The sequence below is a fragment of the Nitrospiraceae bacterium genome (assembly GCA_019637075.1).
Lineage (GTDB): Bacteria > Nitrospirota > Nitrospiria > Nitrospirales > Nitrospiraceae > JAHBWI01.
This window is the reverse complement of sequence record JAHBWI010000002.1, coordinates 627,254-683,953: the sequence shown is the minus strand read 5'-3', so window position 1 is coordinate 683,953 and position 56,700 is coordinate 627,254. Positions and strand designations below refer to the sequence as shown.

The window sequence follows — 56,700 nt, the reverse complement described above, 5'->3', positions numbered from 1 at the left end:
TGGCTACGGCCATATGCGGAGGCATTCCGCGACAGCCGATAGTCGGGAGGTGAGGAAAAAGGCGACGGTTGCCGATAGGCGGCTCCCGTCCTGTCTGATTTGGGAGGCTGCATGGCGATGTATCTGCTTGCTCATGCTCTTCGGGTCCGCTCGTTGCTTCACTCCCGTTTACGCATCTCCCCAAGATGCAGATCCGGCGGTTTCGCAAGCTCCGTCTTGAAGAGGAGTGGGATGTGGCGAAGCGGATGGCCACGTCGCGCAAGAAGCCGAAAGGGGCGAAGCGGCAAGGGGGCCCTGCTGCCCGCCTATAGCGATACGCACAGCACGATTTCGAGAATGTTCGTTCTGGGGTCGCCCGGGCCAGGCGAGGATGATTCAAGAGCGCCGATGTGGTGAACGGCCGGTATTTTAGGCTGCCGGGGCTTGACGGTAATGGGAGGACCGCATGTCCAAGGAAGAAACGTTCCTGGAAAAGGCCGCGAAGCCGGCAGTCGAGGCGATACCTCTCCATGCGCAGTACAAGGGGAAGATGCAGACCTTTCCCAAGTGTCCTGTGCGCAGCCTGGAGGATTTCTCGATTTGGTACACGCCGGGTGTCGCGGCGCCCTGCAAGGCGATTCAGGCCGACCCTGACTTGGTCTACGAATACACGAACAAAGGCAATCTCATTGCCGTCGTGTCCGACGGCACGAGGGTATTGGGGTTGGGGGATATCGGACCTGAAGCCGGGTTGCCCGTGATGGAGGGGAAGGCTCTGCTGTTCAAGTATCTGGGCGGCGTGGATGCGGTATCGATTTGCCTGGATACGAAAGATCCGGAAGAACTCGTGCGCACAGTCCGGTTGTTGGCGCCTTCGTTCGGTGCGATCAATCTCGAAGACATCGCCATGCCTAAGTGTTTCCAAGTGCTGCGAGAGCTGCGGAAACAGTGCAAGATTCCCGTGTGGCATGACGACCAACAAGGAACCGGGACGGTCCTGCTCGCCGGGCTGCTGAACGCACTCAAGGTAGTAGGGAAGGAAATCGGACAGGTTCGGATCGCTATGATCGGCATGGGGGCAGCCAATGTCCCGACTTATCGGTTCCTTGTTTCCAGCGGCGCGGACCCGGCCAAGATTCTGGCTTGTGATTTGGGAGGGCTGCTTGGGCGGCATCGGCGTGAGTATGAAGACAACGCGGCCTATCACGAGCAATGGCGGATCTGTCTGGAAACCAATCCGACCGGACTCCGGGGCGGGATTGCGGAAGCCTTGCAAGGAGCCGACGTCTGCGTTGCTTTTTCGGCCGGGGGTATCATCAAGCCGGCGTGGGTGGCCAAGATGGCGGAGGACGCGATCGTGTTTGCCTGCGCCAACCCGGTGCCGGAGATTTGGCCCTGGGAGGCGAAGGAGGCGGGAGCCAGGATCGTAGCGACCGGGCGGAGCGATTTCCCCAATCAGGTAAACAACTCACTGGTGTTCCCTGGAATTTTCCGCGGCGTGCTGGATGTGCGCGCGCGGACCATCACCGACAAGATGGCGATGGCCGCAGCTCAGGAATTGGCCCATTGCGCCCAAGAGCGCGGCCTTCGAGACGACTCCATCCTTCCGACGATGGATGAGTGGCAGGTGCCGGTGCGTTTGGCGATCGCGACGGCGGCGAAGGCCCAGGAACAGGGCCTGGCCACAGTCTCACGAACCAGGCAACAGGTGGAATTGCTTGCTGAACGGAAGGTCAAACAGGCTCGCGAAGCGATGCAGGTTTTTCTCAAAGAAGGGCTGATTGTGGCGCCAATCTCGGTATAGACAAATCGATTGCTCCTCCTCCCATCGGCAGTACCTCGTTGCCGAGAGTCGCATCGATCACGCGATAGGGATTGAAAAAAGTAAAGCGGAGACGGGCCAAGAGAGCTGTTCGGAAAAGGGGAGGTCTTGGAGGAGCCTTAGGCTTCCCGCTTAGCACCCACGGGCCTGCTCACCACCCCTGCGCTTGACCTCGCTTTCTCTACTGTTCCTCTCACCGAGGTCTCCGCTCAATTCTTACATAACGATGTTCTGGGCCTGGTCAAGCGGGCCGGCAGGGTCCGGATGCCACAATGGCCGTATCCAGGCCTGTGGCGTCTTGGGACAGAAATGCCTGTCGATCGCCCCGGCAGAGCGGGAATACCGTTTTGATCAGGCGTTGCGCGAAAGACCGATGCGGCACGGCCGATGCTTCTTCATATTGGAAGCAGTCCAAATACCAGCGTGATGGAGGCGAATGTGGTAGCCGGGCGTTGGATGGTCGCCTTGGATGAGTCGGATGCGGCCGAGAGAGTCATCCATTGGGCCAGGCGCTTTCCCCACCCAAAGGACACAGTCATCACCCTCGTACATGTCTTGGGGCAATTGGAGATTCCGGACGCTATCGGGGCAAAGGGACAGCACCTCCTGCTGCAACAACAGGCGGCGGTTGCGGAGGCCCTGCTGGATCGGGCTCGCCGACTGTTAGAGGAGGTGTTTGCGTCGGTCGAGGTCCTGTTGCAGGAAGGAGCGCCCAGCCAGGAACTTCTGCGGTTGATTCGCGAGCATCGACCGGAGTTGGTGATTTCCGGAACGGGCGGGGTGTCCCGTACGACCGGCGTGGTTCTTGGGAGCGTTTCCCATCGGTTGCTGAGTGAGGCTCCCTGCTCGGTGCTGTTGGTGCCCGAAAAGGTTCCGCGGCGAGCGGGGCTTCGGGTCATGCTGGCGACCGATGGCTCATCTGATGCGCAGCGAGCGGCCGGTGTGTTGGCGACCCTGCCGGATGTGCGCGACATCATCATCGTCAGCGTGGTGCGGCCGCTTGGTGCGGAAAAGCTGGTGTTGGAGCAGATGCATGATCCGGAAAGCCGGAGGATGCAGGCACAGTTTCTACGGGGGCGCCGGGCCGCGGCGCATCAGGCGGTGCAAGACGCGGCGCGTCTGGTCCAGAGACAGTCGGCGAACGTCGAGACGCGCCTGCTCGTGGGCCACCCGGCTGAAGCCATTGCACGGGCGGCGCGTCGCGAGGGGGCTGACCTCTTGGTATTGGGCTCGCGGGGGCTCACCGGGGTCAAGGCGGTGGCGCTCGGCAGCGTGTCGCGCGCCGTGGCGCAATTGGCGGGCTGTCCGGTCTTGATCGTGAAGCGTGAAGCGTGAAGCGTGAAGAAAAACTCGTCATTTCCTTTCGCGAGAGACGAAAGACGATTCACGAGATACGAGCAATGCAATCGAAGGAGTGAGCAGGTATGGCTCTGAATCTGACAGCGGTCTCGATCCAAAAGCCCGAGGAGGTTAACGTCATTCTCGGCCAGGCGCATTTCATCAAGACGGTCGAGGATGTGCATGAGGCCCTGGTGACGGCAGTGCCGGGGATCAAATTCGGGCTGGCATTTTGTGAGGCTTCCGGCTCCTGCCTGGTCCGTTGGAGCGGGACGGACCAGGAACTTACAGCTTTGGCGCGGAGCAATGCCCAGGCCATCGGAGCGGGACATAGCTTCATCATCTTTTTGCGAGAGTGCTATCCCATCAACGTATTGCCGGCGTTGAGACAGGTGCCCGAGATCTGCGGAGTGTTTTGCGCCACCGCCAACACCGTGGAGGTAATTCTGGCGGAGACGCGGTTGGGGCGGGGCATTATGGGTGTCGTGGACGGTGAGCGTCCGAAGGGAATCGAACAGGACGCAGACATTGCCGAGCGCAAAGCGCTCTTGCGGCGATTCGGCTACAAGGCCTGAACGAGATGGGGGAGGAGAGTGGCGACGAGTAGAACAAGGCCGATGTTTCTCGTGCAAAAGCACCACGCTTCGCGGCTGCACTACGATTTCCGTCTGGAAATCGACGGTGTCCTGAAATCCTGGGCGATCCCGAAGGGGCCGTCGATGGATCCAAGGGGCAAGAGGCTAGCCGTTCAGGTCGAGGACCATGAGTTGAGCTATGCCGATTTTGAAGGGGTGATTGAAGAAGGGCAGTATGGCGCCGGTCCGGTCTTAGTGTGGGATCGAGGATGGTTCGAACCGGTAACCGGTGTGATGCTCGGTGTCTCGGCCGGTCAGATGCTTGAGGCGGGCGAGATCGCGTTCCATCTTCATGGGCGGCGGTTGGAGGGGAAATTCACGTTGGTGGAAATGAAGGGCAAGCCGGGCGAGTGGTTGCTGATCAAACGGCGCGATGCGGCCGCCAGACCTGGTTCCGACGTGACGGCCGAGTACCAGGAATCCGTGCTGACGGGACGAACCATCGAGGAGATAGCAGAGGCAGCCGCGATTGGGCTGTGGGCGCCGCGTGGGCGTTGTTGAGTCCCCGTCAATAGGGATTTCGGCCGGGCAACGGGGCGTTCTTTCTGAGCGCCGCCAGATAGGCGAGGAGGTTTTTGATCTCCTCGTCGGTGAGATTCTTGTCGGGAAGCATGGCGCTACCGGGATGGCCTTCCCTGATTGCTTGGAACCGAGCCTTGTCATCTTTGAGCTGCAGTTGCTCCGGCTTGCGAAGGTTTGCCGGCGGCGGACTCAGCCGGTCGATGACAGCCTTCGTGTCCGGGGCTAGCTGAGGTCGACGATCCGAAAACCCATCGGTACCGTGGCAGTAATGACAGATGCCTTTGCCGTTGAACACCTCGCGCCCCTTCACGGCGTCGCCGCGAAGGGCGCTCCCTTGTTCAGCATGTCCCAATGCGATGCCGCTGATGAGAATGGCCTGTAGGCTCGCGACGGCGAGGATGGTGTTCATGTGCGTGAGGTTTCCTTTCCGCCGAGTGCGAAGTCTTCAGGATCGCTCAAGCCCGTTCAGGATCTCCTGCTCGGCTTCCAGCCAATCCTCCTCGGCATGGCCGTCGCGATAGCCGCGTTCGGCGTACAGTTCATACGCACGACGCGCGATCTTAGCATGAAGCTCGACGGGAGGCGACGTGTCTGTAGTGGGCGTGGCGAGAATCAGCTTCTCTGTCTTCGGTTTCGATCCTCTGGGTTTGGCTGACTGCGTGCTCTTCTTGTTCGAGTTTCGGGGCGTACGTCGTTTCGGTTCGCGGGGAAGGTCTGGGCGTTCCATGAGTGATACCTCCTGGTGAAAAACGGGATCGTAAATTCCGGCACGTCTCGACAATCGTTGTGGAGTGCGGCCTGTCCGTGCAGCCCGCTTCTCTTCGCTACACGAGCGGCTTTTCATGCACGTCAGCACAGGGTCAATAGATGGGTACGCCGCTCTCGCTGCGAGGTTATCCGTGGGACCAATGTCGGCGTGTCGTGAGGGACCTCGCTGGCGCGCGTCTGAACATCTCGCAAGTATCATGCACGATGGCGCAGGTGTGGCTCGGATGGTCATGCGTTGCGCATTGCGCGTGTATGTGATTGTGTCTCATGTGCGGCAAAAGACAAAATGAAAAATTCATCTGTGCCTGTGCAGGCGCTGGACCTAGGGTGAATACTGGCGGATAGATCGTTCTTTCCACAACATATTGAGGGGATATCCGTGCCGGCCCATAGCGATGGTGTCGGAAATTTTGGGGCAATGAGGAGGGGCGGATACCTAGTGCAAAACATTCACGGTTTTGGTATGGTCCGCTTGGTTGCGACTGGGGAGATCGAGTCACCATCCGATCTGTGGAGGTTCCGATGCGCCCTTCTCCGACAAACCCGCCTGCTGGGCCTGCTGTTCACTATCCACCCTGTTGCCATAGACGACTCATTGATCGCGTGTGCACCGAGGACGGGAAAGCGACTTCCCGCTTTCGCTGTCTGGAGTGCGGAGCGATCATTGAAGAGGAAGAAATCGGTGCGACCCCCGCCCATTCCGCCTGATGCGTGAGGAGCATTGCTCTCTCGCTGCGGTAACGTATCGCGGACTTCGTCCCTCACGATCAATACTGGACTATCTCGGTGCGACGCTCCGTCGCTCGATCCGACTCTTGTCTGGTGATGGCCGCCGAATCTGTCGCGCCGCCCCGGTTCGTCGCTCCGGCCTAGCCGCGCGCATGGCATTCTGACTCCGGTTCCTCCAGCCGATCACGAGACTTCCCATCAAGCTGGCTTTATTTCCTCGAAGCATGGGAGGAGCGGCCCGTCTACTGTGGCCTTATGCATCATGCCCGAACATTGATTGCGGAATTGTTCCGCAGGCGCGATCGGAAGTCAGGACAGATCGACAGAATTGCAGCGTGATCTTTCGCCAAGTTAATGGCCTCGTGTGAGTGGCACATCCCTTGCGCAGGCAATTGAGCAAGGCGTCGCCGTCTGGGAGCGTTGCTCTGTCGAGCCCGGTTCGGGAACGATGCCACCGGATCAGTCTTCGACGGACCGTGAATTCCGCGAAGAAAACCCATCACCTCATCATCAAGGAGGGCACGTCATGGCCAAGGAAGCGATGAGCGAAAAGGAAGGCAAGGCACTGGCGGTGCAGGAAAGCAGACCGATTGCATCGAGGCTGAGCGAGATGGAACGGCTGTTCGAACGGATGGTCGACGACATTTGGGGCGGTCGGTTTCCCGGCATGGCGGGGATATTCGGGAAGGAGCGCCTGGGGCTTCCCACTCTGTCACTCCGGATGCCTTCGCTGGACTTGTATGAAGAAAAGGATGAGATCGTTGTAAAAGCCGACATTCCCGGTATGAGCAAGGAAGACATTCAGGTGTCGATGTCCGGGGATATGCTCACCATCAAGGGAGAAAAGAAGCAGGCGGAAGAAGTGAAGGAGAAGGACTACTACCGACGCGAGCGGTCCTATGGCTCCTTTGCTCGGAGCGTACAGCTCCCCTGCGAAGTGAAGGGCGATGCGGTCAAGGCATCGTTCAAGGACGGTGTGTTGGAAATTCGCTGCCAGAAGACGGATGAGGCCAAGAGAAAATCCGTCACGATCAAGATCGACTAGCTCGCTGAGGGCGCCTGACAGCCATGCGAGGGATGGTCCTGGCGATGGGGCTGCTGCCACTCACTTCGCTCTTCGGCTGTGGTCCGCCGATTCCGAAATCGGGATCGGCGGAGCCCGACAGGCTGGCGCAGTTCGCCGTCCATGAGTAAGCACATCACGATCATCCAGGGTAATCCTGATGGGTCGGTGCGCCATTTCGGCCATGCCTTGGCCGATGAATACGCGAACGGCGCCAGAGACGGCGGCCACGAGGTGCGGCGGATCGACGTGGCCGCGATGAACTTTCCGATTCTGCGGACGAAGGCCGAATTCGAGGAGGGGGTGCCGCCCGATGCGATTCGTCATGCGCAGGACGATGTGCGATGGGCCGACCACCTCGTGATCGTGTATCCGCTCTGGCTGGGCTCCATGCCCGCGCTGCTCAAGGCGTTCTTCGAACAACTGCTTCGTCCTGGTTTCGCGTTCGAGCATCAACAGTCTGGTGCTAGCCCCAAGAAGCTGATGACGGGAAAATCCGCCAGGATCGTCGTCACGATGGGGATGCCGGCGATTTTATATCAGTGGTTTTTTCTCGCCCACAGCCTGAGGAGTTTCAAACGCAACATTCTGGAGTTCGTGGGTTTTGCGCCGGTGAAGAGTACGGTCATTGGAAACATTGAAACCCTCACCGAAGCGCAGCGGATGGCATGGCTCGACACTCTGCGCAGTCTGGGGCGGGCCGGTCGCTGACGCGGTTCCAGCCTTGCCGGCCTAGGAGATATCGATGTGCTAAACGGATGAATGCAGGTGTTGCTGCGGAGGGGGTGCGGTCCAGCGGGGAGTAAAACTGCCGTTTCGGCGCAGGTGCGCGGCAACGAGCTTGCGCAACTCCTCGGCAGCCAACAGCAGGAGAGCTCCCAAGGTAATCGGCCAGAAGATCCAGCCGGGCAATGGAGCCGTGCTGAAAACCAAATGACCAATCGGAGTGTAGGTAATGAGCAGCAAGATCGCCAGTTCGACGGCCACGCCGACCAGGATCAACGGGTTGCTCCCCCACCCGAGTTTGAAGATCGACGTTCGATCGGATCGGCAGGCGAAGACGTTGGCCATCTGTGCCGCTACGATGGCCGTGAAGGTGACGGTGGTAGCCTCCTTGTACAGCGGATCGCTCCAGTCGAGCGGCGTGCGCCACGTCCATCCGTTGGCGTAGAGATAGAGAAAGAACCCACCCATAGCAATCCCGGCCTCAATCAGTCCCAGAAAGGCATAGGCTCGCAGTAGTACGTCGGCACTCAGCAGACGCTCGCTTTTCGGACGCGGCGGCTCGTCCATGATGCCTGCGTGCGGCTTCTCCGCGCCGAGCGCCAATGCCGGCACCATATCAGTACCCAGGTCGACCGCAAGAATTTGAGGCACCGTCAACGCCAACGGCATCGAGGAGAGGCCGAAGCCGAGATAGGGGACAACCTCCGGGACGTTGCTTGCAAGCACGTAGGTTACGAACTTGCGTATGTTGTTGTAGACCGTCCGGCCCTCCTCGATGGCGTTGACGATCGTGGCGAAGTTGTCGTCGAGCAAGATCATCGAGGCGGTTTCTTTGGCGACGTCGGTGCCCGCCACGCCCATGGCGATTCCGACATCGGCCCGCTTCATGGCCGGTGCATCGTTCACCCCATCGCCCGTGACCGCGACGATCTCGCCCATATGTTTCAGCGTCGACACGATCCGGAGTTTGTGCCGCGGCGCCATGCGCGCGAAGATGGGTTCCGGTTCGTCGGCAGTCGTCGGCGTAAGCATCTGGCTCAATTGGTCGTCGGTCAGACGATCGATCTGCGCCCCTTCGATGACCGGCACGAACCGACCCGGCCGTTGGGGAGTCTGGGGCGGCGCCAGTCCGATTTGTCTGGCGATGGCCAAGGCGGTGAGCGGATGGTCTCCGGTGATCATGATCACGCGGATGCCGGCGCGGCGGCAGGTGGTGATCGCCTGAGGCACTTCGCGGTGAGGCGGGTCCATCATTGCGACTAAGCCAAGAAATGTCAGGGACTGTTCAACCGTCTCGATGTCCAACTGCCCCACAGACTGCCTGATCTCCCTCATGGCGACGGCGAGGACACGATAGGCCTGTTGGGCATAGGTTTGGCTTTGCGCCAGGATTTTTTTGCGGCCGTCCGGCGTCAGGTCATAGGCTCCGGACGGGCCCTGCACCTGACGGCAGAGCGGGAGCAAGGATTCGGGCGCGCCTTTGGTAAAGGCCAACAGGTGGCCCTCGCTCCAATGCAGCGTGGTCATGCGTTTGCGGTCCGCATCGAAGGCCAACTCCCCCATGCGGCGCAGGAGGGGCCGGTGCATGAGCCCATGGGACATGGCGAAGTTCAACAGCGCTGTTTCGGTCGGATCGCCGGAGACGATGATGCGCCCATCGGCGCGACGCGTCTGCTTGGCGTTGTTGCAGTGAACGAGGGCATCAAACAGAGGGGTCCAGCGCTCCGCCTCGGCCGCGCTGATCATCCGATTGCGCGCGAACAGACAACCTTCCCGCGCCTCGATGGCAAGATCGTCTACATACAGTCGATCGACCCGCATGCGGTTTTCGGTCAGCGTGCCGGTTTTGTCGGTGCAGATCACCGTCGTACAGCCCAGGGTTTCGACGGAGGGAAGGTGCTTGACGAGGGCCTTCCGTTTCGCCATCCGCTGGCTGCCCATCGCGAGCGCCAGGGTGACGGTCGGGAGGAGCCCTTCCGGCACGTTCGCCACGATGATGCCGATCCCGAATATCGCGCTGGTCCAAAAGCCAAGTCCCATGCCGACCCCGATCGTAAAAAACAGGAGCCCCATACCGAGGGAGAGCCCCGCGACGACGCGCGTCACCTTGACGATCTCCTGCTGGAGCGGGCTCAACCCCTGCTGCACAGTGGTCGTGAGGCGGGCGATGCGCCCGAATTCCGTCTGGAGTCCCGTGGCGAACACGACCGCTTGGCCGTGGCCGGAGAGGACGGTGGTGCCTGCGAAGACCAGATTGAGGAGGTCGAACTGATGGCCGTCGGTGACCGGGTCGGAGGCGCGCCGCTTCGGTTTGGATTCGCCGGTGAGGGGCGAATTGTCGACGCGCAGGTCCACCGCATCGATCAGGCGGGCGTCGGCGGGAATCTGTTCGCCCTCCTCGAGCATGAGCAGATCGCCCGGTACGAGGTCACGGCGGGACACCTGCTGCAGCTGCCCGTTTCGCGTCACCCAAGCGTTTGTGGGCAGGAGTTCCTGCAGTGCGTGGAGGGCCCGTTCAGCCTTGTATTCCTGAAGGAAGGCGAACACGGCGTTGATGAGGATCACCCCGAGGATGGCCCATCCCAAGGTGGCCGTGCCCTCGCCCGGATGGAGGTAATCGGCCGTGAAGGCCAGCGCGGCGGCGACCCAGAGGAGCAACGCGAGAAAATGGGTGAACTGCTCGAGAAACCGCCGAGTCAGGGACCGCGCTTGTAGCTCTTGCAGGCTGTTCGGGCCGTACTGCAACAGCCGTCGTTGAACCTGATCGGCAGTGAGCCCTTGCGGCAGCGTCCCCAGTGCTTGATAGACCTGGCTCGGGATCAGCCGACAGATCTCCTGGGGTGTCACCTCAGGCACGCCATCCTCGCACGATGAGGACCGAGCAGGGCGCGTACTTCAGCAGGGTTTCCGACACGCTGCCCAGGCGGAGCCGCTCCGATCCGGTCAGCCCACGGGAGCCGGCCACGAGCAGGTCGCTGTTCGTCAGCTTTGCTACCTGCAGGATCGAATCGGTCAGATGGTCGAACTGGACCTCCGTGTGTACTTCGTAGCCTTCGCCGATAAACCGCTCACGGAACTTTGCCACCACCTGTTCGGCGGCACTACGCTGCGGAGTCGAGATCTGATCCAGCTGTTCTTTCGAAAGGTACTGCGTCGCCAACTCCGTGACGGTCGGTTCGGCAATGGACAGCACCGTCACCGGGGTAGCGTCCGGCAGGAAGCGTTTGCACAGAAAACTGCAGGCGCCTTGCGAATACTTTGAGCCGTCGGCCGCGAACAGCACCCGACGGAGCTTGTTGATCGGGCGTTTGACGACCAGCACCGGGCAATGGGCGAGCAAGCTGGCCTTTCTGGAGACGCTTCCCAGCAGGTAACTTTCCATGTCGCTCAGGCCGCGTGACCCCAACACCAGCAGATCGGCCTTTCTCTTTTTGGCCTGGAGACTGATCGTTTCGGCGATGGGACCGTGGGCCGTCACTTGGTCGATCGTCGTGTGGGGCTTGGTCCCTGCTTGAGCCAAGGAGGTACGGGCCAGGCCCTCCAGTCGGCGAAGCGATAGGTCGCCGGCCTTTTCCAACGCGGCAAGCGCATGCTTGGAGGCGGAAGGGTGCTTGCGGGCGGCCGCTTTGAGGGAGGCGCTGTCGATCACATGCAGCAAGGTGACCAACTCCGGAGGCCGGCTGGCCAGAGATTCGAGCATTTGCACGCTCCACTCGGAGAACTCTGATCCGTCCACCGCAATCATGATATGCATTGGCTGCCCTCCGGGATTGACGCCTCGACGACTTTGGAATGGAGACTGCATCGGGTATGCCCGGTTTGCTCGCATGAAGAGGCGTGGAATTCCCAGGGAAGTCGGGTGGTTGTCCTGTTCCGGCAGGCCGTCGTGAGGGGTAACGTTGCGGCGTTTTGCAGCAGTTCCGAATGGGTGTTGTGGTAATAGGCACCAGTCTTGAATTGATTGAACAAGACGAGGCGGGAATTCGAAACGTCTGGCGCGGTGTTTTGCACGGAACGTCCGGCTTTCTGTCCGGCATTCTCGTTGCGTAATCGATCAGAAAGAGGGACTGCAATCGGGGAGGGACTGTATCGACGACGGATGGTCCTTTCCGTGCGGCATTGTTGGAGGCAAAGCGACATGACCTGTTGGAGCGTGGCTGGTGTCGGATGGAAGGTGAGTCTGGCGATCGCAGTGCTGAGCGGCTGGCTGTCCGGCCCGGGACAAACCTGGGCGGAGGTGACGGCCCGGATCGTCCCTGAAGGGGATGCGATCGAGCTGGAAGTTCCCACGGACCTGGGACTTCAGAAGGACCGGCTTCCCCTGTACCGGCAGGCGGCGATTCGATACTTCAGTGCTGGGATCGGACAAGTGGAACGGGAGGCTGTGTATCCGGCGTTCTCGCTGAAACTCGTCTTCACGGCCGGGGGGAAACCTTTCGTGACTGGGGTCAGCCTCGTGGTACGAGACAAGAAAGGCGCGACGGTGCTGACTGTCCCGGCCGAACACATCTCCGGGCCATGGTTATTTGTGGACCTGCCGGAAGGGACCTATGACGTGGCCGCGACGCTCGGCGGAGAGCTGCAGCAGGTGAAGGGAGTGAAGGTCGGCCATGGTAAGGTGACGACGCAGCACGTGCGCTGGAAGGAAGATCGAAGCCCGCCCCTTGCCGTGTCAGGGGAGTAAGAGCCCGTCCACACTCGGCCCTGTTGTCGCAATGGTTGTCTGACGAGTGTGAGCGAGATGACAAGCGTGAGCAGGCTCCGTTCAATGTGAACCGGAACGAAAGGGAAGATCCAATGGGAGCACGACGAAAGCAGGCACGGCGGGGAACCAAACCGAGCGCTGTGGCGTTCGGTGATCTGACCGTAGACGCGATCATGGAGAAACGGGTGCAGTCGGCTGTGCCGGGGGCAAAGGCCGACGGCGTCGCGCGTATGATGCTAAAGGGTTTCGGGGCCGTGCCGATCGTGGACAAGGGGAAGCGGCTGATGGGAGTCGTCAGCGAGCACGACCTGCTGGCTGCGCTCGATGGCGGCCAAGGCTGGGCGAGGGTAACGGCCAAGGACGTCATGAGCGTGAATCCCTACTCAGTGAGGCCGGAAACCACCGTCGGAACCCTGATCCACGTGCTGAAGGAGAGCGATTTGATCCGGGTGCCTGTGGTAAACGCGCAGAACAAACTGGTCGGTGTGGTGGCACGGCGTGACGTGGTGCGGGCGGCGCTGAAGCATGGCCTGAAACGGGCAAGCTGACGGGAGGGTTTCTCTGCGATCACTAGTTCGCCTTCGGCCTCGGCATGGCCGGGCGCGTCCCAGCATTCCGGGGGACGGGTAAGACCGACGGCTTGATTGTACATCCTGCCCGATATCGCGAGCGGCAGCGTGGCGTCGACTCGCGAGAGGAGGACCTATGAGGCGCAGCGATCTCCTTACCCAAGCATGCGATCCCAAAACCTTGACGGTCGGGCACGTCATGCAGGATGCCGTCTTCACCTGCTCGGCCAAGACCGATGCGCTGACCATCGGCCGCCTGATGAGCAAGCAGAATTTCGGCAGCCTGCCGGTCTTGGAGGAGGACGGAGCGGTAGTCGGTCTCGTGTCCGAATATGATTTGCTCCAAGCCATGATCGACGGCCGTGATCTCCGCAAGATCACGGCGGAGGAAATCATGACGACCCACCCGAAAACGGCGACCGAAATGATGACGCTGACCGAGGCGGCGAACGTATTTCAGGACCGGTATCTCACGCGGCTGCCCGTCGTGCGGGAGAGGAAACTTGTCGGGATTGTCGCTCGACGTGATCTGCTGCGGGGGTACATGAAAGCGACCGACTATTTTTCTTGAGATGAGATGCTGAGAGCCGGCTGCAGGCATCGCGCCGCACGTGCATGTTCGACCGCCCCTTCCTACGAAGCATAGGTTTCCCTCTCACTGTCTGGACCGTGCTCCTCGCCATGGGGCTGGTCTTTTCCGCCATCCCGACCGCGGTCGCGGCCGAGCCGGACACGTTGGCCCCGACAAAGGGCCGTCACTCCCTCTGCGCCGTGCACCATCCGAGCGATGATCGGATCGAGTGGAACTGCCGGCGGCTTCGAAATGGGGAGACGCTGGAGAAACTCTTCGCGGCACGCTGGACCGACGTCGCGCGGTTCAACCGGGTCGATCGGCGCCATGTCTATCCTGGGCGGGAAATCAAGGTGCCGCGGAGGCTCGACGAACTCGACGATTTCGCGCCGTTGCCCCGGCATCTTCCGGCTGGAGACCCGTACGACAAGCTCATTCTCATCGACCTTGCCGAGCAATACTTGGGGGCTTATGAGCTGGGTCGGCTCCGATTCGCGTTCCCCATTACGGCGGGTGAGCCGGAGCATGAAACCCCGGTCGGGCAGTTTCGCATCACGGCGGCGGATGTCGCCCACGCGTCGTGTCTATACACGATTGAACGAACGGACATTCCCTATCCCATGCGGTACGCGCTACGGTTTCATGTGAATCGCGAGGGTGTGAGCTACTGGATTCATGGGCGCGACATGCCGGGCTACCCTGCGTCGCATGGCTGCGTCGGGCTGTATGATGAGACGATGCAGCGGGACTACTATGGATTGCCGGTCGATCCGCAGTTGGATGATGCCAGGCGGCTGTTCGAGTGGGTGATGGGTCGGGTGGAATCGCCGAGGTTCTCGATGGACATGCCTCCAGGGCCCCCTGTTGTGGTTCAGGGTGTTGCGCCTGGTCGGACTATGGTGCCGACGAAATAGGGCCTGGTCGAGCCGCTGTTTCGTCCACCCCTCACGGCCTTTTCGCGTTTTTCTTTTCCACCGGGCAGGGATGCGGGAGGTGGAGATCCGCCGGTAACTTGGTCGTCCCGTCAAGGCAGGCCGCATCCAATTGGGTTTGCGCAAGTCCCACCGCCCCGGTGAGATCGGCTCCGCGCAAATCGGCCCGTTGCAGATCCGCGTCGTTCAATTGCGCCCCGGTGAAATCCGATTGGCGCAAGTCGGCGCCCTTCAATATCGCCTCCCGCAAGTTCGCCTGGGTGAGGTTCGCACGGCTGAGGTCGGCGCTCCGGAGATCGGCCGACACCAGGTTGGCCGAGTCGAGCGTCGCTTCCCGAAGTGTCGCCGAGTGCAGAATCACTTTTGGCGCATAGACCTCGCTGAGGTCGGCTTTGCGCAGATCGGCCTTGATGAATTTCCCGCCGATGAGGACCGCCCGGTAGAGTTTGGCTCCCTGGAGGTTTGCCCCCTGGAGGTTGGCCTTGTAGAAAATCGCCATGGAGAGGGTCGCTGCATCCAACCGTGCCTTCTGCAAAGATGCGCCTTCGAGGTTGGCATTGTCCAGATTCGCATGTTGGAGGACGGCCGCATTGAGATTGGCGAAACGCACGTCGGCTCCGCGGAGGATCGCTTCGCGGAGATCGGCCTTGGCCAATGAGGCGTCGTCCAGATACGCGCTGTCCAATTCGGCTTCGATCAGGGACGCGCCGTCGAGGTTGGCGCCGTCCAGCAACGCCCCCTCCAGATCGGCGCGGCGCAGGTTCGCCTGCCGGAGATCCGTGCGGCGCAGGTCTGCACTGACGAGGTCGGCCCCGACCATGTTGGCTTTGTTGAGATTCGCGCCGTAGAAATAACCGTCCATGACCGTGGCACCGCTGAAATCAGCGGACCGCAGGTCCGAGTCCTCGAAGTGGGCGCGTTCGAGCGTCGCTTCTCGGAACTGTGCCCCCTGGAGGTTCGCTCCATAAAAGGCCACTTCGTTGGCGATGGATTGATTGAGATGCGCGTTCGACAATTGCGCTTTTCTCAGGTCTGCGCCCACGAGGTTGGCCTCATCCAACACCGCCTGCGACAGATCCGCGCCCGTCAGGTGGCTCTGAACCAGGTTCGCACCGCGAAGGTTGGCGCCGCGCAGCGTTGCTCCGTCGAACCGGACTCGTTCGAGATTCGCGTTCACCAGCCGTATGCCGCGCAGGTCGGCCTGACAGAGGTTGGCGCGGCGTCCTTCGGCAGCGTCTCGGTTGTCCAGCCAGCGCGCATGCGATCGCAGCAACGACTCGAACGCCGATGGGGCCGGCCGTTTATGCTTGAATGGTCCGTCGCAGGAAGAGGAAGCGCCCGTGCCGGCTGTCGCCGACAACGGTAACAATCCGCAGGCCATCGCCATGCAGAGCGCGAGGGGCCATCCGAACCGAACCACGTTCACGCTGCGGGGGCTGATCATCGGCAATCTCCTTCGATTAGTAATGATGCAGGGCACGGCTGTCCGCTGGGCTCGACGTGCGGCGGTCGACTTCCGCCGCGAGTTCGATAAGTGATGCCGCAATGCGCGCTTCGTAGGGGCGTTGAGTCTCGAGACCACGGAGCCAGTCCGGTAATTGTGCTAGGGCCGTGGCAGCGGTCTGTCTGATGTCCGCGATGGAGGGGGTCGGGCTCAATCGGCGTCCTCCTTCCATCACGGGCACGAGAAGCGGCGCTCCCGGTTGGACATCTCCGTCCAACGCGAGGATATCCTGGCGCAGTCGTCCCTGCTCGTCCAGTTGGCGATAGATTTGTTTTCGTCCCGGCCAGGTGGCCTTGCCTTCGGAACGTTTGCGGCAAGCCTGTCCGCTATATTCCTGCAGTTTGTAGGCGCAGTCCAGAAACGGCTGATCGGAAGAGGTCGTCATGGCCGTTCCGACCGCGAAACTGTCGATTGGGGCTCTACCATCGACGAGGGTTTGGAGACGTTGCTCATCGAGGTTTCCGCTGGCCAAAATCTTGACGTGTGCCAACCCGCCTTCGTCCAGTATTCGGCGGACCCTCACTGCCTGGTCGGCCAAGTCGCCACTGTCCAAGCGGACGCCATGGACGGTCAAGCCCTGCAAGGCCAGTCGCGGGGCGAGGGCGACGATCTTATGTGCGGCCGCCAGCGTGTCATAGGTATCGATCAACAGTACGACGTTGCTTGGTTGCGCCCGGGCAAATTCTGCGAAGGCAGCCGATTCATCAGCATGCGCCTGAACAAACGAATGGGCCATCGTTCCATAGAGCGGGATGTGAAAGAGCGCCCCGGCGAGGACGTTGGATGTCCCGGCAAAGCCGGCCAGATAGGCGGCACGTGCGGCCATCACGCCGGCCTCGGCCCCGTGTGCACGGCGAAGGCCGAAATCAATGAGGGGCTTGTCCTTCGCAGCCAAGAGGCAACGGCCGGCCTTCGAGGCAACCATGGTTTGAAAGTTCAAGAGGTTCATCACCCGCGATTCGATGAGCTGGGCTTGGATGAGCGGGGCGGTGATGCGCAGGATCGGCTCATGGGGAAAAAACAGCGTCCCTTCGGGCATAGCGTGGACGTGCCCATGAAAGCGCATTCCGCGAAGCGTCTCGAGATAGGCCGGAGTGAATCGTCCGGTCCGCTTCAGCCATTCAAGCTCCTCGGCCGAGAACTGAAACGTTTCGAGGTAGCTCAGGACCTGTTCCAACCCGGCCGCCATGAGAAAGCTTCGATGGGCAGGCAGCTTCCGCACGAAGAATTCAAACACGGCCTCGCCTCTCAGCCCCTCCGTGAGGTAGGCCTGGCCCATGGTGAGCTCATACAAGTCGGTGAGGAGCGCGCTGGAGGTGATGTTCATGCGGCCACGCTTTCCAGTCGGACCGGTACGGCTCCGAGGCGGAGCATTTCAGCCTCGGCCCGGCGTCCGTCGTCCGGATGGAGGTTCACGGCTTCAATGCCGTCGACGAGGAGGCACACGTCGTAACCGAGTCTCCGCGCGTCCCTCACGGTGTTCAGGACACAGTAGTCGGTCGCCAACCCGCCGATGAACAGGCGTTGAATCTTCAGGGCGCGAAGATGACGATCGAGCGGCGTGTGCTCCAGCGTGGAATAGGCATCCTTGTCAGGATCGACGGCCTTATAGATGAGCACGGCCGAAGGTGGCGGCTGAAAGTTCGCCGGGGGGAGCGAACCGGATGAGCCTGCCACGCAATGCGGCGGCCAGGGACCTCCCTGCGGAAGAAATGAACAATGGTTGGGAGGATGCCAATCTCGCGTGACAAAGATGGGCAGCCCCCGCGCCTGAAACCGCGCGATGTAGGCGGTGAGGATCGGGACGATCCGGTCGCCGCCCGAGATGCCCAAGGCACCACCGGGCAGGAAGTCGTTCTGCACGTCCACGACGATCAATGCATCGCCTTGCTGAAGCTGTTCCATATCGGCCCGTTCGGTCGGGGCCACAGTGTGTGGCCGTTAGCGGCCTTGTTGGGACAGGAGACGGATGTAGGCCAGCACGTCTTGCACATCGGTTTCGGTCAGCTGGCCCTGCCAGGCATGCATGGGACTGAACACGATGCCGTGCTCGATCGTGCGCTGGAGTTCCTCGTCGGATTTCAGGTAGGAACTGAAGCGGTGAAAGTCGGCCGGGCGCACCTTGAGCCCCGCCGCATCAGGCCCGTCGCCCCAGCCTCCCGCGCCGTGGCATCGCAGGCAGTTGCGCTCGAAGACGGTTTTACCTCGTAGCACGTCGGCCGGAAAATCTTGGGCCGCGGCGGTACCAAGCCCCAGCAGCATGGCGGAAAGCAGCATGGCCGGTTTGAACAGCCCGTCGTGTTGGCGCATTCCGTCCCGTCCTTCCTTAGCTCTTCTTGGTCGTGTGCGCAATGAAGCCCGAGAATTGTTGCTGCAGCTTGCGGCTCTTGCAGTGTGGACACTCCACTTCGCCCTTTTCGTGCTGCTTGAGCGTGACGACGATCGTCGACTTCTTCCCGCAGTCTTGGCAGATGTACTCGTACATGGGCATGGGGTACCTCACGGAAAAAGGCACAGGCATAAAGATAGAGTCCCAGCGGGCAGCGTTCGCTCGTTAGCCTTTGACCTTCTCTTCCTCTCCTTCGCCCCATTCGGCCACGACTTGCGCCATCTCACCCAGTCTGGTCGACGCCCGGCCGTAGAGGCTGTCCGGCGGGAAGCCTCCTTCGGGCGTACGCTCACCGGCCGGGATGCCGGTCAACAGCTCCAGTGCCTGATCTACATAGTCGACTCCATAGACCGCAAACTTCCCTGCCTCTACCGCCTCGACCACCTCACGGGTGAGCGCCAAGTGCTTGACGTTACGGTTCGGAATAATCACGCCTTGGGTTCCCGTCAATCCGCGCCTCTTACAGGATTGGAAAAACCCCTCGATCTTCTCGTTCACCCCGCCGATCGGCTGGACCTCTCCCAGTTGGTTGACCGATCCGGTCACGGCCAGAGACTGTCGAACCGGCGACGCGGCGAGGCTTGAGAGAATCGCCGTGAGTTCCGCCACCGCGGCGCTGTCGCCTTCGACCTCGGAGTAGGTCTGCTCGAAGGTCAAGGTTGCGCTGAGCGCAAAGGGCTGCATATCGGCAAACTTGCCGGCGAGGAATCCCGACAGCGTCATCACGCCTTTGCTGTGGACGTGGCCTGCCAATTCGGCTTCTCGCTGGATGTCGATGACACCCTTGGTTCCGATGAACGTTCTGGCCGTGATTCGAGTCGGACGGCCGAAAGAGTAGTCGCCCAACTGGTAGACGGACAGGCCGTTCACCTGTCCCACGACCTCGCCCTGCAGGTCGACCATGAGCGTGCCTTCGCGAATCTCGTCCTGAATCCATTGTTCGGGGAGGTCCGCGCGATGGCGCTTGTGCGAGACTGCCGCTTCCACGTCGGCCCGGCTCACGAAGGAACGTCCTTCTTTCTTGGCCCAATAGCCGGCTTCTCGAATCAGGTCGCTGATCAAGCCGAAGCGGAGCGAGAGTTTGTCGTGTCGGTCGGCCAGTCGGAATCCTTGGCGAATGACCTCGGCCACGGCGTCGGCGCCGAAATGAGGAAGATTCTCCTCTCGGCAGAGTTTTGCGATGAAGCGGGCATATTGCCGGTTCTGTCGCTCGTCATGCGCGACTTCCACGTCGAAGTCCGCCTTGACCTTGAACAGTTGAGAGAAATCCTCCTCATAGGCGTGGAGGAGGTGATAGATCATCGGCGTGCCGACCAGGATCACCTTGACGGAGACGGGAATCGGCTCGGGGCGTAACCCTGCTGTCGCAAACCCATAGAACTCCCCGGGGTCTTCGATCGTCACGCAGCCGGTCTTGATGACGCGCTTCAGCGCTTCCCACGAGAAAGGCTGGCGAAGCAGGTCCATCGCCTGCAGGATGAGATAGCCGCCGTTGGCCTGCAACATGGCCCCGGCCCGGATCTCGGTAAAGTCCGTATACATCACCCCGAGGTGGGCTTTCCGTTCGATTTTGCCGATGAGGTTGCTGTAGGTCGGATGGGCCTCATCGATGACCGGCGCTCCGGCCTTCGGGTCCCGCTCGACGATCAGGTTGACGCCGAACCGGCTCATGTCAGGCCGGCGGGCCTGTTCCAAGCCGGGAATCGCCAGCACCGGCCCTTCCCGCGGGAGAAAATCCCGATAGTGATGAATGACGTCGTGGTGGATCCGCTGGAGGTACGCCAGGACCGCGGGCAGCGATCGATAGGTGTGGTGGAGGGCTTCGTAGCGGCCCTTCATCACGTTGGCCACGATCTGGCGATCGAGGTGGTGGATTCCGTGTTCGGCCTCCCGTTCGAGCGCGTGGATGCGGACGTGGAACTCGCGCAGCTCGCTCTCCAGCGACTTGCGCCGTTCCGTGAGATCCTGCTGTTCCTCTTCGGTCAGGTTTTCCATTTCCTTTTCGGTCATCGGGCGGTCTCCTCGCAGCGGGACCAGCCCAAAGCCGACCGGGGTTTCCTCAAAGCCGAACCCGCGCTCGCGCGAGAGTTCGGTGAGCTCTCGGAACAGCGATTTCTTTTTCCCTTCCGTCTCCTCGATGATCTTGGCTTTGGCGTCGAGGTACTTTTTTCCCTCGAATGCGGCCGGGATGTCGCGGCGCAAGCCCTCGATGAATTCTCCTACTTCCCGCTTGAAGGCGGCGCCGTGGCCGGCGGGAAACGACAGGCAGGTGGGTCGCGATTGATCCTGGAAGTTGTTGACGTAGCACCAATCGGAGGGGGGCGGTGCCGATTGGGCCAGCCGTTTGACCATCTCCCGGACGAGCGTGCCTTTTCCCGTGCCAACCGGTCCCGAGACGAAGATATTGAAGCCCGCGCTTTTCATTTGCAGGCCGAATTCCAACGCTTCGACTGCCCGCTCTTGGCCGATCGTTTCATCGAGCGGCTCGATCTCACTCGTGTCCTCGAATCCCAGCGAACCAGGATCGACGATCGGTGCCAAAAGACTCGCGGGAATCCTAAATTTCTCTGCCATGGTTCGAGTCCTGCGGTGGTCTGACGGTCAAAGGGCTGTCCGGCAAGGCTGGTCCGTGAGGCACAGGCAACACCGGCAGCCCTTTCGATATGACGCTAGATCGCGGCTCCCGCGGGCGGCGGCTGGACTACCGTCGCGTGCAGTCCCTTGTCTCCCGGCTCGGCGCTGAAAAGCACTTCCGACCCGTCTTCCAACTCGGTGAACGCGATGCCCTTGACCGCGTTCTTGTGGAAATACACCTCACCGCCGCCGTCCTGCAGGATGAAGCCGTAACCCTTGCGGGGGAAGAGTTTGCTGACCACGCCGCGCAGGTCCGGCAGCGGTTCCCGCCGAATGACCTTCGTCGCCCGTTTCTCGCGGAATTTTCGCAGCTCGATCGCCACTGCCTCGAATGCCGCTCGGATCGCTTCCTCGAATGTCTTGTCGATCTTGTGGGCCGTGACGGTGCGGCGTTTCGGGATGGTCACGAGCACCAGGGCCTCGGCGACTTTGGCGAGCTTCTTGTGGTGGCGGTTCTTGGTGAGGGTGACTCGCCCGTGAATGATGTCTTCATGTCCGTGCTGCAGGTCCGCCATTCTGGCTTCGATCTCGTTCTTCCACCGTGGCGTCATCGCGATGTTGCGGCTCTCAATCTCCAAGTTCATTCCTCTTCTCCTCCTGGTCTAAATCAATGCGTGTTATGTGAATGTGTCAGCAAGGCACGTGCCCACTGCATCCATTTTGGATGATGATGAAACAGCAGAAAGATGCTGTAAATGAGCGGCTTGAATCAATAGGTTTGGCTCGGGGATCAGGGGGGTGGCGCATTTTTCCTCAGTAACGTGATGGTGGCTGAAGCCGATTGCGCCAGCCGAGGCGGAACGGCTGCATCTGGCTTGAGGGTGCGAATGGAACGTGATTTGCTTTTCCCTTCGAGTGATGCCTGTCTTGAAGAAATCAGCTCTGGAAGCGTACCTGCGGTCGCGGTTCGGCGAGGAGGCCAAGCTGGAGGCCTACGGGCCGATCGGAAAAGAGACCAAAGGGGCGCGCTATAAGCAATATGGCTACGGCGCTCCGGTCCGATTGACCTGTCGAGTCGGGCGACAGCTACGGCAGGTAGTACTCGAGACGATGAGCCCGGGACCCTTCGGGCACGAGCATATGGCCGACCGTGCGCAGGCCATGCTGTGGGATTACGATTCTTATGGGCGGCTTCCGGGGCACATAAAGGCCGTGGATGTCGGGGCCTTCACCAAGGAGGGCGAGCTGATATCGGTCGCCCCCGCGGTGGAATTTTTCGTGCTGACGGAGTGGACCGAAGGCGCGAGCTACCATCGAGATTTGGAACGCCTGGCGACGGCGGCTCGACCGACTGCGCTCGATAGGAAACGCACGCAGGCCTTGGCGAGCTACCTCGCCCGCATTCATCGTGTGAAGAAGCGAGACCCGCAGCTCTATCGGCGGCGGATGCGCGAGTTGCTTGGCCACGGCGAATGCATCATGGGTCTGACGGACAGCTACCCGGATCGCTACGGCTTCATTACCCAGGATCTGTTGCGAGTGATTGAGAACGCCTGTAACGAATGGCGCTGGCGACTGCGGAGCCAGGGCGCTCGGCTGTCGCAGGTGCATGGGGATTTTCATCCCTGGAATGTTCTGTTCAAGTCCGGGACCGATTTTGCCGTGTTGGATCGTTCACGTGGGGAGTGGGGTGAGCCGGCGGACGACGTCACCTCCATGAGCATCAACTATCTGTTCTTCTCGCTCTGTCGGCATGGAAAGTTGAAAGGGCCGTTGGAAATCCTCTTTCGGTCATTCTGGGACACCTACCTGGCGCGGAGCCGCGACAAAGGAGTGCTGTCTGCGGCGGCACCCTTCTTCGCCTTCCGGGGATTGGTGATTGCCAGCCCACTCTGGTACCCGAAGCTCTCGATGGACGTGCGGCGAAAGATTTTCCGTTTTGTCGAGAACGTGTTGGACGTGACGGAGTTCGACCCATCGCAGGTGAACAATTACTGCGGAGTCTGAAGAAGCGTCGTTCGTGAAGCGTGAAGGGGAATCTCATACGTATGCGGAGGGTATGGTATGAACGCGAAGTACGCTTCACGAGATACGTTTGACCAATACCAATGACCACAGATCCTCGCCCTCATCCCTTCGCTCTTTGGCTCACCGGTCTCCCTGCATCCGGGAAAAGTTCGATCGTCGAGAAGCTTCTTCCTCAATTGCACGGGTTGGGGCTCAAGGTTGAGGTGCTCGAGTCAGACACCCTGCGCCGTATTCTCACGCCGCAGGCCAGCTATTCCCAGGAAGAACGGGATCTCTTTTACCGAGCGGTAGCGTTCATGGGGGCAAGATTGGTCGCACATGGCGTGAATGTGATCTTCGATGCCACGGCCAGCCGAAGAGAGTATCGGGATTTCGCTGCGACGATGCTGCCGCAGTTGCAAGTCATCTCGATCGAATGTCCCTTGGAAGTCTGCATGGCGCGCGACAAGAAAGGCACCTATCTCAAGGGTCAGCGAGGGGAGTCTCGGACCGTGCCGGGATTGCAGGTGCCCTACGAGCCGCCGCAGGCCCCTGCTCTCCGCATTGATACGATGACGACCTCACCCGAAGCCGGTGCCGATGCGATACTGGCGCTGATACGAACCACGTCGGCGTGAAGCGGGGCTCGTGAGCAAGGCTTTATGCCACAAGCCATTCGCCATAGGCTCTTCCCTCATTCAAACACCAACACCGGGCATGGGGCCTGGTGGAGCACGGCATGGGAGACGCTGCCGAGGACGAATCTCGTGAGCCCTTGCCGGCCGCGAGATCCCATCATAATCAGGTCGGGCTGGAGCTTCTCTGCCTCGTGAACGATCATGGTCGCGGGGCTGCCGAGGACGCTGGTCGCGCGCACGGTCTGGCCGAGCGCCCGGAGTTTGGCCGCTGCCGCCTCGACGAAGTCCCGCGCATGTCGCAGCGCCTGTGCCTCCAATTTTTCCGCGGCCTCCGCGTCGATCGGCCAGGGAGGTCTGGTGGAAGGGAGCACGGTCATGATCGTCACCCCAATGGGGTTCTTGAATGGCTGCTTCTCGAAAAATCGTACTGCCGCGTCCGCGTCGTACTGGCCTTGGAGCGGAAGCAATACCTGCTTGAGGTCACGCAAGGGTACGTTAAGGATGAGCTTCGCGCAGGGAGCGAAGCTGAGGACTCGGTGGGAGACGCTTCCAAAGAGCCGTTCTTTCACCGGGCCAAGCCCCCTCGCGCCCATAACGATCAGATCCACATGCCGGCTCTCCGCCGTCGTCACGATGACTTCCGCCGGCGACCCCACCTCGAGCTGCTTGGTGACCGGCCCAGTATGGGGCGGGAGCAGCGACTGCACGCGATCGAGCAGCTTGGTGCCGTCTTCTTTCATGCTGCGCTCCAACTCCGCGTAGAGTTCATGAGACACCTCCGGCACCATCATGGGGTAGGCCGGTCTCGGCACATCTACCGCATGGAGCAATGTCAGTTCTTCGGCTCGGTTGAGGTATTTGACGGCGCGCACTGCCTCGTAGGAGTTGTCGCTGCCGTCGACTGCCAGTAGGGTTTTCATATTGCGCTCCTCTTGCCTTGCGGTGTTCTCGTATCTCGTGAAGCGTCGCTCGCATGGTCGGATGATAGACGTGAGACGCTAGACGTCAACCACTTCTTGCCTCTTCCGTCTCACGCCTCACCGCTCACGTGCTTGGCCGTCACTGCGCCCTCGCCAGATACCTATCGAACCATCGACGGGCGTGGTCGGCCACTTGTTCCAAGGTGCCAGGTTCCTCGAAGAGATGCGAGGCGCCGGGAATGACGACCAGCGATTTCTGGCAGCGTAGCTGCGTCAGGGCCTGTTCGTTCATGGTAATGACTGGTTCATCGTCTCCGCCGACTAGCAGCAGTGTGGGGGCTGAGACTTTGTCGAGATAGGGGCCTGCGAGGTCGGGGCGTCCTCCTCGAGAGACGATTGCGCCGACCGCATCGGGTTCGCGGGCTGCGGCTTGCAGTGCCGCTCCGGCCCCTGTACTTGCGCCGAAGTACCCGACGGGAAGCGCCGCTGTGCGTGGGTGCCGACTCACCCAGGCCCCGGCAAGAAGGAGCCGGTCCGCCAGCAGGTCGATGTCGAACACGTAGCGACGATCATCGGCTTCATTCGGCTGTAACAGGTCAAGCAGCAAGGTGGCGAAGGCTCCGGCCTGGAGCTGATGCGCAACGAATTGGTTACGAGGGCTGAAGCGGCCGCTCCCGCTGCCATGCGCGAACAGGACGATGCCTCGGGCATGGTCGGGCCGGGCAAGGATCCCGTCGAGGGCGATGCCTTGGCCGGTGATGGTGACGGGAGCTTCGTGTTGCACAACCATGCGGGTCATCGCTGGCGACTCTTATGTGACCAGGCCTTCGCGGATTTGCCGTGCGAGGCTGTCAGTGACAAGCGGTGGGGCAGAAAAACAGCAAATACAGTGCGACGCCCAAGCCCACGATCAATGCGCCCAGCCCTAGCCACTGAGTTCTGCTCATGGTAAACCCCATGAGCCTATGAGTCAGCAAGAGGGGTGCCACCGGCACATAAATAGACCGACCGCTTCCGACCTTGGGCTGATACGACCTAAAGCCGACTTGCGACGGTCCTGCGAGTGCATGGAGCAGTTGTTCAATCGCAGTCTGTGGCGGAACGCGCCAACGGTCCGTTTGAGCCTGTAGCAGGACACCACCCTCGAGTCGAACGAAGAGCCTATCGACTACGGCGTACAGCGGGAGGCAACCGGAAATGCCCTCATGCCATGAGCTATTAGCCATAAGCGATCTGCTCCTGCCCTGATGGCACTGGCTTTGCTGTTGCAGAGAGTAGAGAATGAGTTGGGAGGTGCCATGGCTGAAAGGCTGTTTTCCAAGATTCTGGTTCCGGTGGATTTCTCTCCCTGCTCCGAGGAGGCGTTTCGGGTGGCCTTGGCGATGGCCAAGACGTTCGAAGCGGAGGTGCTTCTCCTCCACGTGGTCGATACCAAGAGCCTCGAGGCGCTCAACCGGCTTGGTTTGGCGCCTCCATCGCAGGCGAAGAAGCAGATCAAAGCGTTGCATCACCAGGCCAGGCTGAATGCCCGGACGCTGCTGGCGTGGGACGAGGCGAAAGGGGCGTCCGTCAGGCGGCTGCTGGCCGAGGGGGCACCTTTTGTGGAAATCGCGCGATTGACTAGGACGGAGAAAGTCGATTTGGTGGTGATGGGCAGCTATGGCGGGTCGATCGGCAACGTCGACAAGATTTTTTTCGGCAGTACGGCGGAGAAAGTCGTGAGAACGGCGGGCTGTCCCGTGCTGACGGTGCCGTTACCCACGAAGCGGGCGACGGTGCGGGCAAGTCAAACGACATAAAGGAGGCGCTATGACGGGCACGAAGTGGTGGATGCGAGTCAGCGGCGGGCGGATGTGGTTGGCCGGGTGTTTCGTTCTGGCGCTCTGCACCCAGGGTGGTGCGCAGGCAGAGCAACGCATCGAGGTCACCATCAAGGATTTTGCGTTTGTGACGAAGCAAGTGCCGTTGCATCTTGGGGTCTCCACCGTGATCAGCATCAGGAATACGGACCCCGAGCGCCACGACTTCGGCTCGACCATGTTCGACGGGATTCCAACGAAGGTGGAGACCGACGGCATCGTGACCTACGGCAGGGGGATCGGCGGGATCTTTCTCGAGGCCAAGAAAGGGGCGACGATTCGATTCAACATGGAACGGCCCGGGCACCATGAGTTTCGTTGCTCGATCCATCCAAACATGAAGGGCGAGTTGCTCCTCCTGAATGTGGAGGCGGTCTAGGTCATGACGGCATTGATCAGTCGAATTCTGTTTGCAACCGACTTTTCCTCCTGTGCCGATCGCGCCTTGGAATATGCGGTGTCGCTGAGCCGTGGGTGGAAGGCGGATCTGACGGCGATGACGGTGCTGGAATTCTATCCCGGCATGGACCCCGATTATCCTGTGAACAAGATGTACCTGGACAATCTTCGGGCCGAATCGGCGCGACAACTCGAGGCCCTTCGAAGCAAAGCCGCAGCGGCCGGGCAAGCCATCTCCACTCGAATCGAACTGGGGATTCCGAGCCAGGCGATCCAAACGACGGCCGAACAAGTCGGGGCAGACCTGCTGGTCGTCGGGACACACGGACGGACGGGGCTCAATCATGTCCTGGTCGGTAGCACCGCCGAGCGGGTAGTGCGTGTGTCGCCTTGCCCGGTGTTGTCGGTCAAGGCGGACAACAAGCCGGCCCAAGCAGGGATCAAGCGGGTCGTCGTGCCCATCGACCTTTCGACCTGTTCGCTGGATGCCTTGGAGTATGCCATAGCGTTTGCGAAGGGACTGGGCGCGTCCATTACGATCCTGCACGCGATGGAGCCGGTGTCCTACGGGTTGGATTTCAGCCTCGGTCATGCCAAGGAGTGGAAGCGTCAGCGTGAATATCTTGAGGAACGATTGAAGGTGCTGTCCGCGTTACTCATTACGCAAGGGTTGCAGGTGGAGCACGCCTTGAAGCCGGGGCTTCCGGCCGACGCGATCGCGGAATACGTAAAGCAGCAGGCATTCGACCTCATGATCATGGGCACGCATGGCCGCCGTGGGTTGTCCCATCTCTTGGTCGGTAGTATCGCAGGCGCCATGTTACGCCATGCACCGTGTCCTGTGTTGACCGTGCGCGCGCCGAAATTCGGACCGAATCATGAACGGGTGGTTCCTCTCGGGGAGCCGCAGTCCGTCTAACCGAAGGAGCGAGCCATGAAGCCCACGCCGAAGAAGTCCCGAACGCAACGATCGGTCGAATCTGGGGCAGGGAGGTCCGGCGCGGCGACGGTCGAATCCCCCGACGGGCTATGGGAACGTATCTCGCAGAAGGCCTACGATCTGTGGCAGGAGCGCGGGCGGCGAGAGGGTTTTGCCTTGGAAGATTGGCTGGATGCCGAGGCGATCGTGATGGATGAGATTCATGAAGCTCGCGAGTGAGAAGGCGGCCGGGCTCTGGCTACCGATCCCACGAGAGCTGGAAGCGATCTTGGGGCGGCTGGAACAGTTGTCGCTGGGACCGGAGTTCAGCGTCCAGCGCGAAGCGGCGTTGCGGCGGGTGCTTCAGATCTACCTCGAGATGGGCCCGCAGGCTCCGCTTGCGCCATTGACGGAGGAAGTGGAGTTGGCCGACGGCTGGCTCTATGCGGATTTCTATCCCGAGGATGGCCAGCTGACCCTCATCGAGCAGCTGCGAGACGTCATCACCGAGCACATCCCCAATGAAGAGCGGCAGTGGCTTGACCCCTTGAAACACTCATACATGGATTTGGTGGAAGTGCTGGCGGCCGAGCCGGGCGCGTCGCGGTGCCGTTTGCGTTCCATCGGTAACGGGCGCCTGTATGAGGTGCCGATCGAAGGTCTGGCCGGTCGGGTTCAGGCCGGAAAGGTATTGCTGACCAGACTCGTGCGGGAGCCGGGCGATCCGGAGACCACCGCTTCGGTAGGAGCAGGCCCTGCCCTGGTGCTTACGATGGAAGATACCCGCGCCCTCTCTGACGCGATCAACGATGAGCGCCGTCAGATGGAGTTGGTGGGGGGCTCCTTCGAACTGGGGGATTGGCCGGAGTTCGCAAAGCGATACGGTCATCTGTTGCTCGCGATGTTCGCACGGATGCGGTTCATCGCCCTCGCGGACGCCGTCGCGCACATTCGGTATCGGCATGAGAGCGGGTCACCGGATCTGTACTTGCTGGCGCTCTATGAGCATCGTGAATTCTCATGGATTGCCGGCAGTCTGGGTGAGCTTGAGGGGCTGACGGAAGTTGCGGCCGGCGGCGGAGCCGCCGACAAGGTTCGCCGTTGGGTGATGCAGGAGAAAGATGACCAGGGGAACGTCCAGCTCGTCGCGCGGGTCACGGTCACGGCGACGCAACTTGTCGTCGAATGTGACGCGCAGGATCGGCTCAATGCGTTGAAGCACAGTCTTGCAGCCACGTTCGGATTCTCGCTGCACTACCGCGGCGAAACGGAGCACCCTCCAGCCCGTCGAGTGACGCAAGAGCAACTCACGGCGGAGGAGCCGCTGACGTTGGTGCTGACCAACGAGGAAGACCGGGCCTTCGTGAATGCCTTCTTGGAGAAAGTCTACCTGGAGTGGGCCGATCGCGAGTCTCCTGCCTTGGGCGGGCAGACGCCCCGTCATGCCGCGTCGGTTGATGCCTCGCGGCCCTCGGTCGTGTCGCTGATCGATCAATTGGAGCGCAATGATCCGGGACTCTGGCGGACGGGTGCGTCGGCGTTCGATTACAACAAGCTCCGCGCGCATGTGGGCCTTGTGTAGGGTGGGATGGAAGACGTGAGACGGTACTCAAAGGAAGAGAGCATATAGAAGTCGTTGCACAGGTCTTATGTCCAGGCGAGATACGAATAGCGTGATCAATGGCTGAACAGGCTGCGCAGATCAGAGAAATTCTGGCCGAGCACAAGAGCGAGCCACCGAACATCCTGAAAGCGCTCTTGGCCGTCCAGGCACGACTGGGGTATGTGCCGGCCGAAGCGGCGGAGGAGATGGCACAGGTGCTTGGCGTCACGGCGGCCCAATTGGCAGGGGTCCTGTCGTACTACCCGGACTTCCGGCTGCGCGCGGCGGGGCGGCATGTGATCCGCGTATGTCAGGGGGAGTCGTGTTTTGCCAACGGCTGCGCGCGGGTTCTGCGGGAATTGCAGAATCATTTGGGAATCCATGTGGGTGACGCATCCGCCGCCGAGCGATTTACAATCGAGACCATGTCCTGTGCCGGCAATTGCGCCGTCTCGCCTACCGTTGTGATCGACGGAGACGTACACGGCCGTGTGACGCCGTCTCAGGTCGCCGCATTGCTGAAACGATACCCATAGCATCAACGAGCCATGGCGTGGGGCGTCCGGCGTAGAACAGATGCCACGAACGGCTCGAGCGTCTGTGTGATAAGCCATTAGCGAGCAACTTTCGATTCCGGTCAATGGCAACACGACTGTATCTCTCCAATGACACGTCCGCCAGAGCGGCCGGCGCAGGCGGCTTGGCCGAGGCTTGGAGCGCGCGCCCGGACGTGCAGCTCATCCGCACATCCTCGCGCGGCGCGTTTTTTCTCGAGCCGATGGTGGAGCGTGATGGTCCCGAGGGGCGGCTGGCCTGGTTCAATGTCACGCCCGACCACCTTCCTACGATCCTGGCCGGCACCGGCGGCACGCCGGTCCATGCCATTCCCTTTTTGAATCGGCAGACGCGTGTCACCTTTGCGAATTTCGGCGAGACCGAACCGCTGGCGCTCGATGCCTATCAGTCACGCGGTGGGTTGGCCGGGCTAGAATCGGCCCTGCGCATGTCTCCGGCGGACATCGTCGAGGAGTTGAAGGTCTCAGGGTTGCGCGGGCGCGGCGGAGCGGCATTCCCGGTGTGGAACAAGTGGCAGGTCGCGCAACGGACGGTCTCTCGGGAAAAATTCGTCGTCGCCAATGCCGATGAGGGCGATGCCGGGACCTATTGCGACCGCATGATCATGGAAGGCGAGCCCTTCCGTCTGCTCGAAGGCATGTTGATCTGTGCCCGTGCCATCGGAGCGACACAGGGCTACGTGTATTGCCGTCAGGAGTATCCGGCTGCCGTGGCGGCGCTGCGCGCTGCGATTCAGAAATTCGACGAGGCGGAACTACTGGAAGTAGACGGTGCCCCGTTTTTCATTGAGGTGGTCGAAGGAGCCGGGTCCTATGTGTGCGGGGAGGAGACGGCGCTCCTGGAATCGCTTGAAGGGGGCCGCGGCGTGGTCCGCGCGAAGCCGCCCTATCCGGCCGTCTCGGGGCTCTACGGCCGGCCGACCATCGTGAGCAATGTGCTGACCTTCGCGACGATTCCAAACATCATCAGCCGAGGAGGCGCATGGCATGCCTCGCTTGGAACCGAATATTCGAGGGGGACGATGCCGTTGCAGCTCGGCGGGCGGGTGAAGCAGCCGGGGTTGGTAGAGGTGCCGTTTGGCCTGACCTTGCGGGATATGCTCGACCAATTCGGCGGTGGCATGGCACCAGGCGCGCGGTTCAAGGCGGTGCAGGTAGGTGGTCCACTCGGCAGCCTGTTTCCTGAATCCCGTTTGGACATCGCGATCTGCTACGACGCCTTCGCGAAAGCCGGAGCCATTCTAGGACACGGCGGCATCGTCGTCTACGATGACGAGACCGATATGGTCGACTTGTCGCATCACTTCATGGCTTTTACGGCCGACGAATCCTGCGGGAAGTGCACACCTTGCCGCATCGGATCGGTTCGAGGCCGGGAAATTCTGGAACGGATCCGGGACGGTGCCGGTACGAGCGACGATATGGTGTTGCTGGATGACCTGGGTGAGACCATGAAGGTCGCGAGTCTCTGTGCCTTGGGTGGCCGTGCGCCCTATCCGGTGCTGACGGCCATCGAACATTTCCCGGAAGAGTTCAGGCGAAGGCTTAAACATCGGACGTGAGACGTGAGATGGAAGACGTAAAAGGTTGCTGACGTCGAGCGTCTCACGCCTAATGAGACGAGCGATGAGATCCGAGGCTAAAGCGCGACAACAATGAAGATCCAGATCAACAACCAACCGGTCGAGGCCCAACCAGGGCAGACGATCTTCGATGCGGCGAAAGGTGCAGGGATCGCGATTCCTGGTTTGTGCCGGTCCGATCAGTTGAGCCCCTTCGGGTCCTGCCGGCTCTGTCTTTGCGAGGTCGAGGGGCAGGGCGGGTTGCCTGCAGCCTGCACCACACCGGTGCGCGAGGGCATGGTCGTGCGGACGGACACGGAACGGTTGATCAAGCTGCGCCGAAACGTGGTCGAGTTGTACTTGTCCGAGCAGCCAGATCCGGCCCAGGTCCCGGCAGTGCTGCAGCAGCTGGCGCGGGCTTTGGGCCTTCGGCAGGTTCGGTACCCGAACCCCTCGACTCGAGCGGCGACGCTCGACGAGTCGAATCCGTTTTTCCGATTCGACAACGCGGTCTGCGTTTCCTGCGCCCGTTGCGTGCGCGCCTGCGAGGAGATTCAGGGGACTTATGCGTTGACGATGCTGTTCCGAGGTTTCGCCACCCGCCCGGCTGCCGGTGCACGACCATTAGCCGGTGACCAGGCTGGATTTGCCGCCTCGAATTGTGTCTCGTGCGGTGCGTGCGTGAAGGAGTGTCCGACAGGTGCACTGGAGGAAAAGACCGTCCTGACCTTGGGCAAACCGGTTGAGACCGTCCGTACGACCTGCGCCTACTGCGGAGTCGGTTGCACCTTCGACGCGGGGCTGAAGGGCGGTCGCGTCGTGAACATGGTTCCTGCGGATGATGGGCCCTCCAACCAAGGGCATGCCTGCATGAAGGGGCGGTTCGGCTGGACGTATATTTACTCGCCTGAGCGGCTGAAGACCCCGCTGTTGCGCCAGGGGAACCGATGGCTGGAACTCTCGTGGGATGCGGCGTTGGACCGGCTGGCTCTCGAATGGAGGCGTATCCTCGACCAGCACGGCCCGAATGCCCTGGCCGCCATTTCCTCAAGCCGCGGTACGAACGAAGAAAACTATCTATTCGGGAAATTCATGCGTTGCGTGATCGGTACCAATCACATCGACAACTGTGCCCGCGTCTGCCACAGCGCAACGGTGACCGGCATGATGGAAACGCTGGGCGCGTCCGCGGCGACGAACAGCATTCAGGACATCGACGATGCCGCGTTGATCATGGTGGTGGGGGCTAACCCGACGGAATCTCATCCGGTGGTCGGTGCCAGGATCAAGCAAGCAGCTCGGCGCGGCGTGCCGCTCATCGTGATCGATCCGCGGCGCACTGAACTGGCCAGGTTGGCCGATCTGCATCTCCAGTTGAAGCCCGGTACCAATGTCGCGATGCTGAATGGGCTGGGCCACGTGATCGCCCGCGACGGGCTGCTCGATCGATCTTTCATCGGGCAGCGGACGCAGGGAGTGGAGGACTGGCTCAAGACGGTCGAGGAATGTACTCCTGAGAAGACGGCGGCGATCACCGGTGTGCCGGCTCACCTGATTGCCGAAGCGGCTCGCCGTTATGCCGGGAGCGGTGCGTCCATGTGCGTGCACGGCCTCGGCGTCACGGAGCATCGGTGGGGTAGTCATGGCGTGATCGCCCTCGTGAATCTGGCGCTGGCGACGGGTAACATCGGGAGGCCCGGAACCGGCATTAATCCCTTGCGCGGACAGAACAATGTGCAGGGCGCATCGGACGTCGGCTGTCTGCCTACCTATTTTGCCGGGTATCAGCCGTTCGATGATCCCGTCTTGCAGGCCAAGCATCAGGCCGTCACGGGACGGGCCTTGCCGCGAGCGCGCGGCATGAAAACCCCGGACATGTGGGATGCGGCGCTGGCCGGGACGCTCAAGGGCCTGTGGATCGTCGGGTATGACGTGGCCCAAACAGACCCGAACCTGACGAAGGTTCATGCGGCGTTGAAACGGTTGGACTGTTTGATCGTGCAGGACCTCTTCATGAGCGAGACCGCCAAGTTGGCCCATCTGGTCATCCCGGGTGCCGCGTTTCTCGAAAAGGATGGGACCTTTACCAATCTCGAGCGGCGCGTGCAGCGGATTCGCAAGGCCGTCGAACCGCCCGTCGGTGTGTTGCCGGACTGGCAAGTGGTGTGCGAAGTCGCCACCAGGATGGGTTATCCGATGTCGTACCGGCATCCGTCCGAGATCATGGATGAGATCGCGAATCTGGCCCCGATGTTCGCGGGGCTCTCATTCGACCGCCTGGAGTCACCGGAGAGTTTGCAATGGCCGGTGCCGGCCGTGAGCCATCCCGGCACGGCGTTAATGCATCGAGAGGCGTTTCCGAAGGGACCGGCGCAGTTCGTTGCCGTGGAATATTTGCCGCCCGGGGAGGCGCCGAGCGAGGCCTATCCATTCGTGCTCGTCACGGGACGGATCCTGCAGCACTATAATTGCGGCGCCCAGACGAGGCGAACCGAGATCATGCAATTGGTCGACACGGATGTGCTGGAAGTTCACGCGGTCGATGCCGCACGCCTGGGGCTCAAGAATGGTGATCGTGTCAGGCTGGTGAGTGCCAGGGGAGAAGCAGGCCTTCCGGTGCTGATCAGCGAACGGGTCAGACCCGGCGAATTGTTTACCAGCTTCCATTTTCCGGACAGCGACCTCAATGTGCTGCTGTCATCCAGCGCGGACGACAACTCGAAATGCCCTGAATACAAGGTGTCGACCGTGCGGATCGAAAAGGTCGGCCCCGCTTCGGGCTTGTCGGTACCGGTTCACGCGATGTTGATCGGTTGAAGGACGCCGGCGAGTCGGCGATCTGGTGATGTGGTGAAGGATGAGCGCAGGGTCAGGTAACGCCCCGGACGGATTCGCTCACCCAACGAACCAAGCAGGGACACTCGCCGTGCCGGCGGTGACGGACGCCTACTTGCCGGCCCAGGTGGCCGTGCGCGTGCGCGACGTCGGCGTGACGAAAGCCACGGCGCCGTCTGCCGATCTGCTTGCGCTGGCGATCCTGGCAGGGGCGTTCATTGCGTTGGGGGCGGTCTTTTACACAGTGACAATGACCGTGGGGGCCGGAGCGAAGCCGAGCGCCGGCATCGGCCGCCTTGTGGGCGGCTTGGCGTTCAGCTTGGGGTTGATCCTGGTCGTGGTCGGTGGGGCGGAACTGTTTACGGGCAACAATCTGATCGCGATGGCCTGGGCATCTCGTCAGATCAGCACGCGGCAACTCTTGCGCAACTGGGTCATCGTGTATGCGGGTAATTTCATCGGTGCCTTGGGTACCGTTGGATTGGTGTTCTTTGCCGGACTCGACCGGATGGAGGACGGGACGGTCGGGGAGACGATGGTGCGGATCGCACGCGGCAAGGTCGACGTCGATTCCCTGTCCTTGGTCGCCCGCGGGATCCTATGCAACGTCCTGGTCTGTCTGGCCGTCTGGCTCTGCATGGCCGCGCGCTCGGTGACGGATAAAGTGCTCGCGATCGTCTTTCCGATCACAGCCTTCGTGACCTGTGGTCTGGAGCATTCGGTCGCAAACATGTACTTTCTGCCGCTGGGCGCGGCGTTGACCGCTGGGAGCGCGTCGCCCATCGGGCTGTCGGCGATTCTTTACAACCTCACGCTGGTCACGCTCGGCAACCTCCTCGGCGGAACGCTGTTGGTAGCGTCGGTCTATTGGTTCGTGTACCTTAGAAACGCCTCGTCCCAAAGGACCGCATGAACATGGAGCTGATTGCGCATGGCGTATGGAACGAGCATTCCGTGGCTGCCCCGTTCCTGTTGGTAGCCATGAGCCATCGGCTCGAAGCTCTTTTCTGATGATCTATACGATTACGCTCAATCCGGCACTGGATCACTTTCTCGAAGTCGAGGAGTTTCGCGTCGACGATGCCAACCGCGTGTTGACTGAAACTCTGTATGCAGGCGGTAAGGGGATCGATGTGTCGAGGGCCATCCGCCAACTCGGCGGCGAGAGTATGGCGCTCGGCTTCATCGGCGGTCACAACGGTCGCGTGATGGTGGATCTGCTGAAGGCCGAGGGTGTGACGTGCTACTTCACGCCGATTGAGCAAGAAACCAGGCGGAACGTCATCGTCACGACGACCGGTACGAGAACCCAGACGGTACTGAACGCCAAGGGTCCCACGATCGCACCGGAGGAATGGCAGGCGTTTCTCGCTCATCTCAACGTACTCGATCTGCGTCATGCCTACGTGGTCATGAGCGGCAGTCTGCCGCGCGGGGTGCCGACAGACGCCTATCGGCAGATTGTGACGCTGGTGCAGGACCATGGCGCCAAGGCGGTGCTGGATGCGGACGGGACGGCCCTTCGCTTCGGTTTGCAGGCGAAACCCTTCGCGACGAAGCCGAACGTGAACGAGCTGCAGCGTCTGGTAGCCAAGCCGCTTCGGAATGAACGGGCGCTGCTGCAGGCGGCGTCGCGGCTCAATCAACAGGGTATTGATGTGGTCATGGTTTCGCGTGGGCGGGCGGGCTTGCTCATGGTCGATCGCTTGGAGCAGTTCCGCGCCGTACCGCCCAAGGTGACGGTGCGCAGCACGGTGGGGGCGGGCGACTCGACGGTGGCGGGCTTCGTCTTTATGCACGCGGGAGGCAAGCCGCTTGAAGATTGCGCGAGATTTGCGACGGCTTCCGGGACGGCCGCGACGTTGGCGCCCGGGAATCAGTTGTGTCGTCTCAGGGATGTGCAGCGGCTGCTGTCGAAGGTCAAGGTGGATCGGCTGGATGGGGAAGGGTGAGCCGGAGAGGGCGTGAGCGTTGAGGATCTGTCGGTCCGATGGTGCGCCCCCTCCCGGTAGCTCACTTGGGCAAGAGTGTCCGGCTGGATGATGAATAAGTAGGCATGGCAGCAATTATGAAAGGGCGAGGACGATGAAAATTCTCGTGGCGACGGACGGATCGAAATACGGACAGTGGGCGACCGAGTGGGTGGCCCGTTTGCCCCTCGCGGAGAGGCGCGATTGCACCGTGCTCCACGTGTTGGACGTGGAAGCGCTGCGGGCTCCGTTCATGTTCCAGCCGGTGGTGATCGGCAACGAACCCTTCATTCAGGAAGAGATCAAGCGGATCGAGGCGCGCGGGAAGAAGGCCGTGACCGAGTCCGAGGCTCAACTGGCGAAGTTGAATCTCAAGGGCAAGGTTGTGGCGGAACGCGGCGCGGTCGGTCCGACGATTCTCAAACGGGCTGCGCACCGCGACGGGTTGGTCGTGCTGGGTAGCCGGGGGCTGGATGCGTTGGATCGAGTCATGCTCGGGAGCGTCTCTACCCAGGTGACCCTCCACGCACCCTGTTCGGTGTTGATCGTGAAGGAGGAGCCCAGGCCCATCAACAGGATTCTGTTTGCGACGGACGGATCGAAGGCCTCGGATAAAGCCTTGCGCTTCCTCCTCAAGAAGTTTCAGGCGGACAACGCGGAAGCCGGGGGGAAGGGGCCGATCGAGGTGGTCGTCGCGCATGCCATGCCGTTCTTGAAATATCCCGAGGTGAAGGAAGCCGGCGCGCGGCTCGTCGAGCAAGCCGCACAGAAGCTGGTGAAGGCCGGCTATGTCGTCGAGGAAGTCGTCCGGTTGGGCAAGCCTGCGGATGAGATCATCAAAATTGCCGACAAGAAGAAGGTCGACTTGATTGTGACCGGCGCAAAGGGATTGGGTGCGGTGGCGCGGTTTCTGCTCGGCAGCGTCTCGACCAAGGTTATCCAGCACAGTACCTGCTCGGTGCTGGTCGTGCGCTGAGCGGTGCTGCCGCCTATTCTGTAATGATCGGGTAATCTCGGAAACGGATGCTTCCTCGGAGCAAGCCGATCTGTCGGCCAAGTCGCCAGAAAAGCTGAGTCCGGCCTTCCGGTGAACGGGCGAGGTTCGGTAGCCGCAGGAGGACATGCTGCCAGGTTGCGAAGTATTTGCGCCAGCGCCACAATTCAATGGATTGAGCCTGCTGGCCGTATCGGCCTTGTAGGTACACTTCATATTCCGCATAGCGCCTGGCCTGCCGATAGACTTGGCGCAGGGATGAGGGCAGCCGATAATTCACTTGTGCCTGCGGCACGAACTGTAGGGGCACACCCATCTGCTGAACACGGATGCAATAATCGATGTCCTCGCCGATCGGTATGGTTTCGTCAAAGCCCCCCACGGCTTCGTGGATCTCGCGTCGCACCCCCAACGTACCCCCACCAGCATGGGGAAACGGAAGGAAGTCGAATTTCTGAAGATCGTCCACCTGCGTCGTGCCGCGGGCCTTGGTCATTGCCGGCGGGTTGAGGGCATCGAAGGAAAGTCTGGCGGCGACAAACCTGTCCCGGTTCAATGCTTCGATCATGGCGTTGGACCATCCGGGCCCGGGCACATCATCGGCATCGCAGAACAGGAGAAGATTGCCTTTGGCTGCTTCGACGCCGGCGTTTCTTGCGTGAGAGGCGCAGCGTTTGGCTCCTGCGTCTAGGATGCGTAGTTGAGGAATGTTCGGGTGAAGGGACGAGAGGGCTGAGGAGAGGTCGTCGGTCGAGCCGTTGTCGCTGATAATGACTTCCCAGGAGAGGCTCCATGCTTGCTTCGTGAGCGAATGCAGCAGGTCGCCGATGGTTTCGGCGGCATTGAAGTAGGGAATGATGACACTCGCATGCATGGGCTCTCTCCAGGTCCTTTCAGTATCATACGTGTACGTACCGATAGGAAACCGACAAATCACTGTCTCGCATCTAGGAAATGTCTAGTCAGATAGTTCGAAATAGGACAACTGGATCGAGTGACAATTTTGGGCAGTCTGTGCCGGTCGCCTACAGCTGGTGCTTTCCTGTATCTTCTTCTTAAGGGGAACACGTACTTTGTTGGCCTCGGCAATACTATCCAAACGGGATCTGTTTCATATTGATGCAACGTATGATGCGATCTAGCGTAGACCGATTTTGCCGCTCAATCAAGACTTTCGGCCTCCTGCTGTTCGCGGGGGGAATTTGGATTCTTGGCTGTGACAGGGAGTCTCCAAGCGTCCCGGTTCAGCCGCCGACCCAGCGCGCGGCAGGCGGGGTCGTTCGATTGACCGCAGAGGAATTGGCCCGGACCGGCGTCGAGGTGGCGCCGGTCAGGAAGATCACCTTTCCGATTCGCCGTGAGTTCCCCGCCACTGTCCAAGCCAATGAGAATGAGCTTGCCGAGGTGACGACCCTGATCCGCGGACGAGTGGTCAAGGTCGTGGTCGATGTGGGGAAGGACGTGAAGCGGGGAGAACTGCTGGCCCTGCTCCACAGCGCCGATCTCGGCGAAGCCGAAGGTCTCTACCTGAAAGCGGCTGCGAAGGCCCATGAGGCGCAACTGGCGTACGAGCGCGCCCAGGATCTTCACCAGAATCGCGCGATCAGCCTGGCCGAATTGCAGCGGCGTGAGGCGGAGATGAAGACGGTACGGGCCGAATGGCGGGAGGCTGCCCATAGGCTGGAGTTGCTCGGCGTGCCCAGTCAGGAAGTGCAGCGCTTGGAACGGGAGCAGACCATCCATTCGGATGTGCCGATGCGGGCGCCCTTTGCCGGTCGTGTCATCATGCGCAATATCACGCGTGGGGAAGTCGTCGAAACACAGCAAAAGCTCTTTACCGTGGCGAATCTTTCCGATGTCTGGGTCGTCGCGAACGTGCCGGAAAAAGACGTGCAGTTCATTCGGCCCGAACAGCGGGTAGAGGTGATCGTGGCGGCTTACCCCCATGCCATTTTCTCCGGCACGATTACCTATATCGGCGACGTGCTCGACCCGGCCACCCGGACGATGCGTGTGCGTGTGACGGTGCCTAATCCGGATCGACTCTTGAAGCCGGAGATGTTTGCAACGGTTCGGGTCTTTGCGACGGTCGGCGACGATGCCCTTGTCGTTCCGCTCTCCGCGCTGCAGAACGGCCAGGGCGGGCAGATTCTGTTCGTTCGGAAGACTCCCGGGGAGTTTGAACCCCGCCTGGTCCGGCCCGGCTATGAACAAGAGGACCAGGTCGTGGTGGCCGGAGGGGTACGGGAGGGAGAAGAGATCGTCGTCAAGGGGGCATTCGCCTTGAAGTCGGAGATGGAGATCCACAAGATCGAGCCCACTCCATGATCGCGTCGCTGCTGGAATTTTCCCTGCGTCAACGCATTCTGGTTCTCGGGCTCTTCTGTCTCTGCGCCGTGGCCGGTCTCGCGACTTTTCAATCCATTCCTATCGATGCCTATCCCGACGTCACGAATGTGCAGGTGCAGGTGTTGGCGGATGCGCCAGGCCTCTCGCCGGTCGAAGTGGAACGATTTATCACCTACCCCATCGAACTCCAGATGACCGGCTTGCCCGGATTGACGGAAATTCGCTCGTTATCCAAGTTCGCCCTGTCTCAGGTGACAGTGGTGTTTGCCGATGACGTGGACGTCTACTTTGCCCGGCAACTGGTGCTGGAACGTTTGATGGCCGTCAAGGAGCGGTTGCCGCAAGGCATCGATCCGGTCCTGGCTCCCGTGACAACCGGCCTTGGGGAGGTCTACCAGTACTACCTCGAGGAGCAACCCAGGCAGTCGGCCGATCCATCGCAGATCGAGAGGATGCTGACCGAACAGCGGACGGTGCAGGATTGGGTGCTTCGGCCGCTTCTGAAGGGTGTGCCCGGCGTGATTGATGTGAACGGCCTCGGCGGCTTCGTGAAGCAGTACCAAGTGCTCGTCGACCCCGGGAAACTGCGGAAGTATGGCCTGACCATGCACGAGGTCTATGAGGCCGTCGGCAACAACAATGCCAATGCCGGCGGCAACGTGTTGGAACGGCACGCCGAGCGTGCGATCGTCCGCGGGGTGGGGCTGATCAAGACCTTGCCCGACATCGAACGCATCGTCGTCAAGGAAGTCGGCGGAGTGCCGGTTTTCGTCCGGGACGTCGCGGAGGTGCGGATCGGGCATGCTGTCCGCCACGGTGCGGCGCTGCTCAATGGGGAGCGGGAAATCGTCGCGGGCACAGTCCTGATGCTCCGCGGTGGGAACGCCAGGGAAGTGGTGCAGGCCGTCAAGGCCAAGGTGCAGGAGATTGCGCACAACGGGCTGCTGCCGACCGGGCTGACGCTGGTGCCGTTCTACGATCGCATCGAGCTCGTGACCGCCGCGATCAATACCGTCCGGGATGCGCTGATCGAAGGTATCGTGCTGGTGACGCTGGTCTTCTTTCTCTTTTTGGGCCATGTGCGAAGTGCCATCGTCGTTACAGCTTCTTTGCTCGTCACCCCGCTGATTACGTTTCTGACCATGCAGCGCCTTGGCCTGTCCGCCAACCTCATGACGCTCGGGGGCTTGGCCATTGCCATCGGCGAAATCGCGGATGGATCGTTGGTGGTGGTGGAGAACGTCTATCGCCATTTGTCCGAAAACCGCCTACAGCAACGCTCGCAACTTGAGGTCATTTTACAGGCGACTAAGGAGGTCGGGCGGCCCATCTTGTTCGGTATCCTGGTCATCAGCGTCGTGTTTCTGCCGCTGATGACGCTTCATGGCATGGAAGGCAAAATGTTCGCACCGCTCGCCTATGCGCTGGTCATTGCGTTGCTGGTGTCGGTCGTCGTGACGCTGACGTTGTCGCCGGTTCTTGCTTCGCTCGTGCTCCGAGGCGACCATCCCGAAGAAACGCGGTTGACGGCCTGGATGAAGCGTCGGTACCAACCGATCCTGGCTTGGGCGCTGGCCCATCGGGCCACCGTGTTGGGAGCGTCCCTCGTGATCGTGGCGGCCAGTGCAGGATTGCTTCCGTTCGTCGGGCGGGAGTTCATTCCGATTTTGGAGGAAGGCGCCTTGACCCCGCAGATCGTCCGGTTGCCCAGTGTGTCGCTGTCGGAGTCGATCGAGATCGAAAAACGGGCGCATCAGGTCCTGCGGGAGTTTCCGGAAGTCCGTACCGCCGTGAGCAAGATCGGCCGTCCCGACATCGCAGTCAATCCGGAGGAGCCGAATGAGAGCGATCCGATCGTGACGCTTCGCCCCAAATCTTCCTGGACCACGGCACATTCGCAGTCGGGCTTGGTTGACGCCGTGCGCCGGCGGCTGGTGGAAATCCCTGGGATCTCGGTCCTCATGAGCCAGCCGATTCAGGAGCGGGTGGACGAGTTGATCTCGGGTATTCGCACGGAATGCGCGATCAAACTGTTCGGCGACGACCTCGATGTGCTCTATCACAAGGCCGAGGAGATCGCCGATTTGATGAAGACGATCGAGGGTGTGAAGGACGTGAAGGTTGAGCAGGTCGCCGGCCAGCCGTACCTCACGGTGGACGTCGACCGGGAGAAGATCGCACGTTTCGGGATCAACGTGTCGGATGTGCAGGATCTCGTGACGACGGCAATCGGCGGGCGGGTAGCGACCACCGTATACGAAGGGGAGCGGCGGTTTCAGTTGGTGCTGCGGTTTCCCGAGGCTGCGCGCAACAACGTGGCAGCCATCGGCGATATTCGTGTGCGTTCCGCTTCGGGCGCCGCCATTCCACTGAGCCAGTTGGCCAATATCGAAATGCGGGAGGGCCCAGCACGGATCAGTCGTGAACAAGTGAAGCGGCGTATCTATATCGGGTTCAATGTGGTCGGGCGGGACATCGGCGGGGTGGTGGATGAAGGGCGTCGGCGCCTGGCAGGCGCCCTGGGGCTTCCCGAGGGGTACACCGTCACCTGGGGCGGCGCGTTCGAAAACATGGAGCGGGCGAACGCGCGCCTCTTGATCGTGGTGCCGATCACGCTGGCCTCCGTCTTTTTTCTCTTATTCTGGGCCTTTCACTCGCTGCGGTATGCAACCTTGATCATGTTGAACCTGCCGTTCGCCCTGATCGGCGGCGTCGTGTCCTTGTGGCTGAGCGGGCAGTATCTCAGCGTGCCGGCCTCTATCGGATTCATCGAGTTATTCGGGCTGGCCGTTGGAAACGGGATCGTGCTCGTGTCCTATATCAACCAATTGCGCAACGAAGGGCGATCTCCGGAGCAGGCCATTATGACGGGGTGTGTCCTCAGATTGAGGCCGGTTGTGATGACGATGATGACGACCCTGCTGGGGTTGCTTCCTCTTGCCGTGGCGCAGGGGATCGGCGCGGAGGTGCAACGGCCGCTGGCGACCGTGGTGGTGGGAGGATTGTTCACGTCGACGGCGCTGACGCTGGTTGTGTTGCCGGCGCTCTATGGGTGGTTGGCGGAGCGGGAAGCGACGCGTGAGCACGCGCCGGAGTTTGTGTAGCCACGCCGATTCAGGGTTGTCCCAGCCTACCGGATCTCGTAGCCCACGCCGAAGATGTACGATTGGTCGACCTGTTGACGCCCTGGTGCCGGTTGCGTGTTGAGGCGCAGGTCGTATTCCATATTAATGAACAAATTTTTGTAGACTGTCACACGCAGCCCCTGGTCCGCGTTTACGCGGATGGCATTGCCCCCGTCCAAGTCCCAAAATCCTTCGTGCCGATGGAATACCTTGACCCGGTCCGGCAGGAGCGTATGTTCCCACCGCAGGTTCCAGCGGCTGGATGGGGTGCGGGTGCCTGGGCTGGTCGTGAAATGTTCGTCGACGTGGGCGAGACCGAGCGCAATCGACAGGGTGGTTTGGGCGCTGTCGTAGAACTGATACCCGAGACCGCTTCCGATGGTGCTCCGCAGTTGCAAGTTCTGCAGCGTGTCTTTTTCCAGCATGCCGAAGGTTTCGACGAATACCTTTTTGCTCAGGAAGAAGTCATGCTTCAAGTTGGCCAGCGAATTTCTCGCGGTCACCTGCTCGCCCGCTTGCCCATAATTGTATTTGCCTTCCAACAAGAAGCGTTGGCGGTGGGCGTGGAGCGTCATCCGAACGGCGCTGTTGAACGCCTTGGTGCTGCTGTTACCCGACGCCGTATTGCCACCCACCGACATCGTGCCGGTGAGTCGAAGCGGTTCCAGATTGATCGCGGTGATGTCCGGCAGCGGGATCTCGCCGTCAGGGCCCAGTTCCGTCACTTCCTTCGGGTCGGTCGCGCCGAGAAAAAATTCCCGCACCACGTCTTGAGATTCTCGGGGCAGCCAAATCCGCATGGGGCTGTCGGTCCGCAGGCGCTGGACTTTGAGCCAATCGAGTTTCAACTCCCCTCCATATTCGGTTTGGAAGGTGAGGACGCGATCCTCCATCTTCATCACGGTGCCCGTGAGACGATCGCCGTTGACCATGTCGATCTCGTCGGCCCATGCGGGGATCCATGTAACGAAGTTCAACAGCAGAGCGATGGCCCATCCGGGCCTACATCGTGACGGCGGAATGCAAATCATTGAATGGCTTGTGGGATTCGTGGTTCGGCGTGCTCGTACGCGGGTTTGGTTCTAGGATCTCTTTCCGCACAGTAATCAATTGATGGATGGCTTGCAAGACGGCACTGCGGACGGGTCGGGCATTCCAGCAAGACCTTGACTCTGGCATCCGATGGTGTAGAAGAATAGTAGCCTCTGTGTTACTTGCCGGCGGGGCTCGCTACGAGGACTTTCATGGCGCATGGCTCGCGGCCCATTCCCAATCTCCAGTACGATGTCCCCACGCTGCTGAATTCGCAGCCGGTCATCGTCTCCGTCATTGATCCCGCCACACATCAGGTGCAGTTTCAGAACCAGACAGGGCAACGGCATTTTGGGGATATTTCCGGCTCCACCTGTTATGGGAAAATTGCCAATGAATCGTCGCCTTGTCGGTTTTGTCGGATGCCGGAGGCTCTGACGCAGGACGGCGTGGTGTCGCAGGAGGTTGCGCTTCCAGACAACAAGTTTGTGCTCGTGCACTGGTCCAAGGCGACCACAACGGACGGTCGCGTGCACGTGATCGAAACCATTACGGATATTACCGAGCACAAGCGGGCGGAGCTCAGCTTACGTCAATCACAGAAGATGGAAGCCCTCGGACGGCTGGCCGGCGGCATCGCACATGATTTCAATAATCTGCTGATGGTCGTGATCGGCCATGCCCAGCGGGTGATGCAGCAGTTGGCCGGGCATCCCTGTCGGCAGGAGATCGAACTCATCGCCCAGGCCGGCTCCCGGGCGGCGGCGTTGACAAAGAAGCTGCTGACGTTTAGCCGGCGGGATGTGTTGGAACAACGGGAGTTGAATCCGAATGTGTTGATTCGTGAGATGGAAGATATTCTCCGGCGCTTGATCGGGGAGCAGATTCAAACCGTCATTGTGTTGCATCCCGAGGCCGGGCATGTGTTAGGCGATCCGGTGCAGATCGAGCAGATCCTGTTGAATCTGGCAATCAATGCGCGTGATGCAATGCCCGAGGGGGGCATTTTGACGATTGAAACCGGAAATGTGGAGCTGGATGAGGCCTATGCGAGTGCTCATCCCGGCGCCGTTCCGGGTCCCTATGTGAAGATCGTGGTCGAGGATTCCGGTTGTGGCATCGATGCCGAGACCTTGCCGCACATCTTTGAGCCGTTTTTCAGCACGAAGGAGCCGGGGAAGGGGACCGGATTAGGCCTCGCGACGGTGTATGGTATCGTCAAGCAATGCCGCGGATATATCGATGTGTCGAGCCGGCCGAATCGTGGAACGCGTTTTAGCGTGATGTTGCCGCGAGTGACCAAGCAGGGGCAAGAAGTGGAAGCCGCACCAGCCGCAAGATTGCAGCCGATCAGCCGTGCGAGCATTCTGCTCGTGGAGGACGACGAGGGCATCCGCCGGCTCATGGCCGCGATTCTTCGCGATCAAGGCTATGAAGTGTTGGCTGCCGCCGACGGCGTGGAGGCATTGCAAATGCTGCAACTTCGAAAAGGCGGTTGCGACCTCCTCATCACCGACGTGATTTTGCCGAGAATGAAGGTGACTGTCCTGGTCGAGGGTGCCAAGGCCATGGTGCCGCAGTTGAAGGTGATGTTTATTTCCGGTTACTCGGCGGACATGCTGCACTCGCAGGGATTGGACGCAAAGGCCGCCTACCTGCAAAAGCCTTTTCTCCCGCAAGCCCTGATCGACAAGGTCACGGAACTGCTTCCGCCAGGCCGGCCGACAGACTAATAACGTCTACCTATTCCTCCGCCTGACACTCATTTCTGTCTTGTTCCATCTTATCCGACGGTGAACTGGAGGTCTGCGCGGCTGCGGCAGGCCGAGCGGTTTCGGCCTGCCGTGCGTGGTGTGGTGAGGGGACATCGGGATGTCGAGGGTTGGTGGAGGGGGCCTGTGGGTCCGGTTAGGGCCTCAAGGCAAGCCCGGGCAGGGAAATGACACGTTCGGGCTCCTCCGGTGTTTGGGCTTCCAGCAAGAGTTGATATACCTGGTTGATGCGTTTGAGCATGTCGGGCGAGGTTTTGGAAAACTGCACACCGAACTCGTGGAGGGTTGTCCAAGACACCACGGCATGCCGGATTTCAACCGGCTCAGTTGAGTCCGGCAGAAGGATGCTCAATGTGACTCGCATCCCGGAGTGCACGTTGGCTCCGGTCTGACCGATACGGCCCCCATTGGGACAAAGATCCAGGAGCGTGCCTTGGCTGATTCCGCGAATGCTGTGCACGGTGATCGGCCGATTGACTTTGACCCTGGCAGAAATGCGCTTCGACATGAAAGCCTCCCTCTGACATTCGACTGTGCAATACCTTATCAAGAAGGTTGCTGTTTCAACAGACACGGAGGCAGTACCTCCGAGGAGGGGCCGGAGAATCATCGGGCCTCGCGTCGAAGGCGCGTGATCGAGCACAGCGTGACGGGAGCGCCCCCGGAGCGCTGCCTATTGCAAGTGTTCGAAATATCAACAGAATTGTGAGGGGCTTCGAGGTGGTTCCGGGCAAGCCGGGAGGGAGCGGAGCTAGGATATCAGCTTGGGGTGGCGAACAGCGATTCCACGGATCGGGCGAAGTCGGGATCGTTCATCAGCGTGCGGAATGAGCGTTCGTATCGAGGATCAGGAAGCGTTGCACCGGCGGGCTGGCCTGCCCGAAATCGGAAGGCGGCTCGGAGGGACTGGAGTGCATTGGCCGGGTCCCGCAAGTCCGCATAGGTGCAGGCGAGATGGTAGTGAAACGGAGCAAAGGTGGGATCCTGCATCACGCCGTATTCAAAGATAGCCCGGGCTTCAGTGGGGTTGTCGGTGAGGTTGTAGGCCGTACCCAAGTTCTCAATCAACAGCCGCCACAGGTCGGGTGGCAATGACGGAGTTGCTCGCTCGGTGGCCAACGCGCGTTCGTAGTGTGGGATCGCTCGGCGGTAGTCTCCGTGGAGATAGGGCGCGCTTCCGGCCTGAAACAGTTGCAGACTCGTCGGCGCCGTGGTGGAGGTCAGCTGAATTCGTTCAAGTGCGGCTCTGAGGAGAGCCTCGTCACCTGGCTGAAATCGCAACTTCGAGAGGTGAATATCCGCATAGATCTGATCATGGCCGGTACAGGCGATCAGGTTCAACTGGTCGATCCGTTGGCCCCCCGCCTCAGGAATGAGGTATTCGATGATCGCAAGGTGCCGGACCTCGGACCTGGTGACGCTTGGACTCAGTTTGGCGAAGGGGGTCTGGGTGACACGTTCAAGATGGAGACGACAGCCTTCAGCTGTTGCCTGTTGAGGGACCGCTTCCATTGTGATGGAGATACTGACGAGTGTCGCGGGGTTGGTTGCAAAGAAGTAGCGCCGCCCGTCCGGTTTGACGCCGTCGACCTGCACTTTGTATCCGGTTCCATCAAAGACAAGTCCCCAAGATTTATCCGCAAGGGCGACGGTGGTTGTTTGCTTCGCCGGCTCGACCCCTCCTGCCGGGGGGCTGATAAGCAAGATGGGCATGAGACAGAAAATGGTCTTCCATACCGGCAACCCGCCGATGCAGAGGGTCTTATGTGAGCGCTTCCGCTGCATCCGAGTCGATCCTTCCGAGGCTTACGGGAGGTAAGCCTGCTGCTTGAGTGTACCCCGCTGGTTTATCGGTCCAAAGGAAATGCGAGAATTTGAAACCCTGATGCCTCCTGCCACAGGCGTTCCTGGAGCACTGGGGTATTTCAGTCCTGGTCCGCTGCATTTTTGTCGATTACAAGGATTCGCGCGTGCATAACTCTATGAAATATCTTACGCCTGGCGGTGGGGCTCCGATCGGTGCTTGCATCGGATGGGTACCTGGTTTGCATTGTAGAAGAGCGGATCTGTTTGTCCATCTCGTCGATTGTTGAGACAATGGTAGTGAGCGTGTTGTGTCATAAGGAATGAAAGTGGGACGCCAAGGGGGAGGAGCTATGGGGAGCAAAGACGTGCGGGAGGAAAAGGGTAGGGTCGGCACTGGGAAACAGGGGCAACCCTCGCCCGAGCCACTTGAGGCAGCGCAGGTGATTGTCGAGGGGAACGGACATCTTGCGGATGACGCGCCGTCTGCGCCCCCCTCTCCGAAGCGGTTGTCGTCGGATCAGCTGGCGATGGAGGATCTTCGTCGAGTGAATACGCGGCGGGGGCTGCTTCAACTCCTCCGCTCGCAGGCGGTCAATCTCGACGAGGTTCTTGCCACGCTTCGCTATGAGGAAGAGCTTCGCCTCCTTCAAATCGAATTGGTGAAGTTACAGCGGTGGATCCAAAGCGATGGTAAACGCATCGCCATTTTGGTCGAGGGCCGGGATGCGGCAGGCAAGGGCGGGACGATTCGACGGTTCACGGAGCACCTTAACCCGCGCGCAATGCGGGTCGTCGCATTGCCGAAACCCACGGACGAGGAGCGCGGGCAGTGGTATTTCCAACGCTATATCCGGCAATTGCCGAATGCCGGTGAAATCGTCTTCTTCGATCGCAGTTGGTACAACCGCGCGGTTGTGGAGCCGGTCAATGGGTTTTGCAGCAAGAAGGAATACCAGCGCTTTCTCCAGCAGGTCCCGGAGTTCGAGCATATGTTGTATGAGGATGGGGTCACGATCATCAAGTTCTGGTTCTCCATCTCCAAGGAAGAGCAGCTGAGCCGCTTCGAAGCCAGACGAAAGAACCCGCTCAAGCAATGGAAGCTGAGTCCGGTGGACGAAAAGGCCCAGGAATTGTGGGAGGCCTATACGCGCTACAAGGAGGAGATGTTCAGCAAGACCCATACGACTTTCAGCCCGTGGATTATCGTGAAGGCTAACGATAAACAGGCCGCGCGGCTGGAAAGTCTGCGCCACGTGCTGAATTTGTTGCCCTATGCCGGGAAGGAAGCCGCCGGTGTGCGATTGACGCCGGATCCGAACGTCGTGTCGCGATTCCACCGGAAGATGGCAGAGTTGGATTTCTAACATCATGCACCTTGGGGGACAGGAGGAACCTGGATGGGCATCAAGAAGCATTGCGGCTGGTTCTCCCATCCACTCGGTCGTGGAGGAGGATCTGTACTGATCGCGGGTTTACTGTGTACCGGGGCGCTTGTGACGGGCCGTCCTTCAGAGGCGGTAGTCCAGATTCTGCCGGACATGACGGTGGTCCAGCGGACGACCACACTCATGGATCCTGCGGCGATCCGGGCCGACCCGACGGTGCAGGGGATTCTGGCTGCATTCGATCGGGCTGAACGGGCGCTGCAGCGCCAGGATCTTCCAAGCCTGATGGAGTTTTATGCCCCTGCCTACAACTACCACGGGTTGCGCGTCGATTCTGTCCATCGGATTTGGGGCGAGGTCTTCGAGCATTATCGAGATTTGTCGTCCACGCATCTCTTCTCGGCGATGAAGGTGGCGGGTGAGGGAAAGGATCTCAGGGTCGAGGTGACCTGCACCGGCGGACTGTATGGGACCGAGATGGGAACCAAGAAACGGGTGACGCTCGACAGCTGGTTTCAGGAAGTGCATTTTCTCGTCAAAGAACAGGATGGGGGATGGCGGTTCTTGGGCAACAAGGGGGACGCCCCCACAGCTGCGCCGTTCTCTTCCTCGCCGCACCATCCATTGTTCTAATCCGTGATGCCATGAAGGAAGTGATGGCCGGTATACCAACGACTTCGGTCATGTTCGAGCAGGAGGGGCGCAGGAGCGTGAGATCGGCCTTCGTGCTGCGTTCGCTCGTTATCCTGCTTGCCGGCACCGTGGGATGGAGTTGTGCCACGGTGCCCAGTGAACCGCCTCCGACCGTGCCGTCCGTCGATCTCGCGCGGTATGTGGGGGAGTGGTATGAGATTGCTCGGTTGCCGATGTGGTTCCAGCGCCACTGCCGGGATTCCAAGGCTCGCTATAGTTTGTTGCCGGACGGACGGATCGGCGTGCACAACGAATGCGTAACCGAGAGCGGCGAGGTTCACTCGGCGGAAGGTGTGGCGACGGTGGTGGCGGCGGACAGCAAGGCAAGACTGAGCGTGACGTTCGACAACTGGTTCGCGCGGTTGGATAGCCCGTCCCGAGACGGCAACTATTGGATTCTATCGCTGGATAGCGACTATCGCGTTGCCCTGGTTGGAACGCCCGACCGACGGTTCCTGTGGATTCTTGCCAGGGAGCCCGATCTCGACGAGGCAGTGTATGACCGATTGGTGGACTATGCCAGGGGACTCGGCTATCCGGTTCAGGAGTTGATTCGCGACAAACGGGCTACGTAGGTTCGGCCGTCCTGTTACCTTCCTGCCTGGACGGCCGGTCCTGGCCGATGAATCCTGACCAAAACACAGCCGGATGCGAGCCGGTCCGAACCAGTCGAGGGGATAGCCGCGAGAGTATGGTGGGAGGTCGGCCGTCAGGCGGCCGCTGAGGTCAGGGCACTCGAGATCAGTTTCTTCACGCTTGCATGGGCCAAGACCACGTCGGGTGTCCGCTGCAGCGCTTCGTAGTAGCTCCGCTCGAATCCGTCGCCCTCGGTTGAGGGTTGAAGCAGGGTTCTGGTTTCGGACAGGAGTCCCTGGGCCACTTCAATGGACGAGTCTTCCTGCTCTTCGAGCGCGACGTCGATGCGGACGACGAGGTGCGAGAGTGGGTGCAGCCACGCGAACCAGGGATCATTCATTACCAATTGCAGCAGTTCCCCAGCGGAGGCGATGCGTCCGTAGATTCGTTCATACGTCAGCTGCTCGGAGACGATGAGCGCCTTGTGGAGCCCGAGGAGGCCGTGCCGGAGTTCCTGCAGATTCTGACGGAGATGGTGGGGCATCGGATTTGGTGAGGACCAGTGTGCGCGTGCCATACAATCCTAATTCTAGCAGATCATCCTTGTGCTACCATGACTCGGCCGAAATTTCCCATCGGGCCGACCGAGCTTCCATCCGTGCGATGCTGCTAACGCATTATCGGTCGGTTTCTTCCATGGTTGAGTCTTGGGGCGGGTCTCGGGGTCCGATTTGTCGTCTGACGAGGAAGGTTCCTCGAGAGAGGCCTCGGAAAGATGCTGTGCTGCCGCAGGGTTAGGGCTTGGGTGACAGGCGGATGGTAGATTCTGCTCAGGGAACAACCGAGTGCTGGTACACGGAGTCCCTGGAGTCGCTTGCCCGCCGCCTCCAGGTCTCGCTGGGTGATGGGCTCACCTCGCCGGAAGCGGATCGGCGTCTGGCAGACCGAGGGCCAAACGAGTTACCGGAAGTCCCACCTGCCTCCCCCTGGGTCCTCTTTGCCGCACAATTCGCCACAGTCATGATCTGGGTGCTGATCGGCGCTTCGGTCATTTCCGGCCTGCTCGGCGAATGGCTCGATGCCGTGGCCATTTTGGCGATCGTCTTCCTCAACGCCCTCTTGGGTTTTGTTCAAGAGTATCGGGCTGAGCGTTCGCTCGCGGCCCTCAAAACCCTGGCGGTCACCTACGCGCGGGTTTTGCGTGATGGCGTTTGGCGCGCGCTGCCCTCGCGCGAGCTCGTACCGGGCGATATCGTCACTGTCGAGGCCGGCGATCGGGTGCCGGCCGACCTGCGCCTGCTCTACGCGCATGGCCTGCGCACGCAGGAGTCCGCCCTGACCGGCGAGTCCACGCCGGTTGAGAAGCAGAGTGAGTTCCTGTCGCAGGACCAGCTGCCCCTGGCCGACCGGCGCAACATGCTGTTTCTGGGCACGACCGTGACGGCGGGCAAGGGGCGGGCCGTGGTGGTGTCGACCGGTACCGGCACGGAACTCGGGCGGATCGCATCTCTCATGACCACTGCGACGGTCGAACCGACGCCCTTGCAGCGCCGGCTGGAACACTTCGGCCATCTGTTGCTGCTTCTCTCATTGGGGATCGTGTCGGTGGTGTTTCTCCTGGGATTGTGGCGCGGAGAACCGCCGATGGCGATGTTTCTGACGGCGGTCAGTCTTGCGGTGGCCGCCATTCCCGAAGGATTGCCCGCAATCGTGACTATGACGTTGGCGTTCGGCGTGACGCGGATGGTCCGTCGCCACGCGCTGATTCGGCGCCTGCCGGCAGTGGAAACCTTGGGGGCAGCGACCGTCATCTGTTCGGATAAGACGGGAACCCTCACGAAGAACGAGATGACCGTCACCGCACTGTACGTCGATGGCCGAACGTTTCACGTTACCGGCGAGGGTTATGCGCCGGAAGGTGAAATCGTAGAGCAGGCCGAGGTTGAGGTCGAAGGAGAGCATGAGATGCGGGCTGGATCTCGGCAGGAATCTCCGTCTCGCTCCGGCGGTGCACTAAGTGAACTCTTGGCGGCTGCGGTGCTCTGCAACGGCGCTTCGCTCAGGCAGAGCGACGGTCTCTGGAGTGTCGTGGGGGATCCGACTGAGGGCGCCTTGCTGGTTGCGGCAGCTAAGGCCGGCTGGCATAAGGAGGCGCTCGAACGGGAGTCCACCTTCGTGGAAGAGTTTCCGTTCGATTCGGAACGAAAGATGATGACCGTCGTGCGGCGCTCTGAACGTGGCATCGTCGCTTACGTCAAAGGCGCACCGGACGTGTTGCTGAAGCGGTGTCGCGAGTACACCACCGTCCGTGGCGAAACGAGGGCGTTGTCCGCGGCAGTCAGCACCGCGATCCTCGCGGCCAACGACGCGTTCGCCCGGCGGGCCTTGCGCGTCGTGGCGGTGGCGTGCCGAACGGTGGAGGATGCCGAAGACTTGCGCGATGTGCAGTATGTCGAGCGCGGCCTGCGGTTTATCGGCCTTGAGGCAATGAAGGATCCGCTCCGGCCTGAGGCCATGGCGGCGGTGGCTCGTTGCCGTGCGGCTGGCATACGGACCGTCATGATCACCGGAGACCATCAGGACACGGCCCTGGCCATTGCCCGTGAGGCCCGGTTGGGGGAGGAACCGATCCAGGCTTTGTCCGGACTTGCCCTCGACAAACTTTCGGACGAGGAACTGGCGGCCCGCGTGCAGACGATCAGTGTGTATGCGCGCGTGTCGGCTGAGCACAAGTTGCGCATCGTCAAGGCCTGGCGCAGCCAGGGAGCGGTAGTCGCGATGACGGGTGATGGGGTCAATGATGCCCCGGCGGTCCGCGAGGCCGACATTGGAGTGGCAATGGGTCTGACCGGAACGGATGTGACGAAGGAAGCAGCCGACATGGTGGTGACCGACGACAATTTCGCATCGATTGCATCGGCGGTTGAAGAGGGACGAGGGATCTTCGACAACATTCGAAAGTCCGTTCATTATCTGTTGTCCTGCAACCTCAGCGAAGTGTTGGTCATGCTCGGAAGTTCGCTGTTCGGGTGGCCCCTGCCGCTGCTGCCGATTCAAATTCTCTGGATCAACCTCGTGACCGATGGATTGCCCGCGCTCGCCTTGGCGGTCGATCCTGCCGACCCTGATGTGATGCGGCGGCCGCCTCGCGACCCACGAGCGGCCTTGCTTGACCGCTCGCGGCTGATGACCGTGGGGGTGCAGGGTGTAATGATGGCTGGGGCAACGCTCACAGTCTTCGGGCTCTTCTGGTCGACGGGCGACGGTGAATCGTCCGAAGCGCGAACCATGGCCTTTACGACGTTGGTGCTCATGCAACTGTTCCATGCGTTCAGCTGCCGGCATGAGCGCTACTCGCTCTTTCAGCTCGGGGTTTCGACCAATCGGGCGCTGTTGGCCGCAGTCGTGTTATCCGCGTCGTTCCAAGTTCTGTTGTTGGCGTGGCCGTGGAGTCGAGGCATCTTCAAAGCCGTCACGATGTCTTGGGTAGGTTGGTGGGTGACGATGGGCGCGAGCCTCGCGCCCTTTCTGCTAGTCGAACTGTGGAAAGGCTGGCTTCGAGGCCGCAGCAAGCAAACGGTGCGGCTAGGGTGAGGGCGGCTTCCAGGGGGACCGAATCGGAGAGGCTTGCTGGCTGAGCCCGATCGCTTTGGCTCCGTACATTTCCAGGATCGTGCGCAGGAGGCCGTAATGATCCGTCTTCTCACCGTATTGTCCCGGTCGCACCATTGGGCCGACGAGGATCGTCGGAATGTGGTTATCGGATTTTCCGTTATCCTCATCCCAGGTGACGATCAACAGGCTGTTGTGTGACTGTGCCCATCGGACGTAGGAAGCCAAGCGGGCCTGGATCCAGCTGTCACCCTCGGTGATCCGCTGTGGGTCGGCGCCATCGTGCATGTCGTTGCGTTGGTTCGGCACGACGATGCTCACGGTCGGCAATGTGTCGAAGTTGGTCGGAAAGTCGGTCCAGGCTCGGTTTTCGCTCGGCAGGACATTATGAATCGGCGCGCCCTGCCAGTTGACCCAAGGATTGTGTTTCCGCACGTACGAGGCGACGACGCAGTCCGTTGATCCCGCCGCGGGAAGATCCTCCGAATACCCCGTGAATGTGCGTCCGACCTGCGCAAGTGCACTTCGGAGGTTCGGCACGGTCAGACTAATCGGACAATTATTGCTGAGGATGCCTTCAGTTGATCCGGCAAAGAGGGCCAGATAGTTCGGTTGGCTCGGATGGGTGACGCCATAGGAGTTCGTCAACAGGGCGCCCTGTGCGATCAGGCTGTTCAAGTAGGGCGCGGCCGACGAGCCGACGATTTGCGCGTACGAGTGGTTTTCTTCGATGACGATGACAATGTGATCGGGCCGCGGCAAGGGCGGCTCGGCTTGCGCCGGTCCGACAAGGCCGAGGGTGGCAAGCAGGCAGCCCATAACTCCCGACCACATCTGGCGCGCATCGTGGGAGCCCTTCTTGCCGGTCCCGCGTTTCATGTCGGCATCTCCGTCAGTCGAAGCGTGTACAGGTAGTGGTAGAGGCCCCGCTGGTCGAGCAGGGAGGCATGGGTACCCGACTCCACGAGCTTTCCTTTGTTCATGACGAGGATTCGGTCAGCGCGCTGGATGGTGCTGAGTCGGTGCGCGACGACGAACGTGGTGCGGTTGACCATCAGCTGCTCTAGGGCTTCCTGCACGAGCCGTTCGGATTCGGTGTCGAGCGCCGAGGTGGCTTCGTCGAGCAGGAGCACGCGGGGGTTTTTTAGAATGGCCCGCGCGATAGCGACTCGCTGGCGTTGCCCGCCCGAGAGATTGATGCCCTTTTCGCCCACGATGGTATCGTATCGATCGGGAAACCCGACGATGAACTCGTGCGCATGAGCTGCCCGGCTTGCGGCAATCACCTCATCTTCCGTTGCCGTTTCGCGTCCATATCGAATGTTATCCCGAATCGTTCCACCGAACAGAATGGTTTCCTGCGGGACCAGGGCGACCTGCCGGTACAGGCTGTCGAGGCGAACCTGCCGAAGATCGTGTCCGTCGATGGTCAAGCGGCCGACCGTTGGGTCGTAGAACCGGTGCAAGAGGTTGATGATGGTGGTCTTGCCGGAGCCGGTCGGGCCGACGATCGCGATCAACTCGCCGGGCTTCGCCTCGAAGGAGACGTCGGTCAGGACCGGTTGTCGGGGATCATAGGAAAATCCAAGATCCTCCGCGCGGATGTGGCCTTGGACCGGCGGTAATTCGACGGCGTCCGGGGCGTCGGCCACTTCGGGAACCGTATCCAAAATTTCAAAGACGCGCTGCATGGCGCCTTGTGCTTCCTTGATTTGCGCGAAGACCCGCGCGGCCGAGCCGAACGGCCCGATCAGGATGCCGGCGAACAAGACGAACGCGAAGAGATCTCCGGGCGAAACGGTGCCGTCGATAACTTGTCGGCCTCCGTACCAGAGGACGGACGCTGCGGCGGCGAAAGTGACGAAGGTGATGGTCGGTACAAACAGTGCCATGACGGCAGCTCGGCGCAGCGACAGATCCAACGACGTTTGGACCTGCGACGTGAAGCGCGCTTCTTCCCGTTTGGTCTGCACGAAGGATTTGACGACTCGAATACCGGCGATGACTTCCTCGACCAACGTGCTTACCGAGGCGGCCTGATCTTGGATGGTCGTGGAGAGGGCGCGTAGGCGCCGACCGAACAATTTGGCCACCACCACGAGCAGGGGGAGCAGGATGAGGATGAGGAGACATAGCTGCCAGTTCATGGCCAGCAAGAACCCCGTGCCTCCGAGGAAGGTCACGATCTGTTTGGCGGAATCGATCGGAGTATCGGTCAGGACGTTCTGGATCACCGTGACGTCGTTCATGAGTCGCGACATCAATTCACCGGTGCGGCGCTTCGCAAAGAAATTCACCGACAACGTCTGCAGATGGGCGAACAAGTGGGTTCGAAAGTCCGCCACCACACGCTGGGAGATCCAAGTCGTGAGGTAGCTGTGCCCCATGGAGCACAGGCCCTGGAGAATGACGAGGCCGAGAAACAGCAAGATCATGTCGGTCATGCGCTGCTGGTCGCGCTGGACCGTGATGACGTCCCAGAGTGTCCCGGCGAGTCGCAGCAACGCAAGATTGACTGCAGCCACGGCCATGACCATGAGGGCGGCGGCCGCCATTTTGGGAAAGTAGGGCCGCAGAAAGGGGAGGAACCGCTTAAATGGGAACATAGAGACTCGAAACGCTCCTTCCCGGAGGCCTATCCGGGGGTTGTGCGCCTGACGGCATCGATCAACTCTGCTGGTGCGGGTCCTGGCTGCGGGAAGGCGGGAGGTTACAGCTGCGCGATCGACTCGATCAAGTTCTTATTGATGGCGACAAAGTCCGACCGCTCCTTGTCATTGATCATGACATCGGTCAGGCTAATGAACAACCGCTGCTCCTCGTTAATGGCATCGGAGACGCGGTTGCGCATCGGCGGTATGAGGAAGTCCCCGACGTAGGTACAGTTCACCGTACGAACGCGAATGCGAACTTTTTTTCCCTCGGGCACGGATCCCTCCGTACGTTATGTCGCCAACGGCTCAGCTCTTGCGTCGCAAGAACTTTTGGCGCCGGCGCAACTTCTTGTACTTGTGCTTGCGCATCTTCTTGCGGCGCTTCTTCAGGACACTCGCCATACAATCAATCTCCTAAAACTACGCGCGGGAGTCTAGTGACTTTCTGGCCAAAAAGCAAGCCATGATCCGCACGGCCGACACTTCTTGACCTCTTTTGAAGGCTCTTCCTATACTGCGCTATGCGTTCACGACTCATACGTGCGTTCAATGCCCTCACCCCGTCGCTCCTGTGTTTGGCTCTCGTACT

Annotated in this window: 54 protein-coding genes (1 of these 54 running past the window's edge); 31 read left to right on the top strand and 23 right to left on the bottom strand. The window is 60.8% G+C overall.

Annotated elements, in window-relative coordinates; genetic code table 11:
* Positions 1-445 precede the first annotated feature (445 nt).
* The 4 genes from KF814_07510 to KF814_07495 all read left to right on the top strand — a co-directional run bounded on the left by KF814_07510 (position 446) and on the right by KF814_07495 (position 4,275).
* On the top strand, positions 446-1,783 hold the full coding sequence (locus tag KF814_07510; GenBank protein MBX3235983.1) for an NADP-dependent malic enzyme: 1,338 nt from the start codon (positions 446-448) through the stop codon (positions 1,781-1,783).
* Between the two features lie 456 nt (positions 1,784-2,239).
* A complete protein-coding gene (locus KF814_07505) occupies positions 2,240-3,136 on the top strand; it encodes a universal stress protein (GenBank protein ID MBX3235982.1) in 897 nt (298 codons plus the stop codon).
* An 89-nt stretch (positions 3,137-3,225) separates the two neighbouring features.
* Positions 3,226-3,714: an adenosine-specific kinase gene (locus tag KF814_07500; protein ID MBX3235981.1), complete on the top strand. Its 489-nt coding sequence runs from the start codon at positions 3,226-3,228 to the stop codon at positions 3,712-3,714.
* 42 nt (positions 3,715-3,756) lie between these two features.
* A complete protein-coding gene (locus KF814_07495; GenBank protein MBX3235980.1) occupies positions 3,757-4,275 on the top strand; it encodes a hypothetical protein in 519 nt (172 codons plus the stop codon).
* A gap of 7 nt (positions 4,276-4,282) precedes the next feature.
* Here the strand turns inward: KF814_07495 and KF814_07490 are convergent, their stop codons facing one another.
* Both KF814_07490 and KF814_07485 read right to left on the bottom strand, forming a co-directional pair.
* Complete coding sequence (locus KF814_07490; GenBank protein MBX3235979.1) at positions 4,283-4,705, bottom strand: c-type cytochrome; 423 nt, start codon at positions 4,703-4,705, stop codon at positions 4,283-4,285.
* Between the two features lie 36 nt (positions 4,706-4,741).
* Positions 4,742-5,023, bottom strand: a complete 282-nt coding sequence (locus KF814_07485) for a DUF2934 domain-containing protein (protein ID MBX3235978.1) — start codon at positions 5,021-5,023, stop codon at positions 4,742-4,744.
* 1,296 nt (positions 5,024-6,319) lie between these two features.
* On the opposite strand from KF814_07485, the gene KF814_07480 reads away from it, so the two are divergent.
* Both KF814_07480 and KF814_07475 read left to right on the top strand, forming a co-directional pair.
* Positions 6,320-6,838, top strand: coding sequence for an Hsp20/alpha crystallin family protein (locus KF814_07480; GenBank protein ID MBX3235977.1), 519 nt, complete (start codon positions 6,320-6,322; stop codon positions 6,836-6,838).
* A 141-nt stretch (positions 6,839-6,979) separates the two neighbouring features.
* Complete coding sequence (locus KF814_07475; GenBank protein MBX3235976.1) at positions 6,980-7,567, top strand: NAD(P)H-dependent oxidoreductase; 588 nt, start codon at positions 6,980-6,982, stop codon at positions 7,565-7,567.
* Between the two features lie 39 nt (positions 7,568-7,606).
* Here KF814_07475 and KF814_07470 read toward each other — a convergent pair whose 3' ends face one another.
* Positions 7,607-10,438: a cation-transporting P-type ATPase gene (locus tag KF814_07470; GenBank protein MBX3235975.1), complete on the bottom strand. Its 2,832-nt coding sequence runs from the start codon at positions 10,436-10,438 to the stop codon at positions 7,607-7,609.
* Positions 10,431-11,336: a universal stress protein gene (locus KF814_07465; protein MBX3235974.1), complete on the bottom strand. Its 906-nt coding sequence runs from the start codon at positions 11,334-11,336 to the stop codon at positions 10,431-10,433. The genes KF814_07470 and KF814_07465 overlap by 8 nt, the downstream gene beginning before the upstream one ends.
* Before the next feature lie 384 nt (positions 11,337-11,720).
* On the opposite strand from KF814_07465, the gene KF814_07460 reads away from it, so the two are divergent.
* From KF814_07460 to KF814_07445, 4 genes are all read left to right on the top strand, one after another.
* Positions 11,721-12,266: a hypothetical protein gene (locus KF814_07460; protein MBX3235973.1), complete on the top strand. Its 546-nt coding sequence runs from the start codon at positions 11,721-11,723 to the stop codon at positions 12,264-12,266.
* Between the two features lie 113 nt (positions 12,267-12,379).
* Positions 12,380-12,835 (top strand): CBS domain-containing protein, encoded by a 456-nt coding sequence (locus KF814_07455; protein MBX3235972.1) that lies wholly within the window; start codon positions 12,380-12,382, stop codon positions 12,833-12,835.
* A gap of 157 nt (positions 12,836-12,992) precedes the next feature.
* Positions 12,993-13,427 carry a CBS domain-containing protein gene (locus tag KF814_07450; protein ID MBX3235971.1) on the top strand — a complete coding sequence of 145 codons (435 nt, stop codon included), beginning with the start codon at positions 12,993-12,995 and terminating at the stop codon, positions 13,425-13,427.
* Between the two features lie 110 nt (positions 13,428-13,537).
* A complete protein-coding gene (locus tag KF814_07445) occupies positions 13,538-14,341 on the top strand; it encodes a L,D-transpeptidase (protein ID MBX3235970.1) in 804 nt (267 codons plus the stop codon).
* A gap of 31 nt (positions 14,342-14,372) precedes the next feature.
* Here the strand turns inward: KF814_07445 and KF814_07440 are convergent, their stop codons facing one another.
* The 7 genes from KF814_07440 to KF814_07410 all read right to left on the bottom strand — a co-directional run bounded on the left by KF814_07440 (position 14,373) and on the right by KF814_07410 (position 21,470).
* A complete protein-coding gene (locus KF814_07440) occupies positions 14,373-15,803 on the bottom strand; it encodes a pentapeptide repeat-containing protein (GenBank protein MBX3235969.1) in 1,431 nt (476 codons plus the stop codon).
* Positions 15,804-15,819: 16 nt separating this feature from the next.
* Positions 15,820-17,190 (bottom strand): nicotinate phosphoribosyltransferase, encoded by a 1,371-nt coding sequence (locus KF814_07435; GenBank protein MBX3235968.1) that lies wholly within the window; start codon positions 17,188-17,190, stop codon positions 15,820-15,822.
* Entirely contained in the window at positions 17,187-17,768 is a 582-nt protein-coding gene (locus KF814_07430) for an isochorismatase family protein (GenBank protein ID MBX3235967.1), read from the bottom strand. Before KF814_07430 ends, KF814_07435 begins: the two co-directional genes overlap by 4 nt.
* Positions 17,769-17,804: 36 nt before the next feature.
* The gene (locus tag KF814_07425) at positions 17,805-18,173 is read right to left on the bottom strand and encodes a cytochrome c (GenBank protein MBX3235966.1); all 369 of its coding nucleotides are present in this window, start codon (positions 18,171-18,173) and stop codon (positions 17,805-17,807) included.
* 16 nt (positions 18,174-18,189) lie between these two features.
* Positions 18,190-18,354, bottom strand: a complete 165-nt coding sequence (locus tag KF814_07420) for a zinc ribbon domain-containing protein (protein ID MBX3235965.1) — start codon at positions 18,352-18,354, stop codon at positions 18,190-18,192.
* 63 nt (positions 18,355-18,417) lie between these two features.
* A complete protein-coding gene (locus tag KF814_07415; protein MBX3235964.1) occupies positions 18,418-20,826 on the bottom strand; it encodes an AAA family ATPase in 2,409 nt (802 codons plus the stop codon).
* A gap of 95 nt (positions 20,827-20,921) precedes the next feature.
* Entirely contained in the window at positions 20,922-21,470 is a 549-nt protein-coding gene (locus KF814_07410; GenBank protein ID MBX3235963.1) for an HPF/RaiA family ribosome-associated protein, read from the bottom strand.
* A gap of 283 nt (positions 21,471-21,753) precedes the next feature.
* Between KF814_07410 and KF814_07405 the strand changes: the two genes are divergently transcribed.
* Together KF814_07405 and KF814_07400 are read left to right on the top strand one after the other, a co-directional pair.
* A complete protein-coding gene (locus KF814_07405) occupies positions 21,754-22,833 on the top strand; it encodes a phosphotransferase (protein ID MBX3235962.1) in 1,080 nt (359 codons plus the stop codon).
* A 101-nt stretch (positions 22,834-22,934) separates the two neighbouring features.
* Entirely contained in the window at positions 22,935-23,471 is a 537-nt protein-coding gene (locus KF814_07400) for an adenylyl-sulfate kinase (protein MBX3235961.1), read from the top strand.
* Positions 23,472-23,527: 56 nt separating this feature from the next.
* On the opposite strand, the gene KF814_07395 is transcribed toward KF814_07400, so the two are convergent.
* The 3 genes from KF814_07395 to KF814_07385 all read right to left on the bottom strand — a co-directional run bounded on the left by KF814_07395 (position 23,528) and on the right by KF814_07385 (position 25,617).
* Positions 23,528-24,391: a universal stress protein gene (locus tag KF814_07395; protein MBX3235960.1), complete on the bottom strand. Its 864-nt coding sequence runs from the start codon at positions 24,389-24,391 to the stop codon at positions 23,528-23,530.
* A gap of 139 nt (positions 24,392-24,530) precedes the next feature.
* Positions 24,531-25,181 carry a dienelactone hydrolase family protein gene (locus tag KF814_07390; GenBank protein ID MBX3235959.1) on the bottom strand — a complete coding sequence of 217 codons (651 nt, stop codon included), beginning with the start codon at positions 25,179-25,181 and terminating at the stop codon, positions 24,531-24,533.
* A gap of 61 nt (positions 25,182-25,242) precedes the next feature.
* Positions 25,243-25,617, bottom strand: a complete 375-nt coding sequence (locus tag KF814_07385; protein ID MBX3235958.1) for a hypothetical protein — start codon at positions 25,615-25,617, stop codon at positions 25,243-25,245.
* A 72-nt stretch (positions 25,618-25,689) separates the two neighbouring features.
* Between KF814_07385 and KF814_07380 the strand changes: the two genes are divergently transcribed.
* The 11 genes from KF814_07380 to KF814_07330 all read left to right on the top strand — a co-directional run bounded on the left by KF814_07380 (position 25,690) and on the right by KF814_07330 (position 37,089).
* A complete protein-coding gene (locus tag KF814_07380) occupies positions 25,690-26,190 on the top strand; it encodes a universal stress protein (GenBank protein ID MBX3235957.1) in 501 nt (166 codons plus the stop codon).
* A gap of 10 nt (positions 26,191-26,200) precedes the next feature.
* Positions 26,201-26,629: a cupredoxin domain-containing protein gene (locus KF814_07375; GenBank protein MBX3235956.1), complete on the top strand. Its 429-nt coding sequence runs from the start codon at positions 26,201-26,203 to the stop codon at positions 26,627-26,629.
* A gap of 3 nt (positions 26,630-26,632) precedes the next feature.
* Positions 26,633-27,568, top strand: coding sequence for a universal stress protein (locus KF814_07370; GenBank protein ID MBX3235955.1), 936 nt, complete (start codon positions 26,633-26,635; stop codon positions 27,566-27,568).
* Positions 27,569-27,583: 15 nt separating this feature from the next.
* The gene (locus KF814_07365; GenBank protein MBX3235954.1) at positions 27,584-27,808 is read left to right on the top strand and encodes a DUF2934 domain-containing protein; all 225 of its coding nucleotides are present in this window, start codon (positions 27,584-27,586) and stop codon (positions 27,806-27,808) included.
* Positions 27,792-29,150, top strand: a complete 1,359-nt coding sequence (locus tag KF814_07360; protein ID MBX3235953.1) for a hypothetical protein — start codon at positions 27,792-27,794, stop codon at positions 29,148-29,150. Before KF814_07365 ends, KF814_07360 begins: the two co-directional genes overlap by 17 nt.
* Positions 29,151-29,248: 98 nt before the next feature.
* A complete protein-coding gene (locus tag KF814_07355; GenBank protein ID MBX3235952.1) occupies positions 29,249-29,707 on the top strand; it encodes an NAD(P)H-dependent oxidoreductase subunit E in 459 nt (152 codons plus the stop codon).
* Positions 29,708-29,811: 104 nt separating this feature from the next.
* Complete coding sequence (locus tag KF814_07350; GenBank protein ID MBX3235951.1) at positions 29,812-31,308, top strand: SLBB domain-containing protein; 1,497 nt, start codon at positions 29,812-29,814, stop codon at positions 31,306-31,308.
* Between the two features lie 93 nt (positions 31,309-31,401).
* Complete coding sequence (gene fdhF, locus KF814_07345) at positions 31,402-34,125, top strand: formate dehydrogenase subunit alpha (GenBank protein MBX3235950.1); 2,724 nt, start codon at positions 31,402-31,404, stop codon at positions 34,123-34,125.
* A 40-nt stretch (positions 34,126-34,165) separates the two neighbouring features.
* Positions 34,166-35,056 carry a formate/nitrite transporter family protein gene (locus KF814_07340; GenBank protein ID MBX3235949.1) on the top strand — a complete coding sequence of 297 codons (891 nt, stop codon included), beginning with the start codon at positions 34,166-34,168 and terminating at the stop codon, positions 35,054-35,056.
* Positions 35,057-35,153: 97 nt separating this feature from the next.
* Positions 35,154-36,095, top strand: coding sequence for a 1-phosphofructokinase (gene pfkB / locus KF814_07335; protein ID MBX3235948.1), 942 nt, complete (start codon positions 35,154-35,156; stop codon positions 36,093-36,095).
* Positions 36,096-36,228: 133 nt separating this feature from the next.
* Complete coding sequence (locus KF814_07330) at positions 36,229-37,089, top strand: universal stress protein (protein MBX3235947.1); 861 nt, start codon at positions 36,229-36,231, stop codon at positions 37,087-37,089.
* Between the two features lie 13 nt (positions 37,090-37,102).
* Here the strand turns inward: KF814_07330 and KF814_07325 are convergent, their stop codons facing one another.
* Positions 37,103-37,981: a glycosyltransferase gene (locus KF814_07325; GenBank protein MBX3235946.1), complete on the bottom strand. Its 879-nt coding sequence runs from the start codon at positions 37,979-37,981 to the stop codon at positions 37,103-37,105.
* A 254-nt stretch (positions 37,982-38,235) separates the two neighbouring features.
* On the opposite strand from KF814_07325, the gene KF814_07320 reads away from it, so the two are divergent.
* Together KF814_07320 and KF814_07315 are read left to right on the top strand one after the other, a co-directional pair.
* On the top strand, positions 38,236-39,435 hold the full coding sequence (locus KF814_07320) for an efflux RND transporter periplasmic adaptor subunit (protein ID MBX3235945.1): 1,200 nt from the start codon (positions 38,236-38,238) through the stop codon (positions 39,433-39,435).
* Positions 39,432-42,560, top strand: coding sequence for an efflux RND transporter permease subunit (locus tag KF814_07315; protein ID MBX3235944.1), 3,129 nt, complete (start codon positions 39,432-39,434; stop codon positions 42,558-42,560). The genes KF814_07320 and KF814_07315 overlap by 4 nt, the downstream gene beginning before the upstream one ends.
* Positions 42,561-42,586: 26 nt before the next feature.
* Here KF814_07315 and KF814_07310 read toward each other — a convergent pair whose 3' ends face one another.
* Positions 42,587-43,513, bottom strand: a complete 927-nt coding sequence (locus tag KF814_07310; protein MBX3235943.1) for a DUF481 domain-containing protein — start codon at positions 43,511-43,513, stop codon at positions 42,587-42,589.
* Positions 43,514-43,825: 312 nt separating this feature from the next.
* Between KF814_07310 and KF814_07305 the strand changes: the two genes are divergently transcribed.
* On the top strand, positions 43,826-45,346 hold the full coding sequence (locus KF814_07305) for a response regulator (protein MBX3235942.1): 1,521 nt from the start codon (positions 43,826-43,828) through the stop codon (positions 45,344-45,346).
* Between the two features lie 175 nt (positions 45,347-45,521).
* Here KF814_07305 and KF814_07300 read toward each other — a convergent pair whose 3' ends face one another.
* Both KF814_07300 and KF814_07295 read right to left on the bottom strand, forming a co-directional pair.
* Positions 45,522-45,893 carry a PilZ domain-containing protein gene (locus tag KF814_07300; protein MBX3235941.1) on the bottom strand — a complete coding sequence of 124 codons (372 nt, stop codon included), beginning with the start codon at positions 45,891-45,893 and terminating at the stop codon, positions 45,522-45,524.
* Between the two features lie 251 nt (positions 45,894-46,144).
* Positions 46,145-47,170 carry a tetratricopeptide repeat protein gene (locus KF814_07295; protein MBX3235940.1) on the bottom strand — a complete coding sequence of 342 codons (1,026 nt, stop codon included), beginning with the start codon at positions 47,168-47,170 and terminating at the stop codon, positions 46,145-46,147.
* A gap of 548 nt (positions 47,171-47,718) precedes the next feature.
* On the opposite strand from KF814_07295, the gene ppk2 reads away from it, so the two are divergent.
* The 3 genes from ppk2 to KF814_07280 are packed head-to-tail and all read left to right on the top strand — an operon-like array spanning position 47,719 to position 49,844.
* Positions 47,719-48,555 (top strand): polyphosphate kinase 2, encoded by an 837-nt coding sequence (gene ppk2 / locus KF814_07290; GenBank protein ID MBX3235939.1) that lies wholly within the window; start codon positions 47,719-47,721, stop codon positions 48,553-48,555.
* Between the two features lie 33 nt (positions 48,556-48,588).
* On the top strand, positions 48,589-49,209 hold the full coding sequence (locus tag KF814_07285; protein MBX3235938.1) for a hypothetical protein: 621 nt from the start codon (positions 48,589-48,591) through the stop codon (positions 49,207-49,209).
* A gap of 23 nt (positions 49,210-49,232) precedes the next feature.
* A complete protein-coding gene (locus KF814_07280) occupies positions 49,233-49,844 on the top strand; it encodes a lipocalin family protein (protein ID MBX3235937.1) in 612 nt (203 codons plus the stop codon).
* Positions 49,845-49,978: 134 nt separating this feature from the next.
* Here KF814_07280 and KF814_07275 read toward each other — a convergent pair whose 3' ends face one another.
* A complete protein-coding gene (locus KF814_07275) occupies positions 49,979-50,422 on the bottom strand; it encodes a hypothetical protein (protein MBX3235936.1) in 444 nt (147 codons plus the stop codon).
* Positions 50,423-50,661: 239 nt separating this feature from the next.
* On the opposite strand from KF814_07275, the gene KF814_07270 reads away from it, so the two are divergent.
* Positions 50,662-53,439, top strand: a complete 2,778-nt coding sequence (locus KF814_07270; GenBank protein MBX3235935.1) for a cation-translocating P-type ATPase — start codon at positions 50,662-50,664, stop codon at positions 53,437-53,439.
* Here KF814_07270 and KF814_07265 read toward each other — a convergent pair.
* From KF814_07265 to KF814_07250, 4 genes are all read right to left on the bottom strand, one after another.
* Entirely contained in the window at positions 53,431-54,291 is an 861-nt protein-coding gene (locus KF814_07265; protein MBX3235934.1) for an acid phosphatase, read from the bottom strand. The two genes, KF814_07270 and KF814_07265, sit on opposite strands and share 9 nt — an antisense overlap.
* A 41-nt stretch (positions 54,292-54,332) precedes the next feature.
* On the bottom strand, positions 54,333-56,063 hold the full coding sequence (locus tag KF814_07260) for an ABC transporter ATP-binding protein (GenBank protein ID MBX3235933.1): 1,731 nt from the start codon (positions 56,061-56,063) through the stop codon (positions 54,333-54,335).
* A 104-nt stretch (positions 56,064-56,167) separates the two neighbouring features.
* A complete protein-coding gene (locus KF814_07255) occupies positions 56,168-56,386 on the bottom strand; it encodes a hypothetical protein (GenBank protein MBX3235932.1) in 219 nt (72 codons plus the stop codon).
* A gap of 31 nt (positions 56,387-56,417) precedes the next feature.
* Complete coding sequence (locus tag KF814_07250) at positions 56,418-56,513, bottom strand: AURKAIP1/COX24 domain-containing protein (GenBank protein ID MBX3235931.1); 96 nt, start codon at positions 56,511-56,513, stop codon at positions 56,418-56,420.
* 119 nt (positions 56,514-56,632) lie between these two features.
* On the opposite strand from KF814_07250, the gene KF814_07245 reads away from it, so the two are divergent.
* A protein-coding gene (locus KF814_07245) for a hypothetical protein (GenBank protein MBX3235930.1) crosses the window boundary here: on the top strand, positions 56,633-56,700 show its 5' end (the start). 448 nt of this gene lie beyond the right edge of the window; 68 of the gene's 516 nt are visible here — the first part of the coding sequence; it begins with the start codon at positions 56,633-56,635; the stop codon falls past the right edge of the window.

Excerpts from the sequence above, each read along its gene's own strand:
- KF814_07510 (MBX3235983.1), top strand. The coding sequence starts at position 446 with ATGTCCAAGGAAGAAACGTTCCTGGAAAAGGCCGCGAAGCCGGCAGTC.
- KF814_07500 (MBX3235981.1), top strand. The coding sequence starts at position 3,226 with ATGGCTCTGAATCTGACAGCGGTCTCGATCCAAAAGCCCGAGGAGGTT.
- KF814_07495 (MBX3235980.1), top strand. The coding sequence starts at position 3,757 with ATGTTTCTCGTGCAAAAGCACCACGCTTCGCGGCTGCACTACGATTTC.
- KF814_07490 (MBX3235979.1), bottom strand. The coding sequence starts at position 4,705 with ATGAACACCATCCTCGCCGTCGCGAGCCTACAGGCCATTCTCATCAGC.
- KF814_07485 (MBX3235978.1), bottom strand. The coding sequence starts at position 5,023 with ATGGAACGCCCAGACCTTCCCCGCGAACCGAAACGACGTACGCCCCGA.
- KF814_07480 (MBX3235977.1), top strand. The coding sequence starts at position 6,320 with ATGGCCAAGGAAGCGATGAGCGAAAAGGAAGGCAAGGCACTGGCGGTG.
- KF814_07475 (MBX3235976.1), top strand. The coding sequence starts at position 6,980 with ATGAGTAAGCACATCACGATCATCCAGGGTAATCCTGATGGGTCGGTG.
- KF814_07465 (MBX3235974.1), bottom strand. The coding sequence starts at position 11,336 with ATGCATATCATGATTGCGGTGGACGGATCAGAGTTCTCCGAGTGGAGC.
- KF814_07460 (MBX3235973.1), top strand. The coding sequence starts at position 11,721 with ATGACCTGTTGGAGCGTGGCTGGTGTCGGATGGAAGGTGAGTCTGGCG.
- KF814_07455 (MBX3235972.1), top strand. The coding sequence starts at position 12,380 with ATGGGAGCACGACGAAAGCAGGCACGGCGGGGAACCAAACCGAGCGCT.
- KF814_07450 (MBX3235971.1), top strand. The coding sequence starts at position 12,993 with ATGAGGCGCAGCGATCTCCTTACCCAAGCATGCGATCCCAAAACCTTG.
- KF814_07445 (MBX3235970.1), top strand. The coding sequence starts at position 13,538 with ATGGGGCTGGTCTTTTCCGCCATCCCGACCGCGGTCGCGGCCGAGCCG.
- KF814_07440 (MBX3235969.1), bottom strand. The coding sequence starts at position 15,803 with ATGATCAGCCCCCGCAGCGTGAACGTGGTTCGGTTCGGATGGCCCCTC.
- KF814_07435 (MBX3235968.1), bottom strand. The coding sequence starts at position 17,190 with ATGAACATCACCTCCAGCGCGCTCCTCACCGACTTGTATGAGCTCACC.
- KF814_07430 (MBX3235967.1), bottom strand. The coding sequence starts at position 17,768 with ATGGAACAGCTTCAGCAAGGCGATGCATTGATCGTCGTGGACGTGCAG.
- KF814_07425 (MBX3235966.1), bottom strand. The coding sequence starts at position 18,173 with ATGCGCCAACACGACGGGCTGTTCAAACCGGCCATGCTGCTTTCCGCC.
- KF814_07420 (MBX3235965.1), bottom strand. The coding sequence starts at position 18,354 with ATGCCCATGTACGAGTACATCTGCCAAGACTGCGGGAAGAAGTCGACG.
- KF814_07415 (MBX3235964.1), bottom strand. The coding sequence starts at position 20,826 with ATGGCAGAGAAATTTAGGATTCCCGCGAGTCTTTTGGCACCGATCGTC.
- KF814_07410 (MBX3235963.1), bottom strand. The coding sequence starts at position 21,470 with ATGAACTTGGAGATTGAGAGCCGCAACATCGCGATGACGCCACGGTGG.
- KF814_07400 (MBX3235961.1), top strand. The coding sequence starts at position 22,935 with ATGACCACAGATCCTCGCCCTCATCCCTTCGCTCTTTGGCTCACCGGT.
- KF814_07395 (MBX3235960.1), bottom strand. The coding sequence starts at position 24,391 with ATGAAAACCCTACTGGCAGTCGACGGCAGCGACAACTCCTACGAGGCA.
- KF814_07390 (MBX3235959.1), bottom strand. The coding sequence starts at position 25,181 with ATGGTTGTGCAACACGAAGCTCCCGTCACCATCACCGGCCAAGGCATC.
- KF814_07385 (MBX3235958.1), bottom strand. The coding sequence starts at position 25,617 with ATGGCTAATAGCTCATGGCATGAGGGCATTTCCGGTTGCCTCCCGCTG.
- KF814_07380 (MBX3235957.1), top strand. The coding sequence starts at position 25,690 with ATGGCTGAAAGGCTGTTTTCCAAGATTCTGGTTCCGGTGGATTTCTCT.
- KF814_07375 (MBX3235956.1), top strand. The coding sequence starts at position 26,201 with ATGACGGGCACGAAGTGGTGGATGCGAGTCAGCGGCGGGCGGATGTGG.
- KF814_07370 (MBX3235955.1), top strand. The coding sequence starts at position 26,633 with ATGACGGCATTGATCAGTCGAATTCTGTTTGCAACCGACTTTTCCTCC.
- KF814_07365 (MBX3235954.1), top strand. The coding sequence starts at position 27,584 with ATGAAGCCCACGCCGAAGAAGTCCCGAACGCAACGATCGGTCGAATCT.
- KF814_07360 (MBX3235953.1), top strand. The coding sequence starts at position 27,792 with ATGAAGCTCGCGAGTGAGAAGGCGGCCGGGCTCTGGCTACCGATCCCA.
- KF814_07355 (MBX3235952.1), top strand. The coding sequence starts at position 29,249 with ATGGCTGAACAGGCTGCGCAGATCAGAGAAATTCTGGCCGAGCACAAG.
- KF814_07350 (MBX3235951.1), top strand. The coding sequence starts at position 29,812 with ATGGCAACACGACTGTATCTCTCCAATGACACGTCCGCCAGAGCGGCC.
- fdhF (MBX3235950.1), top strand. The coding sequence starts at position 31,402 with ATGAAGATCCAGATCAACAACCAACCGGTCGAGGCCCAACCAGGGCAG.
- KF814_07340 (MBX3235949.1), top strand. The coding sequence starts at position 34,166 with ATGAGCGCAGGGTCAGGTAACGCCCCGGACGGATTCGCTCACCCAACG.
- pfkB (MBX3235948.1), top strand. The coding sequence starts at position 35,154 with ATGATCTATACGATTACGCTCAATCCGGCACTGGATCACTTTCTCGAA.
- KF814_07330 (MBX3235947.1), top strand. The coding sequence starts at position 36,229 with ATGAAAATTCTCGTGGCGACGGACGGATCGAAATACGGACAGTGGGCG.
- KF814_07325 (MBX3235946.1), bottom strand. The coding sequence starts at position 37,981 with ATGCATGCGAGTGTCATCATTCCCTACTTCAATGCCGCCGAAACCATC.
- KF814_07320 (MBX3235945.1), top strand. The coding sequence starts at position 38,236 with ATGATGCGATCTAGCGTAGACCGATTTTGCCGCTCAATCAAGACTTTC.
- KF814_07315 (MBX3235944.1), top strand. The coding sequence starts at position 39,432 with ATGATCGCGTCGCTGCTGGAATTTTCCCTGCGTCAACGCATTCTGGTT.
- KF814_07310 (MBX3235943.1), bottom strand. The coding sequence starts at position 43,513 with ATGGTCAACGGCGATCGTCTCACGGGCACCGTGATGAAGATGGAGGAT.
- KF814_07305 (MBX3235942.1), top strand. The coding sequence starts at position 43,826 with ATGGCGCATGGCTCGCGGCCCATTCCCAATCTCCAGTACGATGTCCCC.
- KF814_07300 (MBX3235941.1), bottom strand. The coding sequence starts at position 45,893 with ATGTCGAAGCGCATTTCTGCCAGGGTCAAAGTCAATCGGCCGATCACC.
- KF814_07295 (MBX3235940.1), bottom strand. The coding sequence starts at position 47,170 with ATGCAGCGGAAGCGCTCACATAAGACCCTCTGCATCGGCGGGTTGCCG.
- ppk2 (MBX3235939.1), top strand. The coding sequence starts at position 47,719 with ATGGAGGATCTTCGTCGAGTGAATACGCGGCGGGGGCTGCTTCAACTC.
- KF814_07285 (MBX3235938.1), top strand. The coding sequence starts at position 48,589 with ATGGGCATCAAGAAGCATTGCGGCTGGTTCTCCCATCCACTCGGTCGT.
- KF814_07280 (MBX3235937.1), top strand. The coding sequence starts at position 49,233 with ATGGCCGGTATACCAACGACTTCGGTCATGTTCGAGCAGGAGGGGCGC.
- KF814_07275 (MBX3235936.1), bottom strand. The coding sequence starts at position 50,422 with ATGGCACGCGCACACTGGTCCTCACCAAATCCGATGCCCCACCATCTC.
- KF814_07270 (MBX3235935.1), top strand. The coding sequence starts at position 50,662 with ATGGTAGATTCTGCTCAGGGAACAACCGAGTGCTGGTACACGGAGTCC.
- KF814_07265 (MBX3235934.1), bottom strand. The coding sequence starts at position 54,291 with ATGTGGTCGGGAGTTATGGGCTGCCTGCTTGCCACCCTCGGCCTTGTC.
- KF814_07260 (MBX3235933.1), bottom strand. The coding sequence starts at position 56,063 with ATGTTCCCATTTAAGCGGTTCCTCCCCTTTCTGCGGCCCTACTTTCCC.
- KF814_07250 (MBX3235931.1), bottom strand. The coding sequence starts at position 56,513 with ATGGCGAGTGTCCTGAAGAAGCGCCGCAAGAAGATGCGCAAGCACAAG.